Below are 55,800 nucleotides of genomic sequence, written 5' to 3'. Positions count from 1 at the left end.
TGTACGCGCCGTTCAACCGCAACCACGACCGTATCCTGTTCATGGACCTGCGCAGCGCCGAGCTGACCAAATACGCCGCCAACTGCATGCTGGCCACCAAGATCAGCTTCATCAACCAGATCGCCGAACTGGCCGAGCACCTGGGTGCCGACATCGAGGCCATTCGCCTGGGCATGGGCGCTGACCCGCGCATCGGCTACGACTTCATCTACGCCGGCTGCGGCTACGGCGGCTCGTGCTTCCCCAAGGACATGCGCGCGCTGATCCACACCGCCGAGGCGGCCAACTGCTCCAACGACCTGCTGCAGGCCGTGGAAGCCATCAACGAGCGCCAGAAGCACAAGCTGTTCGAGCGGGTGAAAGCCTACTTCAAGGGTGACCTGAAAGGCCGCACCTTCGCGGTCTGGGGCCTGGCCTTCAAGCCCAACACCGACGACATGCGCGACGCCCCGAGCCGCGAACTGATGGAAGCCCTGTGGGCCGCCGGCGCCCAGGTGCGTGCCTTCGACCCCGAGGCCATGCAGCAGACCCAACTGCTGTACGGCGAGCAGCCGAACCTGATGCTGATGGGCACCCCGGAAGCTACCCTGAACGGTGCCGACGCGCTGATCATCTGCACCGAATGGCAACAGTTCAAGGCCCCGGACTTCGACCTGATCCAGAAGCGCCTGGCGCAGCCGGTGATCTTCGACGGCCGCAACCTGTACGACGTTGACCGCCTGGCGCAAAAAGGCATCACCTACTTCCCGATTGGCCGCGGCGAATCCTGCAGCCTGCCGATCCCGCACCAGAAGTGGGTGTAAACCGATAGCAGCGACTGCCTTGAAACGGCGTCGCCTGCATCGCGACTAAAGTCGGCTCCTACGCCGTGCGTGGTAGGAGCCGGCCTTGGCCGCGATGCAGGCGACGCGATCTGCGTAGCAGCGGCCAAATCACCTACTTCCCGATTGGCCGCGGCGAATCCTGCAGCCTGCCGATCCCGCACCAGAAGTGGGTGTAAACCGATAGCAGCGACTGCCTTGAAACGGCGTCGCCTGCATCGCGACTAAAGTCGGCTCCTACGCCGTGCGTGGTAGGAGCCGGCCTTGGCCGCGATGCAGGCGAAGCGATCTGCGTAGCAGCGGCCAAAGGCCGCGTCCTTGCTACAAGGCGGGCTGGGCCAGGAAGTAATAGGCCCGGTCCCCCACCACCACCTTGCGCAACACCTCCACCCCCGCCTCCGGCGCTGCCTCGCGCTCCATTACCGCCACGTTGCCCGGCGCCTGCGCCAGGAACTGGGTCATCGCCTGCTCGCTGGCCAGCGCCGGCAACAGGCTGCGGCTGTAGAACACCCCTGCCCCTGCCAACCGCTCGCTGGGCGTGGCCAACGCCACGTGGCGGCCTTGCGCCTGGTAGTCGCGGATCTGCTCGGCCAGGGGCACGAAGGACTCGGCACGGTCGGCGCGCGGCAACACCCAGATCGCCACGCCCAGGTAGGCCACCACCACCAGCCCCATCACCCCTGCGGCCGCACGCTGCCAATGGGCGGCCGAGCGCCAGGCGAGCAGCACCCGCGCGTATTCCGCGGCGATAACCGCGGCGGCCGGCGCCAGGGACATCAGGTAGACCATGCGCTTGCTCGAGGCCAGGGTCAGCAGCACGAACTGCGCCAGCAGCCACAGGCTGCAGAACATCAGGTGCGGCTGCACGCGCCATTGTTTGCGGAAATGCCACAGGCCCAGGTACACCAGCAGGTTCCACGGCAGGAAGGCTTCGGGCAACTTGCCCAGGTAGTAATAGAAGGGTTCGAAGTGCCCGGCCTCGCTGAACGAGCCGCTGAAGCGCCCGACGCTGTTGGCCCACAGCAGCTCCTTGAGTGCCTGGCCGCCGCCCTGCTGGTAGAGGAAGCCCAGCCACACCAGCAACGGCAGCAGGCCCACCAGGGTCAGCGCCGCCGGCCATAGCCAGCGCCCCAGCGCCAGGCGCCGGTGCTGCACGGTCTCGGCCAGCAGCCAGGCAAAGATGACCACGCCCGGCAGGGCCAGGCCCAACACGCCCTTGCTCAGGGTGGCAATGGCAATACCGGCGCTGAACAGCAGCGCGCTGCCCAGGCTGCGCCGCTGGCTGGCCTGGTAGAACGCCAGCAGCGCCAGGCTGACGCCCAGGGTCAGCAGCGAGTCCTCGCCTACCTGGCGCACGTTGCCCCAGAAGCTGGCGGTGGTGGCGAGCATCAGCCCGGCCGTGACAGCGACTGCCACCGGCCGGTCATTACGCCGCAGGAACCCGTACAGCAGCAGCACGCTGCACAAGCCGGCAAGCGCCGACGCCAGGCGCACCGACCATGCGCTGGGGCCGAACAGGCTCATGGCGGCGCTGTCGAGCCACAGGCTCAAGGGCGGTTTTTCCAGGAACGGTTCGCCGTTGAGGCGCGGCGTTACCCAGTCGCCTTGCAGGTGCATTTCCATGGCGATGCCACCCACCCGAGGCTCGGTGGAACCTTGCAACTGATGGTTGCCCAGGGCAACGAAGAACAGCAGGCCAGTAATCAAGAGCAACAATACAAAGGGGCGTTTCGACGTCATGTACGGGTCATCCAGCGGTGAGCGATGGGATTGCTGCAGTGTGCGGGGGCAAGGGTCAAAAGCAGGTGAAAGCAAGGCCTGCGCAGCAGCATTTCATGTCGATGATGACCGTAGTGCCATCAACGGTTTTTTCTCATCGTGGTCACACAAACGCAACGGTCAGTGCACTAGGTTTGAGCGGCCCGGTGGATGGACCTCCGGGTCTTCGATCCTACGTGGCTGAACATGACTGAAACCTTGTACCGATACTTTCGCTCCGAGCGCGGCGCCCTGGTCCTGCTGCTCGCCGTTTCCGCCATCGCCCTGCTGCTGGGCCTGGGCCAGCGCGAGTTATGGGGCGCCGAGACCCGCTGGGCAAACATCGCCCTGCAGATGCTGCAGAGCGGCGACTACTTCGACCCCTACCTCAAGGGCAGCGCCTACTATGACAAGCCGCTGCCGTCCTATTGGCTGATCACCGCCACCGCCGGCTTGATGGGCGGCCTGGATCACTGGTCCCTGCGCCTGCCGTCGGTGCTTGCCGCCTGGCTGAGCGTCTGGCTGGTGTACCTGCTGGGTGAACGGTTGTTTCGCAAGGGCACCGGGCTGATCGCCGGGTGGCTGCTGGCGACCACCTTTTATTTCCTGGTGTGGTCACGGGTGGCCACCGCCGATGTACTGACCGTGTTCGGCGTACTGGCGGCGGTCTGGTGGTACTGGCGCGACCCGCTGGACACGCGTTTTACCCGCTACGCGGCCTTCTTCCTGATACTGGCGCTGACGTCGCTGCTCAAGGGCCTGATCGGCTTCATCCTGCCGGGTCTGATGCTGCTGCCGCACCTGCTTGGCGAGGGGCGCTGGAAGCGCCACCTGAACCTGCGGCTGCTGGCGGCGCTGGTGGTGGCCGGCGCTGTCTACATGATTCCCTTCGCCCTGTCGCACCTGTACGGCCAGCCCACCTACGGCCAGAGCGGGCTGGGCCTGGTGGTACGCGAGAACATCGTGCGGTTCTTCAAGCCGTTCGACAATTTCGGCCCGATCTACACCTACTTCCTGTACCTGCCGGTTTACACCCTGCCTTGGGCGCCCTGCTGGCTGATCGGCCTGTGGCTGGCCGTGCGGCACTGGCGCAGCACGGACGCCAACACGCGCTGGCTGGTGCTGGGGCTGGGACTGATGTTCGCGTTCTTCACCGCCTGCGGCAGCCGTCGCAGCTACTACGTGCTGCCGCTGGTGCCGTTCGCCCAACTGCTGGGCGCCGCCTGGCTGAGCGGCTACCTGGCCAACCGCCCGGCCAGCGCGCGCCGGTGGCAGCGTGGCATCGGTATCGCCGCGGTGCTGATGATCCTGGTCGTAGGCGTGGCCTACCCCTGGACCAACAGCAACGGCGGCATCATCCGTTTTGGCCAGGACGTGGAGGCTCGTGCCAGCGAGCAGGCGCCGTGGAACCAGTGGCACCTGGTGATGTTGGAAGTCGACAACAAGCTGCCCCTGTACGTACAGAACCACGCGGGGCCGTTCACCTACATCGGCGAAAACGAGGACTACCCACGCGAGGGCACCAGCGCCGACTTCATGGCCTGGCTGGCGCGCCGCACGGGCACGCCCTGGGACCCTGCGCGCACCATCGTCTTCGCCCAGTACCCGACCCTCAAGGACCTGCCGCTGCGCTACCTGGCCGAGGACCATGACCTGGTGCTGACCCAGCCGGACAACGGCGCCCGCCTGTTCCGCGCCCACGCCAACCAGAGTGTGGCGTTCATTCCAAAACCGTGAACGCAGGCCACCTGTACCAGCGGCCGCAAGGCCGCGTCCAGGCACCGTAGCATGCCAGGACGCAGCCTTCGGCAGCTGCTACGGGGGTTTCGTGGCTAGGGGTTACGCTAGCTTGCGCGCCATCAGCCGTTCGAGCACGCGCAGCGGCGCGCGTTCGACCGATTGCATGGCGTCCACCGGCAACAGGAAGGTCTGCTCCAGGGCGCAGGCGCCGCGAGTGGCGGCGTGGGAGACCTGGTCGGTGAAGACCATCCAGGTGGTGCCCGCCGGGAAGTCCCAGACGCTTTGCGGGGCACTCTGCTGGTAGGAAAGGTCCGCCTTCATGCGGTCGTGCAGGTGCAACATATAGTGGTCGTAGGCGCTGCGCGGCGCCTTGGTGATGCCCAGGGCGTTGAGCACCGCGGCCGAACCCCACACCGGCTTGGGCAGCGCCTTGGCGTAGCGGTCGGCCAGTTGCTCGAACGGCTCGCCCAGGCGCCAGCAGCGCGGCTCGCCCGCCGGGTTGATGTTGGCGAACACACGCAGGATACGGTTGCCACGGGTGGGCGAGGACGGGAAATTGTCCACGTGCAGGCGCGTGTCGTCCTTGCGCCAGGAGCTCTGGCGCCCGGCAATCTCTTCGGGACGGAAGCTGGTACGGGCGCGCTGCAAGGCGCCGGCGTAGGGCTTGAGCAGGGTTCGCGCGAGGTTTTCGGCATAGTCTGCGTAGCGCCCGACCATGGCCTGCATCTGCCGGGCCCGGGCTTCGTCGCCTTCCACGCCCTTGAGCGCGTCGCCCTTGGGCGACAGGCTGATGTTCTTGCTCTTGCCGTCCACCCGTGGGGTCAGCAGGTCGCGTTCGTGTTCACCGACTTCAAAGCGCAGGCCCGGGAAAGCCAGGACGTTGCCGGCCTCCAGGGCTGCGATACCGCGGGCTTGAACCTCTGCGTCAATATCGGTGTTCCAGGCAGTGAGGGGCAAGCTGACAACTTCAGTCATATGGTTCGCCTACGTAGATCCATGTACAGCACATGCATGTGTGCCCGCTTCCTGCGGTAAGCGAGCATTGGTGGAATATTTACAAAATATTTCCAGTTATAGCTCAGCCGACAACTTCCAACGTGAAAATTTCGGTGAAACGTGCACGCCGGGACAATCCGCCGCGCTCAAGCGTCGGCGTCATCCTCGGCAATCGGTTCCACCCCTTTATAAACCATCTGGTAGCCGATGCCATGAATGGTGTGCACCAGCGGTACGCCGAACGGCTTGTCGACCATGCGCCGCAGCAGGTGCAGGTTGCTGCGCAGGCTGTCGCTGTTGGGGGTGTATTCGCCCCACACGGTTTCTTCCAGCTCGCGCCGGGTGACCACCGCCGGGCTGCGGCGCATCAGCAGTTCGAGCATCTTCAGGTTAGTCGGGTTGAGGCGCAGCGCCACCCCGCCCCGGCTGATGTCCAGGGTGTCGAGGTCGTAGGACAGGTCGTGGACCTTGAGGGTGCGCGAGCTCTTGCGCTTGAACCGCCACACCAGGGCCTCGATGCGCGCCATCAGCTCCGACAGCGCGAACGGCTTGATCAGGTAATCGTCGGCGCCAGCCTTGAAGCCGTCCAGGCGGTCGGACAAGGCGTCGCGCGCGGTCAGCATGATCACCGGGGTGTCGGCCCGCGAGCTTTCGCGCAGCCGCTGGCACACCTGGGTGCCCGTCATGCCCGGCAGCATCACGTCGAGGATCACCATGTCGAACGAACGGGTGGCCGCCAGGTGCAGGCCGCTCAGGCCGTCCTCGGCGCGGGTTACCTCGCAGCCGCGCAGCTGCAGGTACTCGGTCACGTTATCGAGGATATCGCGATTGTCCTCAACCACCAGAATTTGCATACATCCCCCAGCTTCTTTTTGTACTTTCCATGCGCGCCGCGGCTGCCAATGTGTGCAAAAACAGGCGCGGCGCAGAATCCAGGAAGGCGTATAGCATCACGACCGTCAAAATCGCGTTACATTGTCGTCCACGGAATATCACGACCGCGCCAAGGCTCAAAGCGATTTCATCCCGGTGCCTTCGGCGCGTGCCCGCGCCAGCAGGCTTTCAACCAGCTCGCGCATCTCGCGGCTGGAACGGGCGATGCTGGCGACCTGCTCGCGCTGCTCGGCGCTCAGGCGCGGGTTTTCCAGCAGCAGCTCGCTGGAAGTGGCCAGCACCATCAACGGCGTGCGCAGCTCGTGGCTGACGTCGCCGGTGAACAGTTTTTCGCGCATCAGCGCCACGCGCAGGCGGCCCAGGGTCAGGTCGAAGGAACGCGCCAGCTCACCCACCTCGTCCAGGGCATAGCCCGGCGCCAGCGGCGGCGCCAGGTCCAGCAGTTGGTCACGGTGGCGCACCTGCCGGGCCAGGCGCGTCACCGGCACCATCACCCGGCGCGCCAGGGCGCGGCCCAGCAACAGCGCCGCGGCCAAGCTAAGCACGAAGCCGATGATGACCACCGCGAACAGCACCTGCTCGCGCTGGTCAAAGCCCTGCTGGTCGCGTAGCAGCACGTACTTGCGGCCGTTCACCTCCTGCACCATCACGTACCAGGCCCTGCCGTCGCGCACCAGCTCGCTGAAGCCTGGCCGCAGGCCTTGCAGGTCTGTTGGCAGGGCCAGCTCGCCATGGCCCTCCTGGGCGTAGAAGCGCTCGTCACGCTCGGGCTTGGGCCGCCAGGCGGCCATGTCGTCCATCAACAGGATACGCTGCAGGGTGCCGCCCAGGCTGGTGGTGACCAGGCGCTTCTCGACCACGTGCACGGTAGCGACGATGCCGATGGCGAACGCGCCGGCCACCACCGTGGTCATGATGGCGAAAACGATGACAATCCGTTGGGTGAGGCTGTGTCGAAATTCCATGTTCTTCTGCCCTGTGTCCTCCGTCACGCGGCCACTGCTTCCCGGCGCGCCGCCTTGCGGGTACGCAGGCGCTCGAACCAAAGATAGACCACGGGGGTGGTATACAGGGTCAGCACCTGGGACACCAGCAGGCCGCCGACAATCGCCACGCCCAAGGGCTGGCGCAGCTCGGAACCAGGGCCGTGGCCGAACGCCAGGGGGATGGCGCCCAGCAGCGCCGCCAGCGAGGTCATCAAGATGGGGCGCAGGCGCAGCAGGCAGGCCTCACGCACTGCCTCCTGGGGCGTGCGCCCCTCGGCCTGGGCCTGCAGGGTGAAGTCGACGATCATAATCGCGTTCTTCTTGACGATGCCGATCAGCAGGATGATGCCGATCATGCCCAGCACCGACAGGTCCAGCCCGCCCAGCATCAGCGCCACCAGCGCGCCGAAACCGGCCGACGGCAGGGTCGAGATAATGGTCAGCGGGTGAATGGCGTTCTCATACAGCACACCCAGCACGATGTACACCGTGATGATCGCCGCCAGGATCAGCCACGGCTGCGACTTCAGCGAGTCCTGGAACGCCTGGGCGGTGCCCTGGAAGCTGCCCTGCACGCTGTCGGGCAGGCCCGCCGCCTGGGTGGTCTGGTTGATGGCGTTGACCGCATCGCTCAGTGCCATGCCCGGCGCCAGGTCGAACGACAGGGTAATGGCCGGGAAGATGCCCTGGTGGTTGATGGCGATCGGCACCAGTTCGCGCTTGAGGTGGGTGAGCATGTTCAGCGGCACCATGGCGCCGCTGGTGGAGCGCACGTACAGGTGCTCCAGGGTGGTGAGCGACACCTGCCAGGCCGGGTCCAGTTCCAGGATCACGTGGTTCTGGTCCAGCTGGGTGAACATGGTCGCCACCTGGCGCTGGCCGAAGGCGTCGTACAGCACGTCGTCGATGGCCTGCACCGACACGCCCAGGCGCGAGGCCGAGTCGCGGTCGATGTCGAGGGTGGCCTGGGGAATGCCGCTCTGCTGGTCCGAGGTCACGTGTTGCAGCTGCGGCAGGCCCTGCAGGCGCTTGAGCAGCACGTCGGCCCAGTGGTTGAGCTCCGCCGTGTTGGGGTCTTGCAGGGTGTACTGGTACTGGGTCTTGGCCGCGCGGCCACCGATGACGATGTCCTGGTTGGGCTGCATGAACAGCTTGATGCCCGGCACCTGGGCCAGCGGCGCCTGCAGGCGGGCGATGACCTGGCTGGCGCTGGCGCTGCGCTGGGCGAACGGCTTCAGCGCCACCATCATTTTCGCCTGGCTGATGGTGGGGTTGGGGCCAACCCAGAAGTACACCTTGTCCACGGCCGGGTCCTGGCCAACGATATCGGCCAGTTTGCCCACCTGGGCGCGCATAGCCAGCGGCGAGATGTCCGGCGCCGCCTCGGCCACCGCAGTGATCAGGCCGGTGTCCTGCTGCGGGAAGAAACCCTTGGGAATGTTGGCGTAGAGCACGCCGGTGACCGCCACCGTGGCGATGGCCACCGCCAGGGTCAGGCGCTGGTGGCCCAGTACCCAGTCAAGGCTGCGCTGGTAGCCGTTCTGCACCGCCATGAACGCACGCTCGCAGGCGCTGGCGAAGCGGCCCTCGGGCTCGTCCTCGGCGTGGGGCTTGAGCAGCCAGGCGCAGAGCATCGGCGTGATGGTCAGCGAAACGATGCACGACATGACGATGGCGACGCTGACGGTCACGGCAAACTCGCGCATCAGCCGGCCGACGATGCCGCTCATCAGCAGGATGGGCAGGAACACCGCGATCAGCGACACGGTCATGGAAACGATGGTGAAGCCCACCTCGCGCAGGCCCTCCACCGCCGCCTGCAGGCGCGACTTGCCCATCTCCAGGTGGCGCACGATGTTTTCCATCACCACGATGGCGTCGTCCACCACAAAGCCCACGGCGATGGCCAGGCCCATGATCGACAGGTTGTCGAGGCTGTAGCCCAGCACGTACATCACCGCGAAAGTGGCCACCAGCGACAGCGGGATGGTCATGGCCGGGATCAGCGTGGCCGTGGCCTTGCGCAGGAACAGGAAGATCACCACCACGACCAGGGCGATGGACAGCAGCAGGGTGAACTGCACGTCGTCGATGGAGGCGCTGATGGTCTGGGTGCGGTCGCCGACGATGTGCACCTGCACGTCGGCCGGCAGCTGCGCCATCAACGACGGCAGCCGCGCCTTGATGTTGTCGATGGTGGCCAGCACGTTGTAGCCGGGCTGCTTGTGGATATCGGCGATCACCGTCGGCTGGCCGTCCAGGGCCGCCGACTGCTCGGTGTCCTCGGCGCCGGCGACCACGTCGCCAATGTCGCTGACCTTGATCGGCACGCCGCTCTTGTACGCCACCACCTGGTCGCGGTAGTGGGCCGCGTCCAGCAGCTGGTCGGTGGCGCCCAGGGTGATGGTGCGGCTGGTGCCGTCGAGGTTGCCCTTGGGCTGGTCGAGGGTGCTGATGCCGATAATGCTGCGCACATCCTCCAGGGTCAGGCCACGGGCCGCCAGGCGGTCCGGGTCGATGCGGATGCGCATGGCCGGCTTCTGCTGGCCGTGGAAGTCGATCATGCCCACGCCCGGCATCTGCGACAGCTGCTGGGCCATGTAGTTGTCGACGAACTGGTTGAGCTCCGGCAGCGTGCGCACCGGCGAGGTCAGGGCGATGGATAGCACCGTGGCCTCGGCCGGGTTGACCTTGTTGAAGGTCGGCTGGCTGGTCATGGTCTTGGGCAGGTTGGAGGCCGCGGCGTTGATGGCGGTCTGCACGTCCTGGGCAGCGCCGTCGATGTTGCGCGACAGGTCGAACTGCAGGACGATCTGGGTCTTGCCGGCGGCGCTGGCCGAGGTCATGGAGGTGACCTGGGGCACGGCGGCAAAGGCCCGTTCCAGGGGCGTTGCCACGGAGCTGGCCATGGTCTCGGCGTTGGCACCCGACAGCAGCGCGGTAACCTGGATGGTGGGGAAGTCCACGGTCGGCAACGCCGCCACCGGCAGCTTGAAGTAGGCGAACACGCCCAGCAGCATCACGCCGATGGCGAGCATGCTCAGGCCCACGCGACGTGGGATCAGGCTGGCCAGGGCGTTCATGGTTGCACCTGGCTGGCGTTGGCGGCCACGGCCTGTTCATTGATGGCCGCGACCTTCACCCCGGGGGCAACCCGCGACTGGCCGACGGTGACCACGCTTTCGCCAGGCGCAAGCCCTTCGCGAATCCACTGCTTGCCATCCACGACAATGCTCGACGCCTTGACCTGGCGCGGCTCCACCTGTTGCTGGGCGTTGACCACGTACACGTAGTCGCCGTCGCGCCCCAGCTGCACAGCGCTGGCCGGCACCACGGTGGCGGCGCGCTGGGTGTTGATCAGCAAGCGTGCGCTGACCAGCTCGCCCGGCCACAGCTGGCGCTTGCCATTGTCGAATTGCGCCTTGAGCTGCACCTGGCCGCTGGCGGTGGCCACCTGGCTGTCGATGAAGGTCAGCTGGCCGCGGGCGATCTCATGGCTGCCGTCGCGGCTCATGGCAACCACTTGCAGTGGCTGCCTGGCGTTCTGCTCGAGGATCTGCGCCAGCTCGTCCTGGGACACGGCGAAGGCCACCGAGATTGGGTCCATCTGCGTCAGGGTGACCAGGCCCGTGGCCTCGGCACCGTGCACGATGGAGCCGACGTCCAGCAGGCGCTGGCCGGTGCGCCCGGTGAACGGCGCGCGCACCTCGGTGAAGCCCAGCTGCAGGCGCGCGTTGTCGAGGGCGGCCTGGTCGGCCTGCACGGTGGCCTGTTGCGCGGCCAGTTGCGCCTTGTAGGTGTCGACGTCCTGGGTCGGCCCGGCCTTGGCGGCGGCCAGGTTGCTGGCGCGCTGCAGGTTGACCCGCAGGTTGGCCAGCTGCGCCTGGTCCTTGGCCACCTGGGCCTGGGCCTGGGCGACCTGGGCCTGGTAGGTGCGCGGGTCGATCTGCGCCAGCAGGCTGCCGGCCTGCACCATCTGGCCTTCGTTGAACAGCACCTGGGTCAGCTCGCCATCGGCGCGCACCCGCACGTTGACGCTGTTGAGCGGCTGCACGTTGCCGATGGCCGACAGCCACACCGGCACGTCCATCTGGCTGGCCTGGGACACGTGCACCGGCACGGCGGCGGCAGCCTTGGGCGCGGCGGCGGCCTGGGCGTGGTCGAGCCAGCTGTAGCGGCCAACGCCGGCAACGGCCATCACGGCGACGGCCAGGGCTGCCAGGCGCAGGCGACGGGGGGAAGACGAGAGGCTCATGGCTGGGCGTCCTTGGTAACAGGGTTGGAGGCAAGAGTGGGGGCCGTGCCGAAGTCACCGCCCAGGGCGCGGAACAGCCCGACGGCGGCCTGCAAGTGTTGCAGGCGCACTTGCAGCAGGGTGTCTTCGGCCTGGTATTGGGTGCGTTCGACGATCAGCAGCGTCTGGAAATCGGTGGAGCCCAGGCGGTAGCGCACCTGGGCCAGGCGCGCGGCCTCGCGGGCGGAGTCCACGGCGGCCTGGTTGAGGGCGGCGCTCTTGTCCAGCTCGCGGCTGGCGCTGAGCTGGGTCTGCACGTCCTGCAGGCCTTCGATCACCGTCTCGCGGTAGGTGGCCACCAGTTCCTTGACGTGGGCCTTGTCCAGGGTCAGCTGGCCCTTGAGCTGGCCGCCCTGGAACAGCGGCTGGCTGAGGGTGCCGATGGCGCTCCAGATCTGCCCGCCGGCCAGGGTGTCGATACCACCCAACAGGTTCAGCGACAGGTTGGGGAAGAACGCCGCGCGGGCCACGCCCACGTCGAAATTGGCCGAGCGCAGGCGTGCCTCGGCGGCCTGGATGTCGGGCCGCTGGCGCAGCAGGCTCACCGGCATGCCGGCGTTGGCCGTGGGCAGGGCGATGCCCTGCAGCCCGCTGGCCTCAAGGGTGAAGCCCTGGGGCGCGGCGCCCACCAGCACGGCCAATTGGTACAGCGCCTGGTCGCGCTGCTGGCGCAGCGGCGGCATGGCGGCCTGGAAGGTCTGCAGGGCGTTGCGCTGCTGGGCCACTTCCAGGTTCGAGACCGCGCCCTGGCTGGCCTGCACCTGCACCAGGTCGAGCACCTGCTGGGCGTCATCGGCAATCGACTGGGCCAGCTTCAGACGCTCGTCCAGGGACAGCACCTGGAAGTAGCTGTTGGCGATGTTGGCGCCCAGGGTCATGCGCAGGGTCTGGGCGTCGAAGGCGCTGGCGTCGGCCAGGGCGCTGGCCGAGTCAGCGGTGGCGCGCTGCTTGCCCCAGAAGTCCACTTCATAACTGGCGCCCAGGCCCACGCTGCGCTTGGCGGTGGTGCCATAGTTGTTCTCGCGCTGGAAATTGCCGTCCAGGGACAGCTGCGGGTATTGCAGCGCGCCGGCGACCTGGGCGCTGGCACGGGCCTGCTCGATGCGCTGCCGGGCCGCCTCCAGGGTGTAATTGCCCGTCAGGCCGCGAGCCACCAGGGCGTCCAGCTCGGGGCTATGGAACTCCTGCCACCACGCGCGCCCGGCTGCCGGCGCGGCAGACAGCGGTTGCGCGGCAGTCCAGGGGCCGTCGACCGGCGCGCTGGGCGTGTGGTAGGCCGGCACCAGCGAACAGCCGCCCAGCAGCACGGCCAGGCACAGGGGCCACAAGCGGAAGAAAGAAGGTGCAGCAGCGGGCATGGGTACTCCGTCGAGCCTTGGGTGGACGGGGGGTCCACGAATGGTTGCGACGGTATAGGGAGGGGGCTGGCAGGGCGTTCGTCTGGAAATAAACTTTTGTTTAAGAACGCGTGCCTGGGACGCGGCCTGCGGCCGCTGCTACAAGTCCTCGTAGCAGCTGCCGCCAGGCGGCGTCTGCATATCCCCGTAGCAGCTGCCGCCAGGCGGCGTCCGCTTCGCGCGGTATGCGGGTTATTCGAGCACATACCCCGCACCCATCACGGTGCGGATCAACGAGGTGTCGAAGCCCTCGTCCAATTTCCGGCGCAACCGATAGATATGCTTGTCGATCACGTTGTCGTTGGGGTCGAAGGCATAATCCCAGGCGCTTTCCAGCAGCATGTCGCGGGTGACGATCTCGCCGCTGTGGCGCATCAGCTTGGCCAGCAGCAGCGACTCACGGTACTGCAGGCGTATTTCCCGGCCCTGGCGGCGCGCGGTGCGGGCCGCGCAGTCAAGTTCAAGCTCGCCGACCTTCAGGTGCTCGCCGCTGCCCGGCGCCTGCCCGGCGGTGCGCAGCAGCGCGTGCAGGCGCGCCACCACTTCGACGAAGGCGTAGGGCTTGACCAGGTAGTCGTCGCAGCCGGCGCGCAGGCCTTCCACGCGCTGCTCGGTGGAGGCCAGGGCGCTGAGCATCAGCACCGGCAGTTGCAGGCCTTCGGCGCGTAGCTGGCGCACCAGTTCCAGGCCATCGAGCTGCGGCAGCTTGCGGTCGACGATCAGCGCGTCGTAGATACCCTCCAGGGCCATTTCCAGGCCGTCGCGGCCGTTGTCGGCGCTGTCGGCCACGTGGCCGCTCTCGGCCAGGCCGCGCACCAGGTAGCCGGCGGCGGTGGCATCGTCCTCGATCACCAGTATGCGCACTGCCGGACCTCCTCAATCGTTACCTAAACTAAAATTTAGCTGGCGGCGACCTGCCGTTTGCCCAAGCATGCGCACACTATGCCAGCCGGGGCCCTGTGTTGTCCCTGCCCTCGCCCATTGCCTGCCGGAGCGACACTGCCCATGACCCACGTACTGGTCGTCGAAGACGATCCCACCACCGCACGCGAAATAGAAGCGGCGCTGCATGACCATGGCTACACCGTGACCCTGGCCAGCGATGGCCGCCAGGGCATCGTCCAGGCCCTGAGCAACCCGTTCGACCTGATCGTGCTGGACCGCATGCTGCCCGGCAGCACCGACGGCCTGGGCGTGCTAACCGCCCTGCGCAGCGCCGGCGTGGCCACCCCGGTGCTGATCCTCAGTGCCTTGGGCGCGCTGGATGAACGCGTGCGCGGCCTGCGCGCCGGTGGCGATGACTACCTGACCAAGCCGTTCGAATTCATCGAGCTGACCGCACGCCTGGACGCCCTGCTGCGCCGTGGCGGCGCGCCGGTGGCCAACGAGCAGACCAACCGCCTGCAGGTGGGCGAACTCACTATCGACCTGCTGCGCCGCAGCGTGCACCGGGGCCAGCGCGAGGTGGACCTGCTGCCGCGCGAATACGCCCTGCTGGAGCACCTGGCCCGCCATGCCGGCGAGGTGGTGACCCGCACCATGCTGTTCGAGGCGGTGTGGAACTACAGCTACGACGAGCGCACCAACGTCATCGAAGTGCACATCGGCCGCCTGCGCCGCAAGATCGACGCCGACGGCGAAGCGCCCATGCTGCAAACCATTCGGGGAGCCGGCTATGTCCTCCGTGCGCCTGAGTGAGATCCCCCGCACCAGCGGTTTCCGCATCGGCGTGCTGTTCCTGGCGCTGTTTGGCTGTTCGTTCCTGGCGCTGTTCGGCTATCTGTACTGGCAGACGGCGGTGTATCTGAAGGCCGAGGCCGACGCCAATCTCTACCGCCAGGTGGACAACCGCAGCCAGCAGGCACCGGACCTGCGCCTGGCGGAAATCCGCAAGCACGCCCAACAGGACGCCGACGGCCGCCTGCCCCACGCGCTGTTCGACGCCAACGGCCATTACCTGGCCGGCGCCATTCATCGCCTGCCGGCCATCAACGGCTACGACAAACCCCAGGAGTTTCGCTGGCTGAAAGCCAACGGGCACCACCGGCCGATCCGCTTCATTGTCCACCGCCTGGAAGACGGCACGCAGCTGCTGGTGGCCCAGGACGTGCACGACATCCATGAATTCGACGAACTGCTGGTCAACGCCCTGATCTCCGGCGGCGTACTACTGCTGGTGGTGGGCCTGCTGGGCGCGATCTGGCTGGGCAACTCCACGCGCCTGCGGTTGAACGCCCTGGGCAACGCCATCCGCGGTATCGTCGAGGGTGACCTCAGCCAGCGCCTGCCGGTGCGCGGCAGCCACGACGACATCGACCGTATCGCGCGGGTGGTCAACGGCATGCTCGACGAGCTGGAACGGCTGATGAGCGAGGTGAAAGGCGTGTGCGACGACATCGCCCATGACCTGCGTACCCCGCTCACCCGCCTGATCGCCGGCCTGGAACGCGCCCAGCGGCGCGGCCTGCGCGAAGAAGAGTACGCGCAGACCATCGATTCGGCCCTGGGCGAGGCCAAGGGCCTGCTGATGACCTTCCGCGCCCTGCTGCGTATTTCCGAGATCGAGGACAGCGCCCGCCGCAGCCACTTCGCCCCGGTGGACCTGAACCGCATCGGCGCCGACGCCGTGGAATTCTTCGAGCCCCTGGCCGAGGAGCGTGGCATCGAGCTCACCCTGCTGGAAAGCGACAGCCCGGCCATGCTTGCCGGCGATGCGCAACTATTGTTCGACGCCACCTGCAACCTGCTGGACAACGCCATCAAGTTCTCCCCCGACGGCGCTCGTGTGGTGGTGGCGCTGTCCCAGAGTAGCGACAGCGTGGGGTTACAGGTCAGCGATACCGGCCCGGGCATTCCCGAAGCCGAGCGCGAAGCGGTGTTCCGCCGCCTGTACCGCTCCGAAAGCAGCCGCCACACGGTGGGCAACGGCCTGGGCCTGAGCATGGTGGCCGCCGTGGCCCGCCTGCACGACCTGCACCTGCAGGTGCGCGACGGGGCGCCGGGGTGCGTCATCGAACTGGCTGGCAAGCCGCTCCATCTGTCGGCATTTGCGCGGGCTGACAGCTCCGGTATAGGTAGGCAGTGAGAGGCTGTTCACGAATTTTCGATAATTTCACAACGTTTTCACGGCCAGCGTACTTTCTGGCCAATAGTGTCCAATACTTCTTGCACGCTTCTTCGGAATTCGGCCATGACGGTACCCCCGCAGCGCAAGCTGATGCGCAAGCTTCTGATCGGTACCGCCATCGCGGTGGTACCGGCCCTGATCGCCGGTTTCGTGCTGTGGCCTCGCTCGCCGCTGGACCTGGGCGAACCCGGCAACCTCGCGGCCGCCGGGGTGCTGAAGCATTGGGCTGCCGGTGACGTCATCGTGCTGGTGCGCCATGCAGAGCGCTGCGACCGTTCGGACGCAACGTGCATGAACGCCGCCGACGGCATCACTCATGACGGCCATGAAATGGCCACGCGCATCGGCGACGGCTTCCGCACCCTGGGCATGGCCAACGCCGACGTCATCAGCAGCCCTGCCACGCGTACCGCGCAAACCGGCCAGGGCATGTTCGGTGCCGTGAGCCAGAGCCAGGAATGGCTGCGCGTGTGCAACCGCAAGACCCTGCTGCAGGACGTCCTGGCGCACAAGCAGGCGCACCGCAACCTGGTGTTGGTCACCCACAGTGACTGCATCAGCAAGCTGGAGGCGCAACTGGACTTCGAGCATGCCGAGGCCAGCGACTACGGCACCGCGTTCTTCGTCGCCGTCGACGCCCACGACCAGGCGAGTTCCCTGGGCGTGATGAACGCCGACGGCTGGGCCGTAGCGCTCAAGCGCTAACCACCGCGAACCCGGATTCCCCTGTAGCAGCGGCCAAAGGCCGCGTCCCAGACCCCGCGTTTCTCCCGGCACACCGCAGCGAACCAGACGCCGCCTGCGGCAGCTGCTACGCAAGATCCCTGTAGCAGCGGCCAAAGGCCGCGTCCAGGGCCCCTCGTTTTCCCGGCACACCGCAGTGAACCCGGACGCCGCCTGCGGCAGCTGCTACGCAAGATCCGTAGCAGCGGCCAAAGGCCGCGTCCAGGGCCCCACGTTTTCCCGGCACACCACAGCGAACCCAGACGCCGCCTGCGGCAGCTGCTACGCAAGATCCGTAGCAGCGGCCAAAGGCCGCGTCCAGGGCCCCGCGTTTCTCCCGGCACACCGCAGCGAACCAGACGCCGCCTGCGGCAGCTGCTACGCAAGATCCGTAGCAGCGGCCAAAGGCCGCGTCCCAGACCCCGCGTTTCTCCCGGCACACCGCAGCGAACCAGACGCCGCCTGCGGCAGCTGCTACGCAAGATCCGTAGCAGCGGCCAAAGGCCGCGTCCAGGGCCCCGCGTTTTCCCGGCACACCGCAGCGAACCGGACGCCGCCTGCGGCAGCTGCTACGCAGGATCCGTAGCAGCGGCCAAAGGCCGCGTCCAGGGCCCCGCGTATTTCCCGGCACACCGCAGCGAACCGGACGCCGCCTGCGGCAGCTGCTACGTGGGGTGGGGTTGCTTCATGGGGCGCGCAGCAGCACGTAGTCATCCTTGTCGAAGCTGCCCGCCAGCACCGGGGCCTGGGTGCCCAGGGGCGTGCCCTTGAGCAGCTCGCGGTCCTTGGCTGCCATCATCACCCAGGTACCGGCCGGCAACGCGGCCAATTGCGCGGGGCTGTCAGTGAACTGCGGCAGCAGGTCGCGATTGACGTTGACCATGAACTTGATCGCCTTGGCGTCCTTGCCCATGCCATGCAGCACCAGCGGCGCAGGGTCGTGCTGCACCGCCTGGTCCACGGCCAGGCTGAAGGTGCGGGTGTCATACATCACCTGTTCCACCGGCTCGAACACCAGGATATAGCTGGACCACAGCGCCAGCACCGCGCAGAACGCCAGGCCCACGGCACGCCCGTTGGCGCGCAGCAGCCAGGCCAGGGCTACCGCCTGCAACAGGCCCAGCACCACGGCCGGGGCGGTGATGTGGGGCAGCCATTGCGGGAAGCGATGATGCGCCACCAACACCCCGGCCAGCAGCAGGCCGGGCATGACCAGCCACAGCCCCTGCATCAGCCCACGCAGCCAGGCGAACACGCGCCCGCCCAGGCGGTGGAACGGATAACCGGCGACCACCGCCGCCATGGGCAGCATCGGCAGCACATAGCGGGCCTTCTTCGCCTGGGGCACCGACAGCCCCAGCAACACGATCAGCCCAGCCACCGCGCAGCACTTGAGCAGTTGCAAACCTGGCCCCTGGCGCGCCGGCCCGGCGAACCAGGCACCGGCCAGCACCAGCAGTGCCAGCGGGTACGCCAAGGCGTAGTTGCCCAGGGAACTGATGAAATAGTACAGCGGGCCGCTGGAGCCTTCGCTGCCGTCGATGCGCCCGCCCACCTGCATGTGGATCACGTCGGCGACAAAGGCGTCACCCCCGCTCAGGCGTGCCAGCCACAGCAGCAGGCCGACGCACAGGCCCAACAGCGCCAGTGCACTGAAACCAAAGGCAAACAGGCGCTTCCACTGGCCGTCGAGCAGGTAATAGCTGCACAGCATGCCGGTGGGCACCACCAGGCCTATCGGCCCGCGAATGGCGAAGCCCAGCACCACCAGCGCCAGCAGCGCCCACAGGCGCCGGGGGGTGTGGAAATGGTCATGGGCGTAGCCCAGGTAGAACACCGCCAGGCTTACCGCCCCCAGCATCAGGTCCTGGGACACCGCCCGGGTTTCCATGACGAAGGTGCCGCTCAGCGCCATCAGGGCGATGCTGACCAGCGCCCAGCGCCGCGAATACGGGGCCACCAGCCGGTAAAGCAAGGCAACGGTGACCGCCGCGGCAATGCCGCTAGGCAGCCAGGCACTGAAGCTGGTGACTGCGCCGAACGGCCGCGAGAACAGATAGATGAAAAACGTCGAGGTCGCCGAGTAGTCGGCATAGGGCTCGCCATAGGTGGTGGGGAAGAACGTCAGGCCATGGCGCAGCATTTCCTCGGCGAACATGACGAACCGCGAATCGAAACCGATGGGGGCCATTCCCCAGGCGCCGGCCATGAACAGGACCAGGGCGACCAACCCGGCCCACCAGGCCTGGCGGGCGATTCCACGTGAAGCGTTGGCAGGCAACTCAAGCATTGGCTATTCCTGTAAGCGTCAGGAACACAAGGCCGGTGATGGTAATGAACGACAGCAGCTGGACCAATCGGGTACCCATCGAAGCAATTCCGTTTATTGTTGGGAGCGCGCACAGTATCAGTGAGAAGTTATGAAATTTGTGTCATCGCGCAGTCAATGACGCCGGCTGCAATCATTACAGGTTACGACAAGGAAGATCATGACAATCGAAGCCTTCGACGTGCTGATCGTGGGTGCCGGACTGTCGGGCATCGGTGCCGCCTGGCGCCTGCAGGCCCAGTGCCCCGGCCGCCGCTACGCGGTGCTGGAAGCCCGTGACACGTTGGGCGGCACCTGGGACCTGTTCCGCTACCCCGGCATCCGCTCGGACTCGGACATGTTCACCCTCAGCTACCCCTTCCGGCCCTGGCAGGGGCCGGCGTCGATCGCCGACGGCGCGGCCATCCACGCCTACCTGCGTGACACCGCCCGCGAGGGTGACATCGAGCGGCATATTCGCTTCGACCAGCGGGTGGTGGGCGCCGCCTGGGATTCACAGGCGGCGCGCTGGACCCTGGAGGTAAAGGTGGCCGGCGTCACGCGGCAGTATCACTGCAACTTCCTGTACCTGTGCTGTGGCTACTACGACTACGCCCAGGGCCATCGCCCGGCCTTCCCCGGCGAACAGCACTTCAGCGGCCGCTGGGTGCATCCGCAGCAGTGGCCGGCCGACCTGGACTGCAGCCACCGGGACGTGGTGGTGATCGGCAGCGGCGCCACCGCCGTGACCCTGGTGCCGGCGCTGGCGGCCAGCGCGCGGCAGGTGACGCTGCTGCAACGCTCGCCCAGCTACGTGCTGGCCCTGCCCGCCCGCGACCTGCTGGCCAACTGGCTGCGCCGCGCCCTGCCCGCACGGCTGGCTGGCAGCCTGGCGCGCTGGAAAAACGCCCTGGCGGGGCAGGCGCTGTTCCAGCTGTGCCGGCGCCTGCCGAGGCTGTCGAGCCGGCTGTTACGCCTGGGCGTCAAGCGTGCCCTGCCCCGCGGCTATGCCGTGGATACCCACTTCAAGCCCCGCTACGCGCCCTGGGACCAGCGCCTGTGCATCGTGCCCGACGGCGACCTGTTCCGCGCCATCGCCAGCGGCAAGGCCCAGGTGGTCACCGACACCATCGCCAGCGTCGAGGCCGACGGCCTGCTGCTAGCCTCCGGCAAGCGCCTGCCCGCCGACATCATCATTACCGCCACTGGCCTTAAGTTGCAGGCCTGCGGCGGCATGCAGCTGAGCGTCGACGGCCAGCCGGTGGACCTGGGCCAGCGCCTGGCGTGGCAGGGGCTGCTGCTGGACGGGGTGCCGAACCTGGCGTTCTGCGTGGGCTACACCAACGCGTCCTGGACCCTGCGCGCCGACCTGTCGTCACGCAAGGTGTGCCAGCTGCTCAACCACATGCAGCGCCATGGCTACCGTGAGTGCCGCGCGCAGCTGGCCGATGCCGGCGGCGAGCGCCGGCCGCTGCTGGACATCAATTCAGGCTACGTGCTGCGCGCCCTCGATGGCTTGCCCAAACAAGGCGCGCGGGCGCCCTGGCGGCTGCGGCAGAACTACCTGGCCGACTACCTGGCGTTCCGCCTGGGCGGCATGAATGCCCAGGGCCTGGTGTTCCACTAGGCCACTTCGCCCAGCCCCAGCTCCCGCACGCCATTGGGCTGCCAGGCGTCGAAATGCAGCGCCACCAGGCGCTCGCCCTTGACCTTGCGCGCCTCGCCCAGGCGCGCCTGGACCACGCCATTGCGCTGGAAATAGCGCTCCAGCGACGCCGTGGTCACCGCCACCACGGCCTTGGCACCCAGCTCCCAGGCAGCATGCAGGGTGGTCCAGAACACGCGCATGGCCAGGCGCGGGTCCTGGTCGGCCTGGGCGGCAAACCGGGAGATCTCCCAGGTGCCACGGTTGGCCGGCGGGGTTTCGTCGCACAGGTAGTCGAACACCTCGCCCAGCAGGTAGGGCTCCAGGGTGGGCAGCAGGCGTGCGCAGCCACGCACCTGGCCATGTTCGTCCAGGGCAATGATGTAGCGCGTGCCGGGATGGTCAAACTGGTCGAACTCGCGCCCCGCCAGCGGCGAGGTGCTGCGCACGTCCCAGCCCATCTGCTCGATGAACACCCGGTGGCGGTAACGCCCCAGGGCGTCGCGCAGCGGCGCCGACAGTTCGCTGTAGCGTTTGCTGATTATCTGCACCATCAAGTGTGATTTCCTTGTCTTAAAGCAGCCCCAACATGGCGGCATGCGCCGCGGCCAGGGTCTTGCTGGTCGCCTTGAATTTTTTCAGGATGGCCTTGAGGTGGAAGTTGACGGTATTGATCGAGATGTCGAGGATCAGCGCGATTTCGCCGGAGCTCTTGCCGTCGGCGGTCCATTGCAGCACCTCGCGCTCGCGCTGGCTGAGGCTGATGGACGGCTGCGAGAGCATGGGGTGGCCCAGCTCGGCGAGGCGCTGCATGGTCTGCTCGATCAGGTAGCGCAGGTGCAGGCGCACCACTTCGCTTTCCACCTCGCCGATCTTCTCGTCGTGGCGGGCTACCGACAGCACGCTCAAGGTCTGGTTGGTGGTGCGCAGCGGCAAGGTGGCGCCGACCCGCAGGCCGTTGTCGCGAGCCTCGCCCCACAGCTGGCGGCACTCGCGAAACAGCGCGTCGTCCCACACCACCATGTCGCTGGAGCGCAGGCCATGCAGGATCGAGGGGTCGACCCGCGCATAGTCCTGCGCCTGGTAATGCTCCAGCCAGTCATCGGGGTAGGAGCCGATGACCTCGGTGGTCGGTCGCGTGAACGGCACCAGGTGACGGATGCCGCAGGCGTAATAGTCGAAGCCCAATCGATGCACCTCACGGTCCAGCACCGTCAGCACCTGCCAGATGTGCTGTTGTGCGAGCATCTCGGCGCGGAGCTCGTTCGCCCATCGCACCAGATCGCTGTCCTTGCCCATGACTCTGCTCTCGATTTCCCATCCTTGCAGGGAATCTAACGCACCGTCGCTCTGTGTCAATGAAATGTCTGATTACAATACGTCAATAATCCGCCACCTCAGCCCGCTTGTGACAATGCGCGGGCACTGTAGCGGCCGTGGCATTCTTCAATCAGTTCCACGGCTTGCGCGCAGGCATCGCTGGCCACCGAGCGCTGGTGGGCGAGCACGCAGGCGCGGCGGATGGCCGGGTCGCTGCGCACGTGCAGCAGGGCTTCTAGCAGGTCATGCTCGCCCAGCGGCAGCTTCAGCCGCACCCCGGCGCCCAGGCGCACCAGGCGCTCGGCGTTGTCGAACTGGTCGTGGGCCACGGGCAGCACCACCTGGGGAATACCCGCCGCCAACGCCAGGCTCATGGCCCCGACGCCCGCCGGGTGCACCAGGGCTGCGCAATGGGGCAGCAAGGTGGACATCGGCGCGTAGCGGCACTGCAGCACGCTGGCGGGCAGGTCGCTGATGGCCTCGCGGTCACCGGTGAGGAAAATGCCGCGGGCACCCAGCTTGGCCAGGGCGCTGATGGCTAGGCGGTAGAAACGCTGGTCAAAATGCGTGGTCGAGCCCTGGGTGAACACCACCGGCGCCGGCCCGGCCGCCAGGAACGCCTGCACCTGCGGGTCCAGCTCGCCACCCTGGCTGCCGTCGTAAAGCGGGAAGCCGACCATGTTCAAGGGGCGTGGCCAATCCGGCTGGGGCGCGGCGAACCAGTCGGGGAACAGGCACAGCACGCCCTGGGGCGCATGCAGCCATTGGCTGAACACCCGCTGCACGGTGCCGGTCAGGCCGACCTTGTGGCGCAGCGCGTCAATGGCCGGGGCGCAGGTGCGGTCCAGGCTCAGGTATTCGATGCCCCGCCACAGCCATTTGCGCAGCGACAGCGGCATGCGCGGCGAGACGTTGAACTTGGGGTGCACCGGCGGCACGTGGGCCGACAGCAGCGTCGACGGCGACACTTGCACCGACAGGTAGGGAATGCCGTAGCGTTCGTGGGCAATGCGCGCGCCCAGCGCCCACAGCGAGCCCACCACCACGATGTCCTCGAACCGCCGCGAGGCCACGTAGCGGTACACCGGCTCCAGCATGCCGGCGATGGCCTGCCACAGGGTGCCGAACGAGGTCTTGGGCTCCCACAGGCGCGGGTCGTCCATGGCCTGGCGGTAGGTCTGCTCGTCGCACACCGGGACGAACTCCAGCCCCTGCTGTTCGATGGCCGCCTGGAACGCCGGCATGCTGCACAAGGTCACCCCGTGGCCCTGTTCGACCAGGGCCTTGCCCAGGCCAATGAAGGGATAAACGTCACCGGCCGAACCGATGGCCACCATGATTACCTGCATGGGCATACCTCACTCGAAAAAACGTTCACTCAGGCGTACCGCGCCTGGGCCACCATGGGCTTCCACGGCACCGACAGCAGGTGGCCCATCAGCGCGCGGTGCACGCGGGCAGCGGCCAGGCGCGACTCCAGGTCGAGGAAATGGCCAGTACCTTCCAGCACGGCGAAGCTGCAGCTGGGCACGTGCTTGGCGAAATTCAGCGCATCGGCCGGGCTGGTGTACTCGTCCCACAGGCCGTTGATGAAATGCACGTGGCTGTTGATGCTGCCCAGGCGCTCCAGGTAACCACCGCCACCCAGCTGCAGCACCTGCTCGATGTGGAACTTGGCCTGGCGATACTCGCCGGTGGCCAGCGACGCCATGTGCTGGTGGTTGCTGGCCTTGAGGCGCGGCGGCAGGTAGCGGCCCACGGTGTCGTTGAGCAGGTGGCCGATGTCGGACTTGCTGTCGCTTTCAATCAACAGGCGGGCCTTGTTGACGTAGTCGAGCATGGCCTTGTTCAGGGTCGGCGCGAAGGCCATCACCACCGAGCTGTCGATGGACTCGGGGTTGTGGCTGAGCGCCAGCAGCGTCGAGATGCCGCCCCACGAGGCCGAGGCCAGGTGGTGGATCTCGAAGCGCTCGATCAGCGCCAACAGCAGCTGCACCTCGTCGTCCTTGGTCACCAGGTGCTGCTGGCAGTTGTGCTCGCGGGAGCGGCCGGCGAACGGCAGGTCGAACAGGAACACGTTGAAGTGCTCGGCCATCACCTTCGCCGCGCGGGTGAAGGAGGTGGTGGTGGCCATGGCGCCGTTGACGCACAGCACGTTCTTGCGCCGCGGGTCATTGCCCAGGCATTCGACGTAGACCTTGTAATCCTTGTACAGCCCCTCGACCACGAAGTTGTCGTGTCGCATGTCATTACCTCTCACTTGAATCATCCATTTGCGTGCATAGAAGCCCGATGCGCCCCCGGTTACAGGCGCAGCGGGCAAAGGTTCGTCCTTGTTGTTGTGAGACGGCGAGGGCTTTGCAAAGCAGGCGGGCAGCGCAAACACTGGCTGCCAATGGAAGTGATTCTCGGCGTGATGGCGCAATGGAACAACTACCTGATCAGGTAGGTGGGGGGCGAAAAAATTGAACTTTTGACTCGCGAGCCGGCCTCGGTGGTGGCAGTGACGCGGCCTGGCGGCCACTGCTACGGGTTGCGCGCTCCTGTAGCAGCGGCCGCCAGGCCGCGTCCTAGCGGCGCATCAGCAACGCCGCCACGGCGCACCCCGCCAGCGCCACGAACGCCACGTAGAACGCATCGCTGTAGGCCATCAGGTACGCCTGGTGGCGGACGCTGGCCAGCATCAGCGCTAGGGTCTGCTGCTGTTCGGGCAGCGAGGGGTCGAGCAGGCCGCCCAGGCGTTCCTGCACGGGCGCGGCGAACACGTTCAGGGCTTCGCCGATGCGCTCGCTGTGCACCCGCTCGCGCACGTCCACGGCCTGGGCCAGGGCAGCGGTGACCACGGCGCCGCCCAGGTTGCGCAGCATCGAGAACAGCGCCGACGCCGAGCCGGCCTCGGCCTTGCTCAGCCCCGCCACCGCCAGCACCGACAGCGCCACCATGATCAGCGGCTGGCCAATGCCGCGCACCACCACCGAGGGCACGATGACGTTGGCGGCGCTGTCGGCGTCCAGGAACGCGCCCAGGTAACAGCCCAGCGCCATGATCAGGAAGCCGCCGGCCACCATCAGCTTGGGGTTGAGCACGCGCATCAGCGCCGGCATCAGCGGCGCCAGCAGCAACTGCACCAGGCCATACAGGATCAGGCTGACGCCGATCTCGCTGGCGTTGTAGCCCTGCTGCTGGGACAGGTAGTTGGGCACCAGGAAGACCAGGCCGAAGGTCATGCCACCGAAGATGAACATGGCCACGCTGGCCACGCCGAAGTTGTAGCCCTTGAGCAGCCGCAGGTTGATGAACGCGCGGCTGCCGTACAGCTGCGACCAGACGAAATACACCAGCGCCAGCGCCGACACCCAGCTCATGGCGACGATGAAGTCCGAGCCGAACCAGTCCTCGCGGCCGCCCTCCTCCAGCACGATCTGCAGGCCGCCCAGGCCGATGATCATCGCCGCAATGCCGAACCAGTCGCCGCGCTTGAGCAGCGCCAGCTTCGTGGGGCTGGCGTCGATGGCCCAGGCGATGGCCATCAGCAGCAATACCCCCGGTGCCAGTTGCAGGTAGAAGATCCAGCGCCAGCTGTAGGCGTCGGTCAGCCAGCCGCCAATGGACGGTCCCGCCGCCTGGGCCACGCTGTTGGCCAGGCTGAACAGGGCCATGCCCATGGGCACCTTGCTCGCCGGCAACTGGGTGATGATCAGCTGGAACGACAGCGGGATCAGCACCGCCCCCGCCGCGCCCTGCACCACGCGGATGGCGATCATCACCGCCAGGTTGGGCGCCAGCGAGCAGGCCACCGAGGTCAGCAGGAAAATGAACGCACCCACCAGCATCACTCGCCGCAGGGAGAACACCTCCACCAGCCAGGCCGTCAACGGGATCATCACGATTTCCGCCACCAGGTAGGCGGTGGAAATCCACGAGCCCTCCTGGAAGGTGGCGCCCAGCGCACCTTCGATTTCCGGCAGGGCGGCGCTGGTGACGTGCACGTTCATGCCGGCCATGAAGCAGCCGAACAGCCCGCCGATCACCGCCACCCAGGCGCGCAGGGAGACTGCGTGCTCAGCGCTCATCGCGGGTGTCCACCGTGGCCACTACCGACATGCCCGGCAGGATCGGCGCGCCATCCGCGGCCTTGTCCAGCAGGATGCGCACCGGGAAGCGCTGGACGATCTTGGTGAAGTTGCCCGTGGCGTTGTCCGACGGCAGCAGCGCGAACACCGCCCCCGAGCCGGGCGAGAAGCTCGCCACGTGGCCGTGCAGGCGCTGGCCGCCGAAGCTGTCCACGCGCAGCTCCACCGGCTGCCCGGGGCGCATGTGCTGCAACTGGGTTTCCTTGAAGTTGGCCACTACATAGGCCTGCTGCACCGGCACCACCGCCAGCAACGGCAGGCCGGGGGCCAGGTATTGGCGCTCGCGCACCTTGCGCTGGCCGACCACGCCGTCGATGGGCGCGCGCACCAGCGTGTCCTCCAGGGCATTGCGCGCCAACGCCAGCTGCGCCTGGGCCTGGGCCTGGCGCGCCAGCTGTTGCTGCACGGCGGCCTGGGCCAGCTGTTCGCGGCTGCGGGCGACGTTCAGCGCCAGGTCCTGCTGATGCTGCCGGGCCTGGGCCGCCTGCAGCGCGGCACGGGCTTGGGCGAAGCTCGACTCGGCGCTTTCCAGGCGCTGGGCGCTGGCCGCCTGGTCGCGCACCAGGCCCTGGTAGCGCTGGCGATCGAGGCCGGCGCGGCGGGCTTCGGCGCCGGCGCCCTCGGCCAGCGCCGCCGCCTGGGCGATAGCCGCCTGCTGTTCGGCCACCCGCTCGTGGGCCACCTTCAGGCTGGCCTGGGCGGCCTGCACCGATGCGTCGGCTTCAGCGACGCTGGCGGTAGCGGCGGCCAGGCGCGCCTGGTAGTCGCGGTCGTCGATGCGCACCAGCACGTCGCCGGCCTTGACCGGCTGATCGTCCGCCACCAGCACCTGGGCCACATAGCCGTTGATGCGCGCGCTTACCGGCACCCAGTCGGCACGCACGTAGGCGTCGTCGGTGCTTTCCAGGTAACGCCCGGTCAGCCACCAATAACCGCCGTAGCCCACGGCCAGGCATAGCCCCAGCACCCCGGCGCCCAGCTGCAACTGCCGGCGGCGCGCCGCCCGGCGGCCCAGCAGTTGCTGTTCACGGTGGTTGATGTCGTCGGCGGCAATGTTCATCGGGGGGTTCCATCGGCAGTGGCAGGAAGAGTGTCAGGGCGTTGCCAGCCGCCACCCAGGGCGGCGAACAGGGTGATCTGGCGTTGCAGCAGTTGGCCGTCGGCGTCGGCGACCTGGGCCTGCAGGGCTACCAGCTCGCGCTCGCTGTCGAGCACGTCGAGAAAATCCAGGGCGCCGGCGCGGTAGTTGCGCTGGGCCAGCTCGAAGGCGCGCTGGCTGTCGGCCAGGGCCTGGGCCAGCGCGGCATGGCGCTGGCGTTCACCGTCGTACAGGGCCAGGGCTTGGCGCACCTGTTGCAGCGCCAGCAGCACCTGGCCGTCGAAGCGTGCCAGGCTGCCCTGCTCCAGGGCCTTGGCCTGTTCGACGCGGGCGCGGTTGGCGGCGCGGTTGGGGAACTGCCAGCTGACCAGCGGGCCGATGCCGAACATCACCGCCTGGCTGCTGCCCAGCTCGTTCAGCGGGTGGCTGGACGAGGTCAGCGAGGCGCCGAAGCTGACCTTGGGGTAGAGGTCGGCCTGGGTGATGCCCACTTGCAGGCCGGCGGCCTGCAGCTCGCGGCGGGCCTGGCGGATGTCCGGGCGCCGGGCCAGCCACTGCCAGCCGTCGCCCACCGGCAGGTCGGCGTCAAGCCGCGGTACTCGCTGGCAGCTGAGCGGATCGGGGTTGCTGTTGCCGGTCAGCGTCGCCAGTTCGAACACTGCGGCCTGGCGCCGTGCCTCCAGCATCGGCAGCAGCGCCTGGGTCTGGGCCTGCAAGGCCTGCATGCGCGACACCTCGAAATCGGTGACCACCCCGCCCCGGCGCTGGCGTTGCAGCAGGCGCACGCTGTCACCCAACACCTGCAACGACTGGCGCTGCACGGCCGCGCGAGCCCCCAGGGCGCAGGCGTTGACATAGGCGCGGGTGGTCTGCGCCGCCACGGTGACGCGCAGCTGGTCCTCGGCGGCCACGGCGGCCTCGGCGTTGGCCTGGGCGCGCTCAATGGACTGGCGCACCTGCCCCCACACGTCCACCTGATAGGCCAGCTCCAGCCCCGGGTTGAACTCCCACTGGGCCGGCGCGTGGCTGTCGGTGGCCTTGGCCAGGGTCTGGTCATCGGCGGTCCTGCCGTAACTGGCGCCCAGCTGCACGTCGGTGCTCGGCCAACGCTGCGCATCGGCCTCATGCAGGCCACCCAGCAGCGCCTGCACATGGGCCTGGGCGGCGGCCAGGTCGCGGTTATGCACCAAGGCCTGCTGCACAAGGCCGTCCAGGCGCGGGTCGTGGTACAGCTGCCACCACTGGGCTGGCAGGGGCTGGTCGGTGACCTGGGCCGGCAGCGGCTGCAGCGGGTTGACGCCGGCCAGGGTCGAGCGTGCAGGCTCATGGTGGGTCCATGAGCCGCAGGCAGGCAGCGTGGCCATCAACAGCCACAGGAAGGGACGAAACTGGGGAGCGAACATCTGCAGCCTTCATCGCGGGGGACAAGGCTTGCAGGTTATTGGATCCTATAGAGCCGACGCCCGCGCGTTCGGGACAACCGTCGTTTCAATTCGGACATTTGACCCGCATGTATCCGCACGCCCTGTAGCAGCAACCGTCTTGACATAGCCCCAATACAGACGGCGCAATCCCGCAGCAGCTGCCAAAGGCTGCGTCCCGGCCCCACGCGGTTCCGCTGCAACACCGCAGTGCTTGTGGACGCGGCCTGGCGGCCGCTGCTACGGGGGCGTATCAACGCCCCGTGGCATGTAGCAGCTGCCGAAGGCTGCGTCCCGGCCCCTCGCGGTTCCGCTGCAACACCGCGGTGCCTGTGGACGCGGCCTGGCGGCCGCTGCTACGGGGGCGTATCCACGCCCCGTGGCATGTAGCAGCTGCCGAAGGCTGCGTCCCGGCCCGACGCGGTTCCGCTGCAACACCGCGGTGCTAGCGGACGCGGCCTGGCGGCCGCTGCTACGGGGGCGTATCCACGCCCCGTGGCGTGTAGCAGCTGCCGAAGGCTGCGTCCCGGCCCAACGCGGTTCCGCTGCAACATCGCAGTGCTACATCGGCTGGTAATGACTCGGCGCATGCCCCAGCTCGCGCTTGAACATGGCGCTGAACGCGCTGGGGCTCTGGTAGCCGTGTTCCAGGGCCACTTCGAGAATGGACTTGCCCGAGGCCAGGCGCTGCAGGCTGAGGATCAGCCGGGTGCGGGTGCGCCATTCGCCGAAGGTCATGCCCAGTTCGCGCTGGAACAGCCGCGCCAGGGTGCGCGAGCTCATGCTGCTCTGGTCGGCCCAGTCCTGCAGGCAGGACTCGCGCGACGGGTCGGCGACGAAGGCTTCGCACAAGGCCTTGAGCCGTGGCTGGCTGGGCAGGCGCACGTGGGCGGCCAGTGGTGGCGCCACCTGCAACTCGGCGAACAACAGGCCCAGCAGGCAGTGGTCGCGCCCCTCGCGCTGGGCCTGGCCGAGGCTGCCGATGGCGGCCAGGATCAGCTCGCGCACCAGCGCCGTCACCTGCACCACCTGGCACGCAGGCACCGCGAAGCCCAGCGCCGCGGGGTCGATGAACAGCGTGCGCATGCGCACCTCGCCGGTCATGCGAATGTCGTGTTCCACCGCCGCCGGCACCCACAGCCCATGCCCCGGCGGCACCACCCAGCTGCCCTGGGCGGTGGTGACGCGCATCACCCCGCTGATGGCGTGGATGAACTGGATCTGCGCGTGGCAATGAGGGGCGATGACCTCGCCGTGAACATAGTCGTCGGCGCAGGCCTGCACGGGGTAGCGGTCGAACATGCTGGCGTCAGTCCCGATGCGGCCGAGGGATCAGCGCCTGCAGCTGCTGCGCCAGGTAGTCGGCGGTCAGCGCGTGGGTCTCGGCTTCCTTGGCGCCACGGTCCTTGCGCCACTGCCAGTCCGCGGACGGCGGCGTGCACACCAGGCTGATGCTGCCGTAGCGGTCGGAGGTCAGCCCCATCACCGCCAGCGAGATCACGCCCTTGGCGCCCATCACCTCGGGCACGAACTCGACGCTGCGCAGCGCCAGGGTAATGCTCAGCTTGTGGCTGGCGAACGGCGACAGTGGCGCCGGGAAGCTGGCGTTGGCGGCCAGGTAGGGCTCGCGGCTGATCTCCACCAGGCCCTCTTCGCGCAGCGGCTGCAGCCATTGCTCGATGCGCTCGTAGAGGGCGTTGATGCCCTGGGTCCAGTGGCTGCACTGGGTCTCGAACAGCTGCTTCTTGTGCTCTTCACTCTGGGCGTATTGCTTGAGCATTTCGCCCAATTGCCGGACTTCGTCCATTGCCGTGTGTCTCCTCAAGGTGCCGATGCCAGGTGCCGGCGCAAATCGCCAACCGCCTGTTCGACCGTAGCACTGTACCCTGCCCAGCTGGCCGCCAGCATCAAATTGCGCGGCAGGTTGAAATCTTCCACCGCGAAGCCTTGGGCGTCATAGCCCTGGACGTCGTGAGGCACCTGTTCGCGCAGGCTGCGGTCGGGGTCGAAATAGGCCCACACCGGCTTGCCCAGGGCCACCGCCAGGCCCACTTCGAAGGCCGTGCCGGAGTCGGGTTCCTGGCCGCGGAACACATTGAGATTAGCCAGCACCGCGTCGCTGCGACGGATCATTTCGATGTTCTGCGTGCAGATCCAGCGCGCCGCCGCCAGTCCCTCCAGCCCTGCGGGCAGGTCGTTGTCGAAGGGGTAAAGGCCCTCCAGGCCCTGGTCGGCGCACAGGGCCTTGAGGTACTGCCCTCGGGCCACCGCATCGCGGCGGAACACATCGAAACCGGCCAGGTACACCGGCCTGCGCGGGGTCATGAAAAGCCTCCTGAACATCAGTACACCAACCGGATGGCGTTCACCGCCTGGTAGGTGCCGGGTGAGCCCTGGCGGCCCGGCTGCATGCGCGCGTACACCGTGTAGGTGCGGCTGGCGCTGGCGTGGGCGGCCAGGGTGTAGCTGGCGCTGGCGAACGCCTGGCTGCCCAGGATCGGCTGCCGGCCGTTGGCCGTGTACAGCTGATACTGGGCCGTGCCGCTGCCGTTGCGCAAGCTCTGGCTGGTGCTGCCGTCGGTGTCGATGTACAGGCTGTAGCCGACGCTGGCGGCACTGGCGCCGGCCTCGCAGGTGACCGTGACGCTGGCGGTGCTGGCGTGGCTCTGCTCGGCAATGCCGGCGACGCTGCCGAACAGCAGTGGCGTCGACGCCACCGAACAGCTGTAGGCCAGGGCGGCGGGGCTCAGGGGTAACAGCATCAGCAGTAAAAGATGGCGCATGGCATGGGGTCCTCAATGGCAGGTCAGGGGGCCGATGTCGGGGATGCGTCCCAGCTCGGCGTGGTAGTCAAAGGTGGCGGTGCAGGCCGGACGCCCCGGTGCCTGCACGCGCACCTGGTCGTGGGCGGCCACCTGCTGGAAAAACACCTCGCCGTCATAGCCCACCACTGCCTGCTCGCCGCTAGCTTGCAGGGTGACGGTGGCGCCCACGGGCAGCGGCTGCTGGCTGGTATCGCGCAGGTGCAGGGTGGCGCTGTGGCTGCGGTGCACGGCGAAATGGGCGCGCACGGCGCTGCGGTCGCCGGGGGTCAGGTGCAGCTGGTCAGTGCCCAGTTCGACGTCCAGCGGCACGTCGCCCGGCTCGATGGACAGGTGGTTGTCCTCGAACGCGCGCAGTTGGTCGACGAACAGCAGGCCGTTGCGGTCGGTGCGGCCCAAGTCGCGGTTTTCCTGGCGCACGGTGACGTTGGCGAGGCCGTCGGTGTCCACCAGGGCGAAGGCGTCATCGATGGTATTGGAGGCGAACAGGTGGCCGCCCAGCAGGCTCACCGCGCCTTGGGCGCCAGCGCGCCAGTCGGTGCTGGCGCCGGTGCGCTCGGTCTCGCCGCTAACCAGGCCGTAGGGCGATTTGTAGCTCAGGGCCAGGTCGTCGCGGTCCAGGTCGCCGGTCTCGCGCGACACCCGCCAGCCCAGGTCGCCACGCTCCATCGCCGGGCGCTCGGCCTGCACGGTCTGGTAGCTGCTGTTGCCGCTGCGGTTGCTGCTGGCGCTCAAGGTGGCGCCGTCGCCGAAGGGTATCGACAGGCCCAGGAACAGGCCGTTGCCGGTGGTGCCGGTGTAGTCGTGCAGGGCGGTGATCGAGCCGTAGGCGCCCCAGGGCAGCGGCCGGGAATAGGTGACGGAAAGGGCCGTGGTCTGCACGCTGCTCGAGGTCAGGGTGGCGTCGTCGTAAATGTTCACGCGTTTTTTTGTGAACACCACGCCCAGGGAGCCCAGGCCCGGCAGCGACCAGCCCAGGTTGGCGCGCAGGCTGGTGCCGGGGCGGTCGTCACCGTTGGCCGAGGCCAGGTCGTTGAAGGCGTGGTCGGCGCGCAGCACGCTGAAGCCGGCGTTGAACACCCGGCTGGCATGGCTGAAGCCGACGCCATACTGCTGGCCGGCCTGGCCCTGGTATTGGCTGCCGGCCAGCGACAGGTTGAGCACGCCCACCTGGCCCAGCAGCCAGTCCAGCCCTGCCCCGCCCATGGCCAGGGTGTCGCTGGCTTCCAGGTGGTTTTCCCAGGTCAGGTGGTCGCTGGCGCCGTGCCGCCAGCTGAACGACGCCGCCCCCTGGGCGTAGTCGGCGGACTGGCTGGCGTAGTGTTTGCGCACGCTGCCGGCTTCCACTGACACCGCGTCCAGGCCGGGGCTGAGCAGCAGGCTGCTGGTGTAGAACGGCAGGGTCTGGGTGGTCTGCCGGCCGCTGGCGTCCTTGACCACCACGGCGATGTCGCCGCTGCCCGTGGCCACCGGCAGTTGGCTGGCCTCGAAGGGGCCGGGCTCGACCTGGCCGCTGAGCTGGTGCAGGCCGTTGACGTAGATGTCCACCGACGACGGCACCGCCACGCTGGAACTGATGCCGGGGCGCGGGTAGGTGACCAGGTCCGGACGCAGGCCGAAGTTGGTGGCCATCTGCACCCCGGCCAGGCGCACCGGGCGGGTCCAGCCGAGGCCGCCGTTGACCACGTCGCCGACCTTCCAGCTGCGCAGGTGATCGAGGTCGGCCAGGCTCCAGGTGGTGTCCAGGCGCACCGTGCTGTCCAGGGTTGGGCTGCGGGTCTGCAGGCTGCTGGTCTCCAGCACGCCGGGGCCGCCCAGCAGGCGCAGGCTGGCCAGGGTGCTGGTGCTGGCCTGGCCGCTGGCGCGGGTGTACTGGGTGTCGTAGTTGAGCACCGCCGCCGGGTCGCTGCGCAGGCCGCTGGCGTTGGGGCGCGCGGGGTCGTGGCGCAGTTCCTGGGCCACCAGGTCGCGGTCGGGCAGGTCCAGGTAGAGGCGCTGGGCGGCCTGGTCGTAACGGCAATGGCCGCCGGGCAGCTGGGTCAGGTCGACCTGCGCTTCAGCGTGGGCCGGCGGGCGGATACCCAGCGCCGCCAGCTGGTCGGCGGCCACCAACAGGCGCCCGCCCTGCTCGTCCACTTCCTGGGCGGCGGCGCGGCTGCGGCCGTTCACCAGCACTTCCAGCAGCAGGGTGTCGGCGTGGGCCGGCAGGGGGCTGGCCAGTGCCAGCATCAGCAGCAGGCACCGGTAGGGCGGCGGGTTCAACGGCCCTGGTCAAGGGTCAGCCAGCTGTCCATAGCGCTGCCGCGGCCGCTGCTGGTCAGGTGCAGGCGCGCGCCGGCCTGCAGCGCCTGGGCCGGGGCCTTGATCAGCCAGCGGCCATCCTGGCCGGCCAGCAAGTAAGGCAACGCCGGGCGGCTGAGCGTCAGCGCGTGGCCGTCGGCGGCTGCCAGGGCCAGGTTGGCCAACTGCGCGTGGGCCTGGCCGGCGTTGTGCGCCAGCAGGTACCACTGGCCATGGTCCTCCACGGTGCGCCAGTGCACGTCGGCCTTGGCCCGCGCCAACGGGTTGGCGAACACCGGCACGGTCAGGCGGAACGCCAGGGCCACCTGGCTGGGGTCGGCGTCGGGCAGTTGGTCGAACACCACGCGGTAGGCCTGCTCGGCGTCAGTGGCCGGCCCGCGCAGCAGAATGCGGATGGTCTGCGACTGGCCGGGGGCGATGCTGGCGAACGGCGGGCTGACCAGCAGCGCCTGGGTGGGCGCCAGCACGTCGGTGTTGCCCGCCTGGGTCCACTGGAAGCTGCGCACCTGCACGCGGGTGGGGCGGGTACTGCGGTTGCTGAGGGTGAAGCTGGCCGTGTGCTGCCCGGCGTCCAGCGCCTGGGCGATGGGGATGATGTCCAGTGCCTGGGCCCGGGCCTGCGGCGCAAGCGCGCACAGGCCGGCCAGTGCACAGGCCATGGAAAGGCGTGTGACAGGGTTCATGGGGGGCTCGCCGACGGCTCAGTAGTTGACGGTGACAACCACGGTGTCGGAGTAGGAGCCGGTGCTGGCCGTCAGCTGATCGGCAGCGATCTTGCCGTACACGGTGATGGCCTGCGCCGCGCCCGTGCCGGTGCCCGCCAGGGTGTCGGTGCCGGTGGTGTCGCCCCAGCTGGTGGCGTAGCTGCTGTCCTGGTACAGGCCGTAGCTCAAGGTGGAGCTGCTGTCCGAGGCGTTGGTCAGCAGGCGTGCCGAGGTGGTGGCGTCGGTGCCGCTGCCCGCGCCCAGGGCGATGGTGTAAGGCGCGTCGTTGGTGCAGGTCACCGACAGGGCGGCGCTGGAGGTGACGGCGGTGCCCGAGTAGGAACCGAACGCGAGGGCGCCGGCGGACACCGAGCAGGATGCGACCACGGTGGCGCTGACGCTCATGTCGGCGGTGGCGGTGGAGGCGTTGGCGCTGTTGGCGAAAGCGATGCCCAGGCCGATCAGGGCGACGGCCCCGGCCTTGAGAAACTTGGAGTCGAACATTAGGGGAATTTCCTGCAAAAAGCGTTGCGTAAGTGTGTGGGTCCCAAGCGTCTGGAATGCCGCCTGGTGACCTTTTTCAGCTTACGTGTCGAGCCCTTTGCAGGGGCGGCCAAACCGTTGCACATCCGGCCACAAGCGCGGCAGATCCGGCCAATTCAGCCTTGCCAGCTGCAGATCCACACCACCCGGCCGATGACACTCAGTTCCGCCTGGCGCTTTTGCGCCAGGTGCAGGTCGCGGAATTGCTCGTTGATGGCCAGCAGCATGAGCGAGCCGTCGCACTGGAACTGCACGCGCTGCACCCGCACCACGCCGCCCAGTTCCAGCAGGTACAGGCCATCGCCGGCCAGCCCTGGCGCGCCCCGGTCGATCAGCACCGTGCCGCCTTCGCCCAGCGGCGCGCAGCCCTGGCCGCGCGGCACCTGCACCGCCAGCAGGCGGTGTTCGGCCAGCCCGCGCTGCTGGAGTTCGACCCGGCCCAGGGCCAAAGGTTCGATGGCCGCCACGCTGCCCGGCCACGGCAGGCCGGCGGCGCAGGCCTGCGCCGGGTAGCGCTGCACCAGCACGCTGTGGTCGTTGCTGGCAGGCAGCGGCGCCTGGCCGGCGATCAGCCAGTCCAGGCTCACCCCCGCCGCCCGCGCCATGGCCACGCACACCGCCAGGCTGGGGGCACTGCCGCCACGAATGTATTTGTACAGCTGGGTCTCGTGCACGCCGGACTGGCGCGCCAGGTTGCGCTTGCCCCCTAGCGATTCAGCTATATCGGAGATTCTCTGACCCAGGCCGTCCAGGGACACGCCCGTGGCCTCGATCACTGTCAATCCTTTGGCATCCACCAGGGAGGTAGCGCCGGCCGACGGCTCCATTTTCATGCGGTTGAACTCTCAAGATGCATAGCTTTAAGGCTTGACCCTCTATAGCTAACTGACTATATTTTGACGTCTATGTTTTGACGGCGCGCCAATATCCCGTGTCAGCGCCAAAAGCGCGACCCGTAGATGACAGCCAATGGCCACATTTCTTCGCGGCCGCAGAAAATATTTCTGCCTTGAAGGTATTAACGGCACAGTTGGCCGGGGCTTGATTTTTTTGCACACCATCACCCACTCCCCCTCCCCCTCCCCCGCGCCGCGTGCAAACGCGCCTGGCGCCAGCCTCGCCGTGGTGCGCGAAATCGCCATCCTCAGCTACCCGGGCTGCTACGTGGGGGACGTGATCAAGCTGCTGGAAACCCTGCACGCCCTGGACCTGCGGCCCTGCTGCAGCCTGCGCCGCGACGCCAGCCTGCGGGCGCGGGTGTATTCACTGGATGGCGCGCCGCTGCGCTCGCCGGGCATGCCCTGGGTCAGCGTGCAGACCCAGGCCCTGGACGCACAATTGCCGCCGGCACCCGACACGTTGATCATCGCCCACGGCCCGGCCCAGGCCCTGGACAGCCCGTCGGCGCAGCTGCTGCAGTGGCTGCGCCAGGTGCAGCCGCGCGCGCGGCGGGTGGTGGCGCTGGGCGCGGGGGTGTTCTGGCTGGCGGCGGCGCGGCTGCTGGAGGGGCGCCAGGTCACCACCCACAGCGCCCTAGTTGCCCTGCTGGGGCAGCGCTACCCGGCGCTGCAGGTGCAGCAACGCGGCAGCCTGCAGATTGACGGCCCGTTCTACACCACCAGTGAGCGCATGAGCGCCAGTGACATGGCCCTGCTGCTGTTGCGCGACCACTGCGCCGCCGTCCGCGGCCAGCCCTGCCCTCCCGGCGCCGATGACAGCCAGGGCCCCGCCCGCGACGGCCCGGCCCTGCGCCTGTGCCGCTGGTGGCTGCCGCGCCTGGACCAGCCGCTGAACATCGCCCAGGCGGCCGCCCACCTGCACACCAGCGAGCGCACCCTGCGCCGGCTGCTGCGCCAGGACTGCGGCTGTTCCCCCTACGGGTTGCTGGTGCTGTTGCGGCTGGACATGGCGCGCCAGGCGCTGCTGGACAGCGACCTGCCGGTGGACAAGATCGCCCGCCGTGGCGGCCTGGGCGACGGCCAGCAGCTGGCGCGGGCGTTCCGCAAATACCTGGGCCTGGCGCCCGGTGAATACCGGCGCACGCGCACCCCGGCGCGGCTGCACCCGGACTACGGAAGGTTGTTTGATGGGCTGCGGCAGCCAGGGTGGCTGCAGCAGCTGCGCTAACCCACTCGCCCGTAGCAGCGGCCGCCAGGCCGCGTCACGGCTGGACGCAGCCTTCGGCAGCTGCTACGGGTGGGTTAGCGTTTAGAGGGTGTAGACCAGCGCCGAGATGGCCACCAGGCCGACAATCACCACGAACAGGTTCGACAGCTTGCCGGCGTATTGGCGCATGGCCGGCACGCGACGGATGGCGTACATCGGCATCAGGAACAGGATGGCGGCGATCACCGGGCCACCCAGGGTCTCGATCATGCCCAGGATGCTCGGGTTCAGGGTTGCCACCAGCCAGCACACCACCAGCATGAAGGCGGCGACCACGCGGTCCATGGTCTTCGCGGCCGGGCGGCGGCCACTCTTGACGATCAGGCCCTTGAGGCCTTCGCTGGCGCCGATGTAGTGGCCCAGGAACGACTTGGCAATGGCCACGAAGGCAATCAACGGCGCGGCGAAGGCGATGGTCGGGTTGCTGAAGTGGTTGGCCAGGTACGACAGGATCGACAGGTTCTGCGCCTTGGCTTCCGCCAGTTGCTCGGGCGACAGGGTCAGCACGCAGCTGAATACGAAGAACAGCACCATCACCACCATCAGGCCGTGGGCGCGCGCCAGGATCTGCGAGCTGCGCTGTTCGGCGTTGGCGCCGTAGCGGCGCTTCTGGTCAACGGCAAAGGCCGAGATGATCGGCGAATGGTTGAACGAGAACACCATCACCGGAATCGCCAGCCACAGGGTGTGCAGGAAGGCCGAGGGCTCCGGCACGTTGCTGGCGGTGGTGAGGATGCCACCAGTCCAGTGCGGCACCAGGAACAGCGCCAGCAGCAACAGCGCGACGATGAACGGGTACACCATCAGGCTCATGGCCTTGACGATGAAGCGCTCGCCGCAGCGCACCACGGCCAGCAGGCCGACGATCAGCACCAGCGCCAGCAGCGCACGCGGTGGTGGCTGCATGTGCAGCTGGTGTTCGATGAAGCTGCCCACGGTGTTGGTCAGTGCCACGCTGTAGATCAGCAGGATGGGGAAGATGGCGAAGAAATACAGCAGGGTGATCAGCGCACCGGCCTTGGCGCCGAAATGCTCCTCCACCACGTCGGTGATGTCGGCGCCCTCACGCCCCGACAGCACGAAACGAGTGAGGCCGCGGTGGGCGTAGAACGTCATCGGGAAGGCCAGCAAGGCCAGGATCAGCAGGGGCCAGAAACCGCCAAGGCCTGCATTGATCGGCAGGAACAGGGTTCCGGCGCCGATAGCCGTGCCGAACAGGCCCAGCATCCAGGTTGTGTCGTGACGGTTCCAACGGCTCAGCGTCGCTTGTGGCGCCGCATAGTGTTGGTCGAGGCTGTTGGCCTGTTCATTCATCCGGTCGAATCTCCGCTTGCCGGTTATTCATACGTGGCCGAGACGGGATGAAACATGAAGCAGGCAGCGCCCCGGCCATAAAAGGGGGGGCGATTGTCCGGGATTGTGCTTGAGAAGCAAAGACTTAGCTGAGCAACGGTCGCAAATGCGAGGGGTTTTCGGCGTGGCAGTTTGCCACACCACTTGGACTTCTTTAAACACTCGCCTCCGTGAACGCCCCGGGTTTGCGGGTTTCCAGCCGGCCTCTGGACCGAAACCTTTCCATACAGAGTTTCGCCTGCTTCCTTCCAAATCAGCGCTTACCATTCCGCCCAAGGGAAATGCTGCTCAGGAAGCCGTACGTGAATCTCGAAACACTCAGAAGTTTCCAGGATGCCGCCCGCGAAGCGGCGGTCCTGGAAATTGCATCCAGGCCTGTACGTTACGAGCGTCCGCTGTTGGAAATGACCGAAATCGATGAACCTGCCGTGGCACAGTATGAAGCCTGGTTGACTGCCTATGATTTCGGTTGGGAGCGAATCCTCGCCTGGAAGACCAGGCCAGCCCACTTCATGGCTTTGGACGTGGCGATTTGGTACGACGGAACCTTGGCCGGACTGTGCTGGGCGACACCTAAGGCCAGCAGGGAGAAAGTCTTTGTGCTGTACCTGGAACGTAATCCGGACAACAGCTTGCCTACCCGTGGCTACATCGCGCCACTGGCGTTGAGTGCCGCGCGCAACTACGCAATGCTGCTCGGGATGGAATATGTAGTGATCAATGACCCAAATCCCGGAGCGCGTGATGCGTACCACCAGGAGGGGTTCCAGCAGGTCGGTGGAGTGGGTCTTGCCTACGATCTTCGGCCAACCTATCATGGGGCAATCAGCGAGGTACCTGAAGATGGCCGCTAACGTCAACCCGAAAATCAAAGAAGAAGCACTTGCGAAGCTTGAACGCCTCCAGCGCTCGCCGCACTACAAAAGCTTTTTCTCAGAAACAGCCATTGATGCCTTTGCCAAGGTAGAAGGGTCGGTATTCGCTGGCAAAGCCGGCGGCCGCTTGTCGGACGCCGACGTTTCGCGCTGAGAACGTTTCAAGGCTATACAAACCGGGTCAATGCCCGGTTTTTTGTTCCTGCGGTGTCCTGAACCTTGCACCCGCCGTCGCAAACCCTTTTCTGCCGCACTCACCGATACATTCGTGAAATCAACGCGACACAACCGGGCGCGATGCTGGCTGCTCGGATCTATCCGGCCCAAGAGCCCCCGCATGTCCAGCTTTCGTCTGCCGCGCTTCGCCAACTCCCTGTTTGCCCGCCTGTTTGGTATTTCGGTGATTGCTATCGTGCTCGCCCATTGCCTGGCGTTCGTGTGGTTCCAGGCCTATGGCAAGCAGCAGGAGGACGCGCGCTTCCACGCCATGGAGCTGCGCGAGCTGGACCTGGACGAGCCGTTGCCGCCGCCCCCGCCGCGCACGCCCTTCGACGGCCCGATCGTGCCGCTGGTGATTCAGATCAGTACCCTGGTGGTGGCGGCCTGGTACTGCTCCAAGCTGCTGTCGCGGCCCATCCGCCACTTCAGCGCCGCTGCCGAGCGCCTGAGCGACGACCTCGACAGCCCGCCGCTGCCGGTGCTGGAGTACGGCCTGCTGGAAGCCCGGCAGGCCACCCAGACCTTCAACCGCATGCAGTGGCGCATCCGCGAGCAACTGCGCCAGCGCGGCTACCTGCTGGGCGCGGTGTCCCACGACCTGCGTACACCGCTGTCGCGGCTCAAGCTGCGCCTGGAATTGCACGATGAGGCGCGCCAGCACATGGACATGCGCCAGGACATCGACGAGATGGTGAAACTGCTGGACGCAACCTTGGCGTTGGTGCATGAGCGGCCGCAGCGCCCTTCCGTGTAAGCGCGGCGCGGCCGGACGCCGCCCCCGTAGCAGCGGCCGCCAGGCCGCGTCCGAGGCCCCACACCGAACTATTTAGAACTCACCGCCACCGCCACGGTCATCTGAAGACCTGCCCCTTGCGCGGTGAACCCCATGGACACCTACAACCTCCAGCGTTTCGTCGAAGCCCAGCGCCCGGTGTTCGAGCAGGCCTTGCACGAGCTGCAGGGCGGCCAGAAGCGCACCCACTGGATGTGGTTCATATTCCCGCAGATCCAGGGCCTGGGTCGCACCGACATGGCCCGCCAGTTCGCCATCAGCGGCGCCGGCGAGGCGCTGGCCTACCTGCAGCATCCGCTGCTGGGCCCGCGCCTGCTGCAGGCCAGCGCCGCCGTGGCAGCGCTGAAAGGACGAGCGGTCGGGCAGATCTTCGCCCCGCCCGATGACCTCAAGCTACGCTCGTGCATGACCCTGTTTGCCAACGCTGCCGACGACCCCAGCCCGTTCAACCAGGTGCTGGAGGCCTTTTTCGACGGCCAGCCCGACCCCAAGACCCTCGATGCCCTGGGCCTGTAGGCCGTTTGCCGGGCAGTCACCTCGCCAACTCACGTCGCCATCGACGCAGCCGCGGAGCCTTGACTGATGAACCTGATGCCACGCCACGCACTGGAAACCCTGCCCACCCTGGCCGATGAGCGGCTGCAGCGCTACCGCCAGGTGCGCCGCCATAGCGAGCGCCTGGCCAGCCCCCTGACCCCGGAGGACATGGTGGCCCAGTCGATGCCCGACGCCAGCCCCACCAAGTGGCACCTGGCGCACATCACCTGGTTCTTCGAGACCTTCCTGCTGGTGCCCAACCTGCCCGAATACCGGCCGTTCGATCCCAGCTTCGTCTACCTGTTCAACTCCTACTATGAAGCCGTGGGGCCGCGCCAGCCACGGCCCCAGCGCGGGCTGATGACGCGCCCGGCGCTGGACCAGGTGATGGCCTACCGGCAATACGTCGACCTGCACATGGGCAGCCTGCTGGCCATGGACCTGGACGCCGCCACCCTGGCCCTGGTGGACCTGGGCCTGGCCCATGAACAGCAGCACCAGGAACTGCTGCTGATGGACATCCTCCACCTGTTCAGCCTGTCGGCCCTCAAGCCTGCCTACGACCCGGCCTGGCCGGCCGATGCCGGCGGCCGCGAAGGCCAGTTCAAGGCGCTGGACGGTGGCCTGGTGGACATCGGCCACGACGGCGACGGCTTCGCCTTCGACAACGAAGGCCCGCGCCACAAGGCGTACCTGGCGCCGTTCGAGATCAGCGACCGGCTGGTGACTAACGGCCAATGGCTGCGCTTCATGGCCGCCGGCGGCTATGCCACGGTGGGCCTGTGGCTGTCCGACGGCTGGGCCGTGGCCCGCGAGCAGGACTGGCAGGCACCGCTGTACTGGCAACGGGACGGCGAACACTGGCAGGTGATGACCCTGGCCGGCCTGGTGCCCGTGGACCCCGACGCCCCCGTCACCCACATCAGCTACTACGAAGCCTGCGCCTTCGCCACCTGGGCCGAGGCGCGCCTGCCCACCGAGGCCGAGTGGGAGCTGGCGGCCACCACCGGCCTGCTCGAGCAGGTGGACGACGTGGCCTGGCAATGGACCCAGAGCGCCTACTGCCCCTACCCCGGCTTCCACCCGGCGCCCTCGGCGGTGGGCGAGTACAACGGTAAGTTCATGGTCAACCAGATGGTGCTGCGCGGTGGCGCCAGCATCACCAGCGCCGAGCACTGCCGGCCCAGCTACCGCAACTTCTTCACCCCCGGCCTGCGCTGGATGTTCTGCGGCCTGCGCCTGGCCCGCGACGTGTGCCAGGACGGCCTGCACAACAGCGAGTTCGCCCGCGACGTGATCGCCGGCCTGTCGGCGCCGCACAAGAGCCTGTCGCCCAAGTACTTCTACGACGCCGCCGGCTCGCAGCTGTTCGAGGCCATCTGCACCACCCCCGAGTACTACCCCACGCGCGCCGAAACCCGCCTGCTCACCGACGTGGCGGCGCAGATCGGTGCGGTGATCCCCGAGGGCGCGGCGCTGGTGGAGTTCGGCAGCGGTGCCTGCGACAAGATCCGCCTGGTGCTGGACGCAGCGCCGCAGGTCAGCGTCTACGTGCCCATCGACATCTGCCAGGACGCCCTCGACAACGCCGCCAGCCACCTGCGCGATCGCTACCCGCAGCTGCAAATAGCGCCCCAGGTGGACGACTTCACCCGCGCCCTGCACCTGCCCGATGCGGTAAAGGGCAAGCCTCGCGTGGGCTTCTTCCCAGGCTCTACCATCGGCAACTTCACCCGCCCGCAAGCCGTGCAGTTCCTGCGGTCGGCGCACACGCTGCTGGGGCGCAACGCCTGGTTCATCGTCGGCGTGGACATGGTCAAGGAGCCAGCCATCCTGGAAGCCGCCTATGACGATGCCGCCGGCGTCACTGCGGCGTTCAACCTCAACCTGCTCAAACGCATGAACCGTGAGCTGAACGGCAACTTCGTGATCGACGACTTCCGCCACCTGGCGCTGTGGAACGCCGAGTTGCAGCGCATGGAAATGCACCTGGTGAGCCAGCGCGAACAAGTGGTGCAAGTGGCCGGCCAGGCCTTCCACTTTGCCGAGGGCGAGCGCCTGCATACCGAGAACTCGCACAAGTTCACCGTCGAGTCTTTCACCGAGATGGCAGCACTGGGCGGCTGGCGCGTGTGCCACCAGTGGATCAGCGATGAGCCCCAGGTGGCGTTGTTCTGCCTGTGCTGACAGCCCATGCAGGAGACGGGCGGCGCGACAGTCGTTTTGGCACTAAATATTCAAGCCAAAAACACTAAGACCGCCCGTCTCGCCTTTCTATAATCAATAAACTTTTATCGGCTTTGCCTTTCACAGTTAATGCAGGGCCACTGGCCTTGCACATCCGATAAAACAGAGGAAGAGAATCATGGCTAACACAGGCAAGTCGAACCCAGGAAACTTCTCCAATGATCGTGAAAAAGCCTCCGACGCCGGCAAAAAAGGCGGACAGGCATCTTCCGGCTCGACTGCAGGCAAAATGCCAAACGACCGGAGCAAAGCAACTCCCGATAGCAGCAAAAAAGGCGGTCAAGGCAGCCATGGTGGCGGCCGCAGCTAATCGCTGAGTCAGGGCCGGGGCAGCGTCCCCGGCCTGCATACCCCGCAACAACAAGGACATGACGGTGAGCCAACACATTGTTCATTTCCATTGCCAGATCGACCAGAGTACCCACGAACGCCTGCGTGACCGCTGCCTTGAAGCGCTGAAGGCCGGCGCCGAGTCGCTGTGGCTGAACATGTCGTCGTCGGGCGGCAGCACCAACTTCGGTTTTACCATCTACACGTTCATCAAGTCCCTGGGCATTCCGGTGCGCACCATCAATTCCGGCAACATCGAGTCCATGGGCATCATCGTCTACCTGGCCGGCACCGAACGCATCGCCGCGCCACAATCACGTTTCCTCATCCACCCCATGAACTGGTACTTCAGCCAGAATTCGGTGGACCATTCGCGCCTGCGCGAATACCTCTCCAGCCTCAACAACGATCTGGAGCGCTACGTCACCATCTTCAAGGACGAGACCGCAGACGCCGAGCAGAAACTGGATATTTTCAAATGCCTATCGGCTGAAGAGAAAGTCATCGCCGCCGATGACTCGCTGACCTGCGGCATTGCCCACCGCCTGGAACAGGTGGTGTTTCCCAAGGACGCGGTGCACTGGACGGTCAGTGGCGAATAGGCCGGGCGTCCTACAATCCGACTGAATTTTTTTCCCACCCTGGACTCACTAAAACTGTCACAGGGAGGAACTTCAGTTTTATGAACAGCGCAAAACTCTACGTCATTGACTACACGCTTCATGGCGTACCGAAATCGTTCATCATCCGCGCACACACCATGGACAACGGCGAGGCGTGGCACTGGGCAAGTTGTGACGCCGGGGTGGGCCGCATTGGCCGCTTCGGCCGCGAACGAGTGAAAAAGACCAGCAAGCCGCTGGCAGAAAAATTTGGCATCGAAGGGGTGAATTGGCGACCGGCATAAGTTCCCGTCGCTGGCAAAAAAATAAAGGTCGATCACACTCTATTCGAACGAGGGTGATCGGCCTATATTTTATGGGGGCTTTAATGCCCACACCTGGACCTCAATGAAAAGGAGTTACTAGATCATGCGGATTTTGATCGTGGGGGCCGGTGCCGTCGGCGGCTATTTTGGCGGGCGCCTGCTGGCGGCCGGGCGCGACGTCACCTTCCTGGTGCGCGCGGCGCGCGGCCAGCAACTGGATGAGCACGGCCTGCGTGTGCGCAGCCCGCTGGGCAACATCGACCTGCCCCGGGTGCCATGGCTGCAGGCACGGGACATCGACCGCCCGTTCGGGTTGATCCTGCTCAGCTGCAAGGCCGGGCAACTGGACGCCGTGATGGCCGACATCGCACCGGCGGTGGGCCCCGATACCCTGATACTGCCGCTGCTCAACGGCATGCGCCACCTGGAGCTGCTGGACGCCCGTTTCGGCGCCGACAAGGTGCTGGGCGGCAAGTGCTTCGTGTCGCTGGACAAGCGCGCCGACGGCACCATCGTGCACTTCAACCAGCGCGACGACCTGGCGTTCGGTGCGCGCGTGGGCCAGGACGGCGCCCGTGTGCAGGCGGCGTTCGAGGCGCTGGACAACGCCGGCTTCGCCGCCCAGCTGAGCCCGGACATCACCCAGGAAATGTGGGAGAAATGGCTGTTCATCGCCACCGGCGGTGGCATCACCTGCCTGATGCGCGCCAGCGTCGGCGACGTGGTGGCCGCAGGCGGCGAAGACCTGATCTGCGACCTGTTCGAGGAGTGCTCGGCCATTGCCCGGCGCGCCGGCTACCCGCCGCGCGAGCCGGTGCGCGAGGCGTTCCTGCAGGTGCTGACCGAGCCAGGCTCGGCGCTGACCGCCTCGATGCTGCGCGACGTCGAGCGCGGCGACGGCACCGAGGCCGATCATGTGCTGGGGGACCTGCTGCGCCGGCGCCCGGCCGAAGACGTCGAGACCCCGGACCGCTCCGTGCTGCGCCTGGCCTACACGCACCTGCTGGCCTACGCGGCGCGCCGCGCCCGCGAACAATGACCTGCCCCTTATCTGTTCAAGCAACGCCGAGATCATCATGCCCCGCGTATCCCGCCAACAAACCGAACGCAACCGTGAAATCATCCTGCAGGTGGCCACCCGCCTGTTCCGCGAGCGCGGCCTCAAGGGCCTGAGCGTGGCCGACGTGATGAGCGCCGCCGGCCTCACCCACGGTGGCTTCTATGGCCATTTCGAGTCCAAGGAAGCCCTCGCCGCCCAAGCCTGCCGCCAGGCCTTCGAACAGTCGGTGCAACGCTGGGCCGAGCGCACCGAACCGACCCGCGACCGCAAAGGCGCGCGCCGGGTGCTGATCGACCATTACCTGGCCGACAGCAACCGCGACGCCCCCGGCGACGGCTGCCCCACCGTGGGCTTTGCCGGCGACGTGTGCCGCGAGCCCGAGGGCAGCCCCCTGCGCCAGGCCTACACCGACGGCGTTGGCGCGTTGCTGGACGACTACGAGGCGGTGATGGGCCAGGAACAGTCCGAGCAGCGCCGCCACGCGGCGTTGATGGAGTTCACCCTGATGGTCGGCGCCATCACCCTGGCGCGGGCGACCGAGGGCCACCCGCTGTCGGACGAGATCCTGCAGGCGGCGCGGGAGTACCTGGCATGATTGCCTTCGTGCCCATCCTCGCTACCAGCACCGAGGTGCAGGAGCGCGTGCGCCAACTGCGCAACCAACCGCAGGTGCGCAAGTACATGTACACCGACCACGAGATCAGCCTGGGCGAACACCAAGCCTGGCTCGCCAGCCTGGCCGGCAACGCCCGCCAGGCGGTGTTCGTGGTAATGGTCGACGACGTGCCCCGTGGCCTGGTGTCACTGAACGCCATCAACCACCTGCACCGCAGCGCGGACTGGGCGTTTTACCTGGACAGCGAACTGCAGGGCAAAGGGCTGGGCAGCCAGGTCGAGTGCTGGCTGCTGGACCATGCCTTCGACGAGGTGGGCCTGGCCAAGCTCAATTGCGAGGTGCTGGCCAGCAACCCGGCAGTGGTACGCCTGCACCAGAAGTTCGGGTTCGTGCTGGAGGGCGTGCGCCGTCAGAACGTGTGCAAGGACGGCGAGCGGCTGGACGTGATGCTGCTGGGGATCACTGCCCAGGAGTGGCGCGCACAACGCCCGTCGATCGTCGAGCGCCTGGCGCGGTTGCAGGGGTAAGGCCACAGGCCGCGTCACCACTCACTGGGCGACACGCCGAACTGGCGGCGGAACATCGCACTGAAGGCGCTGGGGGTGTTGTAGCCGACCTCCAGTGCCACCTCCAGCACGCTGTGGCCCAGGGCCAGGCGCTGCAGGGCGGTCAGCAGCCGCGCCTGCTGGCGCCATTTGCCGAAGGTCATGCCGGTGTCGCGCACGAACCAGCGCTGCAGGGTCTTGGGGTTCACGCCGAGCTGCCCGGCCCAGTCGTTGAGTTCCAATTCCAGGCCCTGGCCCAGCAGAATCTGCTCGCTCAACGGCTGCAACGCCGGGTGCCGCAGGTGCGGCAGGTGCAGCGGCAACGGCTGCTGCTGGTTCAGCTCATCGAGCATCAGCGCCATGACCCGGCCATCGCGGCTATCGGCGGCCGGCGGGGTGCGGATGGCCACCGCCGCCAGGATCAGCTCGCGCAGCAGCGCCGGCACCCCCAGCACGCAGCAACTGCCCGGCAGGTGCGCGGGCACCTGCGCAGGCTCGATGTACAGGGTGCGCACCCGCACCGCGCCGACCATGCGCGTCCAGTGCGCCACCCCCGGCGGTATCCACAACCCGCGGTCGCTGGGCACCAGCCAATGGCCCTCGGCGGTGCCCACCACCAGCACGCCCTGGGTGGCGTAGAGCAGCTGCGCGTTGTGGTGGCGATGGGTGGCCACCCAGTGGCCGTCGTCGAAGTCCAGGGCCACGGCAGCCACGCCGCGCGCGTCCGTCGGTTCGCCGTGGTCGACAATGTCCGTTTTACGCATGCAGGCGCCCTTTTATCGTTAGACGCACACTTTGCCCTATCCCTAAGCTTGTGCCCAGCCATCCCTGCACTGTGATACCACCATGTCCATGACCGTTGACAGCTCTGCCCTGCTCGCCCAACTCGAACGCATCGCCAACAGCCTGGAGCGTGCCTTTCCGCCCGACCAGGCGCTGGTGTTCGACAGCAACGCCATCGCCTTCCAATGGCACTACCGGCGCGTGCGCGGCGTGGAACAGCCGGTGCTGGCGGCGGTCAAGCAGCCCAGCCTGATCAGTTTCGACGCCCTGCAGAACATCGACCGGCAGAAGCGCCTGATCGAACAGAACACCCGCCAGTTCGTCGAAGGCCGCCCGGCCAACAACGTGCTGCTGACCGGCGCCCGTGGCACCGGCAAGTCGTCGCTGGTCAAGGCCTGCCTGGAACGCTTCCACGGCCAGGGCCTGCGCCTGATCGAGGTGGACAAGGCGCACATCGGCGACCTGCCGCAGATCCTCGACTTCACCACCGGCCGCCCCGAGCGCTTCATCCTGTTCTGCGACGACCTGTCCTTCGAGGAAGGCGACATTGGCTACAAGAGCCTGAAGACCGTGCTCGACGGCTCGGTGGCCGGCCAGGCGGCTAACACGCTGATCTACGCCACCTCCAACCGCCGCCACCTGATGGCCGAGCGCGCCAGCGACAACCTCAACTGGAAACGCGGCGAAAACGGCGACCTGCACCCCGGCGAGGAGTCGGAAGAAAAGATCTCGCTGTCGGAGCGCTTCGGCCTGTGGATCTCGTTCTACCCCTTCTCCCAGGACGAGTTCCTTGGCGCGGTGAACGAATGGCTGGCGGCCTGCGGGGTGCCCGCGGACGCCTTTGCCCAGGCCCACGTCGAAGCCCTGCGCTGGGCCACCCAGCGCGGCTCGCGCTCGGGGCGCATCGCCGCGCAGTTTGCCCGCGACTACGCCGGGCGCGTGGCCGCCGAGGCCTGACTCTCCAGCATCTCCTGCATGCCCAGCAGGTTGGGCGAACGCGTGCCGCGGCGCCAGGTCAGCCAGGTCTGGCGCCAGCTGTATTCACCGCCCAGGGGCCAGGCGCTGACGTTGCTGCTGCCCGGCATGCTTTCGAGCATGCTGCGCGGCACCATGGCCAGCCCGGCGCCGGCGCTGACGCAGGCGAGCATGCCGTGGTAACTCTCCATCTCGAAAATGCGCCCCGGCGTGGCGCCGTCGGCGATGAACCAGCTCTCCAGGTGCCGCCGGTACGAACAGTTGGCGCGGAAGGCGTACACCGTCTCGCCACTCACATCCAGGGCGCGGGTCACCGGCGCATGGCCCTTGGCGGTCACCAGCAGCATTTCTTCCTCGAACACCGAAATGCCGTCGAGCAGCGGGTGCAGCGGGCCGTCGACGAACGCGGCAGCGAAGCGCCCGGCCAGCACGCCGTCGATCATGTCGCCTGAGGGCCCGGTGGACAGGTCCAGCTCTACCTTGGGGTAGCGCTGGTGGTAGGCCGCCAGCAAGGGCGGGATGCGCACCGCCGCCGTGCTTTCCAGCGAGCCCAGGGTGAACACGCCCTGGGGCTCGCCGCTGGACACCGCCAGCCTGGCCTCGTCCACCAGGTCGAGAATGCGCCGGGTGTAATCAAGGAAGCTGTGGCCGTTGGCCGACAGCCGCAGGCGCAGTTTCTCGCGAATGAACAAGTCCACGCCCAACTCGCTTTCCAGCTGCTTGATGCGCGTGGTCAGGTTCGACGGCACCCGGTGCACCTTGGCGGCAGCGGCGGTGATGCTGCCCTCCTCGGCAACGGCCTTGAACAGTTCGAGCTGGGTCAGGTCCATGATACTTTCTCGTTTCGTGAGCATTTCACTGATTATTATTCATTATTCATGAAGCGATCAAGGGCATAAGGTAACGCTCATCTACTGCCTTGGAGGTTTGCCATGAATGCCCCCGCCGTTATCGACTACGCCGTTTCCCTGAACCCGGCCACCGGTGAAGAACTGGCGCGCTACCCGTTCCAGAGTGCCGCCCAGCTGGACCAGGCCCTGGCCCGCAGCGCCGACGCCTACCGCCAGTGGCGCCAGGTATCGGTGGCCGACCGCGCCGCCGTGCTGGTCAACGTCGCCGCTGCGCTGCGCAACAACAGCGAGGCCCTGGCCCGCAGCATGACCCTGGAAATGGGCAAGCCGATTCTGCAGGCCCGCGCCGAAGTGGAAAAATGCGCCGGCCTGTGCGAGTGGTATGCCGCCCAGGGCCCGGAACTGCTGGCACCTGAGCCGACCCAGGTGCCGGGCGACAAGGCCTTTATCGAATACCGCCCGATCGGCCCGATCCTGGCCGTGATGCCATGGAACTTCCCCATCTGGCAAGTGCTGCGTGGCGCCGTGCCGATTCTGCTGGCGGGCAACACCTACGTGCTCAAGCACGCGCCGAACGTGATGGGAAGCGCGCTGCTGCTGGCCCAGGCCCTGCGCGAAGGCGGCGTGCCGGAAGGTGCGTTCGAAGTGCTGAACGTGGGCAACGACGGCGTCTCCAGCGCCATCAATGACCCGCGCATCGCCGCCGTGACTGTCACCGGCAGCGTGCGCGCCGGCGCCGCCATCGCCTCCCAGGCCGGTGCCGCACTGAAGAAATGCGTGCTGGAACTGGGCGGCTCCGACCCGTTCATCGTGCTGGCCGACGCCGACCTCGACGAAGCGGTGAAGGCCGCCGCCATCGGCCGCTTCCAGAACGTGGGCCAGGTGTGCATTGCCGCCAAGCGCTTCATCATCGAAGACAGCGTGCTGCCGGCCTTCACCGAGAAACTGGTGGCGGCGGTCAAGGCCATGCAGGTCGGCGACCCGCTGCAGGAAGGCAACTACATCGGCCCCATGGCCCGCTACGACCTGCGCGACGAGCTGGACGGCCAGGTGCAACAGACCCTGGCCGAAGGCGCCACCCTGCTGCTGGGCGGCCACAAGGTGGAAGGCGTGGGCAACTACTACGCGCCGACCATCCTGGGCGACGTGACGCCGGACATGACCTCGTTCAAGCAGGAGCTGTTCGGCCCGGTGGCCTCGATCATTGCCTGCCGCGACGCCGCCCATGCGGTTGAGTTGGCCAACGACAGCGAGTTCGGCCTGGCCGGTAGCGTGTGGACCGCCGACGTCGCGCTGGCCAAGCGCCTGGCCGCAGCGCTGGACACCGGCGGCGTGTTCATCAACGGCTACTGCGCCTCCGACCCCCGTGTGGCCATTGGCGGCGTGAAGAAAAGCGGATTCGGCCGCGAGCTGTCGCACTTCGGCTTGCGCGAGTTCTGCAACGCCCAGACCGTGTGGGTCGACCGCCGGTAAGATGAAATATCGCCGTCGGTCGCAACATTGGATCGACGGCGCCCCGCCCCCTGCCTAAGCTGGTGAAACGTCCTTATCGAGGGAGCGCCACCATGTTCAGGAAAACCTTGCTTACCCTGGCGGTCGCCAGCCTGCTGTCCGCCACCTCGGCGGTGGCCCTGGCGGCGTCCGACATCTCCATCAACAACGGCACCGATGCCTCGCCGTCCAGCCCTGGCGCCGACCCGCGCACGCAAGGCGCCGACCCGGGCCGCAGCGGCGGCACCGACAACGGTGGCGGTGGCTACAGCGGCAAGCAGGACACCTCGGGTGGCGCTGGCACCAGTGATGACGATGACGACGATGATGATGGTGGCGACAGCGGCGGCGACAGCGCTTCGGCCCCGCCTAACTGAATCGTGTGATGGCATGACGCAGCCTGGCGGCAGCTGCTACGGGGGGACCGTCTCGTAACAGCGGCTGCCACCCTCAGGCGCGCATGGCACCGGTGTAGGACTGGCCGAAATGCCGCGTCGCCACGCGATCGCCGCCCGCCCGGGCGGCTTCGTCGCACAACTGCGCCACCGCATTGAAGAACGCCGAATGCCCCGCCTCGCTGCGGGGTATCAGCGTACCTGCGCCAATGCTGGCGGTCAGCGGGTGTTGGGCCTGGGCTGCGCGAATGGCCTGGTGGCAGCGCTCGGCCACCACCTGCGCGCCGTCGGCCGGGGTTTCCGGCAGCACCAGCATGAACGCATCGGCTGAGCAGCGCCCGGCGCTGTCGCGGGCCCGCCGGGCGATGGCGTCGAGCAACTGGCCTAAGTGGCCCAGGTGCACCTCGCCCTGCTCGCGGCCCTGCTGGCGGCAGAACGCCGGGAACTGGTCGACGGTCACCACGATCAACGACAAGGGTTGCCGCAACCGCAGGGCCTGGGCCCACTCGGTTGCCAGCAGCGTCGCCACCGCCCCCGTGGGGGCGTCATGGGCAGCGTCGCTGGCGACGCCCATCAGCCGTTCTCTGTGCAAGCTCACCGTCGGCTCCTTGAGGGACATGCATTGACGAAAACGCCGGGCGGCGATGTTCGCCCCCGACGTGGCGAATACCTTATCGCCTGCGCTTTCGCACTGTCCAGCATAGAGCCTGCCTGGTGGGTAGCCAGTGAGTAACAGGCCCGGTACGCAGTTTTTACATTGCCGTCCTGAACCGCAGGATGTTGTACGGCGCGGTGCGCAGGTCCTTGCCGCCGTGCAGCCCCGGCACCCGCTGCCACTGCCCCACCGTGACGTACAGGTAGCCGCCCTGCCAGTACAGGCCGTCCGGCCAGATCAACCGCGGGTCGCGGCCCACCAGCGCAAATTGCCCGGCGTTGTCGCGGCTGATGATCGAGTAGCGCGAGGCGTCGCCGAAGTACAGGGTGCCCTTGGCGTCCACGGCGATGCCGCCGTTGGAGGCAACCTGGCCCTCGAAGTGGATGTCTTTGACCAGCGCATCCTCGGGCCGGTTGAAGTCGCTGAGCGCGGCGGTGTCGATGCTGTAGTAGTTGGGGTTGGTGGGAATGGTCCAGTACAGCTTCTTGTAGTCCGGCGACAGCTCGATGCCGTTGACCCCGCCCTGGGGCATGGTCGGGTGGTCGAGGCTGTAGGCGTGGGGCTGGCCTTCGACGTAGGTCATGTAGCCGGGCGCGGGCGAGGTCTGCGGCAGGTTGTGGAACAGCTCGCGCATCTTGCCCGTGGCGATGTCCACCACGATCAGCGAACAGTCCGAGGGGCTGGAGAAGCCGTTGTTGGAGATGTACACCGTGCCCTGGGCGCCGTGGTCGGGGTCGATGCGCAGGTCGTTGAGCTGCACGCTATCGCGCAGGAACGGCTTGTGGAAGACGATGGTCTTGAGCACCTTGCGGGTGGTGATGTCGATGCCCACCAGCTTCGCCGAGCCGTCGGGAATGCCGTCGATGCCCGGGCGCTTGCCTTCGTCCAGCACCCACAGGGTGTTGCCGGCCAGTGTCAGGCCCAGGGGCGACACCAGCCAATCGGTGAGCGGCTTGCCGGTGTCGGTGGTGGTGGCCAGGTCGGGGAACGGCACCTGCTTGCCCTTCACCAATTCCACCACCGAGGGGAATGTGTGGTTGCTGCCGGCCCGGGGCAGCGTCAGGAAGGTGCGGCCGCCGGGGGTGACGACAATGCCGCTGGCCTCGGTGTTCTGCAGGGCCGCCACCAGCTCGCCCTGTGGCGCAGGGGCTTGCTGGGCGTTAGCGACAGAGGCGACTGCCATTAGCGCCAGGGTCATGGGTTTTATCGCGTTCATTGCGGGGGGTGCCTCCATGTCAGTGAGCAATCAGTGCGGCTGCGCGTCGTAGACCGGCGTGCCGTCGATGGGCGTGCGAATCAGCAGGTACGGCGGCTTGCGGGTGTCGCTGTGCTGGCCCAGGCGATCCCACTGGCCCAGGGTCACGTAGACCTGGTTGCCGGCCACGAAGATGCCGTCCGGCCACACCAGCCGCGGGTCGCGCAGCACCACGTCGAAGTGGCCGTCGGGCCAGCGGCGCAGGATCTGCCGGTGTTCGGAGTCGGTCAGGTAAATACGGTTCTGGGCGTCAGTGGCGATGCCGTCGGTCATGACCTTCTCGCCCTCGTCACGAATCTGCGCGGCGAGCTGCTTGTCGCTGTCGTCGAAATTGGCCAGGGCGGCGGTGGGAATGCTCCACAGGTGGCGGCTGGTCAGCGGCGAGTAATACAGGCGGCTGCTGTCGGCGCTGAGGGTGATGCTGTCGACGCCGCCGTGGGGGAAGGCGCTGGCCTTGCCCTGGTAGCGCATGGGCACCCCGTCCAGCTGGGTGACGAAGTCCTGTTGCGGCAGCACCGACGGGTCTTTGCTGAGCACCCGGCGCTGATGCCCGGTGGCCAGGTCGACGACGACAATGGCCGGGGCTTCGCCGAACGACGAATCGGCCACGTAGGCGGTGCCCTGGGCACCGTGGGTGAGGTCGATGCGCAGGTCGTTCATGTGGCTGTCCTGGCGCAACGCGTCCTTGAGCACCACCGAGGCGAACACCTTGTTGGTCTGCGGGTCGATGCCCACTACCTTGGCGGCGCCGGGCTTGATGCCGTCGATGCCGCCACGCTTGCCGTCGTCGATCAGCCACAGGCGGCCCTGGGTGTCGGTGGTCATGCCGTGCACGGAGATCAGCTTCTGCGCGTCGCTGCGGTCGGACGGCAGGCTGGTGGCCGCGTCGGGGTACGGCACCAGCTTGCCCCCTACCAGCTCGCCCAAGGTCATGCCGGTGTGGTTGATGGCGTGGCGCGGGAAGCCGACGAAGGTGCGCCCCGACGGCGTGACGACGATGCCGGACGGGCCCAGGCCCTGGAACGCGGCCACCTCGTCCAGGGAGCCGATGGGGATATCGCTGCGGTCGACGGTTTCGGCCAGGGCCAGGGCAGGCAGGGCACTGCCCAGCAGCAGCCCCGCGGTTAACAACAGGCTTGCGGACGTTTTCACACATCATCTCCGGATTTGACTGAAACCGGTTTCAGGCCGATGCTGAAAAAAACCCGAGCAACAGCATCGGGCCTGGTCATAGCGTCTGAAACCCGATCTCAGTGAAGGTTCCAGCCGCCAGGCCAGTATTGGGAACTGCTTTCGCCACGGCGAGTGAAAGGATTTTCATCAACCTCGAAAAGGAAACTGCCATGCCCACCTCTCCCCTGCTGCGCAGCGGCGCCACCCTGGCGCTGACATTGGCCACGCTGTGCGCCCAGGCCGCCCCCAGCCACCTGGTCAGCAGCCAGAAACTGCCCTGGCAAGTGGCCCAGCAACTAGCCGCCGAGGCCGTGCAGACCTGCGCCGCCAAGGGCTGGTCGGTGACCGCCACGGTGGTCGACCCGTCCGGCCACGCCCAAGCGGTGATCAAGGGCGATACCGTGCCGCTGCAGTCGTTGTCGGTGTCCTACCGCAAGGCCTACACCGCCTTCTCCTATGGCCAGGCGTTCGACAAGGACACCATCAGCGAACTGCTGGCCGCCAAGCTCGACGGCCCGGCCAACGGCGCGTTGAACACCGTGCCGCAGGTGCTGTTCATTCCGGGTGGGGTAACCTTGCGCAAGGCCGATCGCCAGGTGCTGGGGGGGCTTGGCGTGTCCGGCGCACCAGGCGGCGACAAGGACGAAGGCTGCGCCCTGGCGGCGGTAAAAAAATTCCAGCCGCAGTTCGAATAACCCTCAACGCCAATCCAACAGGCCATGGCACGTTGCAACCAACGTGGGAGCGGGTTCTACCCGCGAAGCGCCGCGCGGGCGGCGCTCGATCCAAGAAACGCAGCAAAATCCGCGTCAGGCATCCGGAATCCACCCACAAAAAAGCCGCCGTAATGAAAGTATTTTCACCTTGGCGGCTTTTCACATCGCCTTCACAAAGCAAGGTGCACAGTACACCCACTCCTTTGTGATGATTCATTTAGCCCGCCTCGTTGCGGGCTTTCTTTTGCCTGGGCAAAAGTGCCGGTCAGCGCGCGCCGCCGCCCGGGCCACCGCCATTGCCACCTGGGCCACCGCCGCCACCAGGCCCGCCGCCGCCAGGGCCACTCATGCCCGGGCCGCCACCACCGCCGCCATGACCACCGCCGCCTCCATGGGGATCAAAAATCCAGCAGCCGCCCAGGCTCGACATCAGCGCGGCGACCAGCATCAGCTTGGCAAGGTATCTGTGCATAGCATTTCTCCGGGTTGCGAACGGGAACGCCGTCCTTGTCAGTTGTGACCGGCGTTACCGCACTTTGCTCGCAGGATTTGGCAACAAACTCGATACATTGACGAAACGCCAGCATCGCCTTGACGATTTTTTGTCATTCGCCGCACTACCGTCCGGCACGAATAATCATGCAAATGATTCGTATTGAATTATCCTTTTTCACACAAGAACAACACTGGAGCGCAGTCATGAAGTCGTCCCTACCCCTGCTGAAAACCACGGTATTGGCCTGCGCCCTGTTCGGTGCCAGCCACGCCCTGGCGCAAGACTCGGACCTGGTGGTGTACAACGCCC

General features: G+C 67.1%; 52 protein-coding genes and 2 pseudogenes (2 of these 54 only partly in view). 23 read left to right on the top strand and 31 right to left on the bottom strand.

All coding sequences use genetic code 11. The features are described from left to right. Positions 1-803, top strand: the 3' portion of a protein-coding gene (locus AC0Z2B_RS15065; RefSeq protein ID WP_476297627.1) for a UDP-glucose dehydrogenase family protein. 559 nt of this gene lie to the left of the window's left edge; the window shows 803 of its 1,362 coding nt (coding positions 560-1,362); its start codon lies beyond the left edge, outside the window; its stop codon occupies positions 801-803. A gap of 339 nt (positions 804-1,142) precedes the next feature. Here the strand turns inward: AC0Z2B_RS15065 and AC0Z2B_RS15060 are convergent, their stop codons facing one another. Further along, a complete protein-coding gene (locus AC0Z2B_RS15060; RefSeq protein WP_476297625.1) occupies positions 1,143-2,561 on the bottom strand; it encodes an ArnT family glycosyltransferase in 1,419 nt (472 codons plus the stop codon). Between the two features lie 225 nt (positions 2,562-2,786). On the opposite strand from AC0Z2B_RS15060, the gene AC0Z2B_RS15055 reads away from it, so the two are divergent. Next, positions 2,787-4,316: an ArnT family glycosyltransferase gene (locus AC0Z2B_RS15055; protein WP_476297623.1), complete on the top strand. Its 1,530-nt coding sequence runs from the start codon at positions 2,787-2,789 to the stop codon at positions 4,314-4,316. Between the two features lie 102 nt (positions 4,317-4,418). Here the strand turns inward: AC0Z2B_RS15055 and AC0Z2B_RS15050 are convergent, their stop codons facing one another. The 7 genes and pseudogenes from AC0Z2B_RS15050 to AC0Z2B_RS15020 all read right to left on the bottom strand — a co-directional run bounded on the left by AC0Z2B_RS15050 (position 4,419) and on the right by AC0Z2B_RS15020 (position 13,750). Continuing rightward, positions 4,419-5,294 carry a Kdo hydroxylase KdoO gene (locus tag AC0Z2B_RS15050; RefSeq protein WP_416425481.1) on the bottom strand — a complete coding sequence of 292 codons (876 nt, stop codon included), beginning with the start codon at positions 5,292-5,294 and terminating at the stop codon, positions 4,419-4,421. 167 nt (positions 5,295-5,461) lie between these two features. Next, positions 5,462-6,169, bottom strand: a complete 708-nt coding sequence (locus AC0Z2B_RS15045; RefSeq protein WP_416425482.1) for a response regulator transcription factor — start codon at positions 6,167-6,169, stop codon at positions 5,462-5,464. 180 nt (positions 6,170-6,349) lie between these two features. Then, positions 6,350-7,174, bottom strand: a pseudogene (locus AC0Z2B_RS15040) (sensor histidine kinase); the annotation flags it as partial. Positions 7,175-7,197: 23 nt separating this feature from the next. Then, on the bottom strand, positions 7,198-10,278 hold the full coding sequence (locus AC0Z2B_RS15035) for an efflux RND transporter permease subunit (protein ID WP_476297621.1): 3,081 nt from the start codon (positions 10,276-10,278) through the stop codon (positions 7,198-7,200). Beyond that, positions 10,275-11,450 carry an efflux RND transporter periplasmic adaptor subunit gene (locus AC0Z2B_RS15030; protein WP_416425484.1) on the bottom strand — a complete coding sequence of 392 codons (1,176 nt, stop codon included), beginning with the start codon at positions 11,448-11,450 and terminating at the stop codon, positions 10,275-10,277. The genes AC0Z2B_RS15035 and AC0Z2B_RS15030 overlap by 4 nt, the downstream gene beginning before the upstream one ends. Then, a complete protein-coding gene (locus tag AC0Z2B_RS15025; protein ID WP_476297619.1) occupies positions 11,447-12,847 on the bottom strand; it encodes an efflux transporter outer membrane subunit in 1,401 nt (466 codons plus the stop codon). Before AC0Z2B_RS15025 ends, AC0Z2B_RS15030 begins: the two co-directional genes overlap by 4 nt. A gap of 231 nt (positions 12,848-13,078) precedes the next feature. Then, the gene (locus AC0Z2B_RS15020; protein ID WP_476297617.1) at positions 13,079-13,750 is read right to left on the bottom strand and encodes a response regulator transcription factor; all 672 of its coding nucleotides are present in this window, start codon (positions 13,748-13,750) and stop codon (positions 13,079-13,081) included. Positions 13,751-13,891: 141 nt separating this feature from the next. Between AC0Z2B_RS15020 and AC0Z2B_RS15015 the strand changes: the two genes are divergently transcribed. The 3 genes from AC0Z2B_RS15015 (at position 13,892) to pmrG (ending at position 16,718) form a co-directional block, all read left to right on the top strand. After that, complete coding sequence (locus tag AC0Z2B_RS15015) at positions 13,892-14,584, top strand: response regulator transcription factor (RefSeq protein WP_476297615.1); 693 nt, start codon at positions 13,892-13,894, stop codon at positions 14,582-14,584. Then, the gene (locus AC0Z2B_RS15010; protein WP_476297613.1) at positions 14,562-15,971 is read left to right on the top strand and encodes a sensor histidine kinase; all 1,410 of its coding nucleotides are present in this window, start codon (positions 14,562-14,564) and stop codon (positions 15,969-15,971) included. The genes AC0Z2B_RS15015 and AC0Z2B_RS15010 overlap by 23 nt, the downstream gene beginning before the upstream one ends. Positions 15,972-16,076: 105 nt before the next feature. Next, positions 16,077-16,718 carry a lipopolysaccharide core heptose(II)-phosphate phosphatase PmrG gene (gene pmrG, locus AC0Z2B_RS15005; RefSeq protein WP_476297611.1) on the top strand — a complete coding sequence of 214 codons (642 nt, stop codon included), beginning with the start codon at positions 16,077-16,079 and terminating at the stop codon, positions 16,716-16,718. A 703-nt stretch (positions 16,719-17,421) separates the two neighbouring features. Here pmrG and AC0Z2B_RS15000 read toward each other — a convergent pair. Continuing rightward, complete coding sequence (locus AC0Z2B_RS15000; protein ID WP_476297609.1) at positions 17,422-19,026, bottom strand: ArnT family glycosyltransferase; 1,605 nt, start codon at positions 19,024-19,026, stop codon at positions 17,422-17,424. Between the two features lie 199 nt (positions 19,027-19,225). Between AC0Z2B_RS15000 and AC0Z2B_RS14995 the strand changes: the two genes are divergently transcribed. Next, positions 19,226-20,671: a flavin-containing monooxygenase gene (locus AC0Z2B_RS14995; protein ID WP_476297607.1), complete on the top strand. Its 1,446-nt coding sequence runs from the start codon at positions 19,226-19,228 to the stop codon at positions 20,669-20,671. Here the strand turns inward: AC0Z2B_RS14995 and AC0Z2B_RS14990 are convergent. From AC0Z2B_RS14990 to AC0Z2B_RS14920, 15 genes are all read right to left on the bottom strand, one after another. Then, on the bottom strand, positions 20,668-21,243 hold the full coding sequence (locus tag AC0Z2B_RS14990; protein ID WP_416427429.1) for an acyl-homoserine-lactone synthase: 576 nt from the start codon (positions 21,241-21,243) through the stop codon (positions 20,668-20,670). The genes AC0Z2B_RS14995 and AC0Z2B_RS14990 overlap by 4 nt on opposite strands. Before the next feature lie 19 nt (positions 21,244-21,262). Beyond that, on the bottom strand, positions 21,263-21,988 hold the full coding sequence (locus AC0Z2B_RS14985) for an autoinducer binding domain-containing protein (protein WP_476297605.1): 726 nt from the start codon (positions 21,986-21,988) through the stop codon (positions 21,263-21,265). 98 nt (positions 21,989-22,086) lie between these two features. Continuing rightward, entirely contained in the window at positions 22,087-23,358 is a 1,272-nt protein-coding gene (locus AC0Z2B_RS14980; protein WP_416425493.1) for a glycosyltransferase, read from the bottom strand. Between the two features lie 29 nt (positions 23,359-23,387). Then, a complete protein-coding gene (locus AC0Z2B_RS14975; protein ID WP_476297603.1) occupies positions 23,388-24,254 on the bottom strand; it encodes an alpha/beta fold hydrolase in 867 nt (288 codons plus the stop codon). Between the two features lie 325 nt (positions 24,255-24,579). Further along, the gene (locus tag AC0Z2B_RS14970; protein WP_476297601.1) at positions 24,580-26,082 is read right to left on the bottom strand and encodes an MDR family MFS transporter; all 1,503 of its coding nucleotides are present in this window, start codon (positions 26,080-26,082) and stop codon (positions 24,580-24,582) included. Further along, positions 26,072-27,202 carry an HlyD family secretion protein gene (locus tag AC0Z2B_RS14965; protein ID WP_476297599.1) on the bottom strand — a complete coding sequence of 377 codons (1,131 nt, stop codon included), beginning with the start codon at positions 27,200-27,202 and terminating at the stop codon, positions 26,072-26,074. Before AC0Z2B_RS14965 ends, AC0Z2B_RS14970 begins: the two co-directional genes overlap by 11 nt. Beyond that, the gene (locus tag AC0Z2B_RS14960; protein WP_476297597.1) at positions 27,199-28,644 is read right to left on the bottom strand and encodes an efflux transporter outer membrane subunit; all 1,446 of its coding nucleotides are present in this window, start codon (positions 28,642-28,644) and stop codon (positions 27,199-27,201) included. The genes AC0Z2B_RS14965 and AC0Z2B_RS14960 overlap by 4 nt, the downstream gene beginning before the upstream one ends. A gap of 579 nt (positions 28,645-29,223) precedes the next feature. Further along, positions 29,224-29,964 carry an AraC family transcriptional regulator gene (locus AC0Z2B_RS14955; RefSeq protein ID WP_476297595.1) on the bottom strand — a complete coding sequence of 247 codons (741 nt, stop codon included), beginning with the start codon at positions 29,962-29,964 and terminating at the stop codon, positions 29,224-29,226. A 7-nt stretch (positions 29,965-29,971) separates the two neighbouring features. Beyond that, complete coding sequence (locus AC0Z2B_RS14950; RefSeq protein WP_476297593.1) at positions 29,972-30,469, bottom strand: hypothetical protein; 498 nt, start codon at positions 30,467-30,469, stop codon at positions 29,972-29,974. Positions 30,470-30,483: 14 nt separating this feature from the next. Next, on the bottom strand, positions 30,484-30,987 hold the full coding sequence (locus AC0Z2B_RS14945; RefSeq protein WP_476297591.1) for a nucleoside 2-deoxyribosyltransferase: 504 nt from the start codon (positions 30,985-30,987) through the stop codon (positions 30,484-30,486). A gap of 17 nt (positions 30,988-31,004) precedes the next feature. Next, entirely contained in the window at positions 31,005-31,445 is a 441-nt protein-coding gene (locus AC0Z2B_RS14940; RefSeq protein WP_476297589.1) for a spore coat protein U domain-containing protein, read from the bottom strand. 12 nt (positions 31,446-31,457) lie between these two features. Further along, positions 31,458-33,746 carry a fimbria/pilus outer membrane usher protein gene (locus AC0Z2B_RS14935; protein ID WP_476297587.1) on the bottom strand — a complete coding sequence of 763 codons (2,289 nt, stop codon included), beginning with the start codon at positions 33,744-33,746 and terminating at the stop codon, positions 31,458-31,460. Next, positions 33,743-34,468, bottom strand: coding sequence for a fimbrial biogenesis chaperone (locus tag AC0Z2B_RS14930; RefSeq protein ID WP_476297585.1), 726 nt, complete (start codon positions 34,466-34,468; stop codon positions 33,743-33,745). The genes AC0Z2B_RS14935 and AC0Z2B_RS14930 overlap by 4 nt, the downstream gene beginning before the upstream one ends. Before the next feature lie 18 nt (positions 34,469-34,486). After that, the gene (locus AC0Z2B_RS14925) at positions 34,487-34,993 is read right to left on the bottom strand and encodes a Csu type fimbrial protein (protein ID WP_416425511.1); all 507 of its coding nucleotides are present in this window, start codon (positions 34,991-34,993) and stop codon (positions 34,487-34,489) included. Positions 34,994-35,148: 155 nt separating this feature from the next. Then, positions 35,149-35,865, bottom strand: coding sequence for a LexA family transcriptional regulator (locus AC0Z2B_RS14920; protein WP_416425512.1), 717 nt, complete (start codon positions 35,863-35,865; stop codon positions 35,149-35,151). Positions 35,866-36,073: 208 nt separating this feature from the next. Between AC0Z2B_RS14920 and AC0Z2B_RS14915 the strand changes: the two genes are divergently transcribed. Next, positions 36,074-37,159, top strand: coding sequence for a GlxA family transcriptional regulator (locus AC0Z2B_RS14915; protein WP_476297582.1), 1,086 nt, complete (start codon positions 36,074-36,076; stop codon positions 37,157-37,159). 81 nt (positions 37,160-37,240) lie between these two features. Here the strand turns inward: AC0Z2B_RS14915 and AC0Z2B_RS14910 are convergent, their stop codons facing one another. Then, positions 37,241-38,512 (bottom strand): serine/threonine transporter, encoded by a 1,272-nt coding sequence (locus AC0Z2B_RS14910; RefSeq protein ID WP_476297580.1) that lies wholly within the window; start codon positions 38,510-38,512, stop codon positions 37,241-37,243. Positions 38,513-38,853: 341 nt separating this feature from the next. Here AC0Z2B_RS14910 and AC0Z2B_RS14905 point away from each other — a divergent pair, with 341 nt between their 5' ends. The 11 genes and pseudogenes from AC0Z2B_RS14905 to pseH all read left to right on the top strand — a co-directional run bounded on the left by AC0Z2B_RS14905 (position 38,854) and on the right by pseH (position 46,683). Next, on the top strand, positions 38,854-39,405 hold the full coding sequence (locus AC0Z2B_RS14905; protein WP_476297578.1) for a hypothetical protein: 552 nt from the start codon (positions 38,854-38,856) through the stop codon (positions 39,403-39,405). Further along, positions 39,395-39,580 carry a hypothetical protein gene (locus tag AC0Z2B_RS14900; protein WP_476297576.1) on the top strand — a complete coding sequence of 62 codons (186 nt, stop codon included), beginning with the start codon at positions 39,395-39,397 and terminating at the stop codon, positions 39,578-39,580. The genes AC0Z2B_RS14905 and AC0Z2B_RS14900 overlap by 11 nt, the downstream gene beginning before the upstream one ends. A gap of 183 nt (positions 39,581-39,763) precedes the next feature. Then, positions 39,764-40,378: pseudogene (locus AC0Z2B_RS14895) on the top strand (histidine kinase dimerization/phospho-acceptor domain-containing protein); the annotation flags it as partial. 153 nt (positions 40,379-40,531) lie between these two features. Continuing rightward, positions 40,532-40,954: a DUF1810 domain-containing protein gene (locus tag AC0Z2B_RS14890; RefSeq protein WP_476297574.1), complete on the top strand. Its 423-nt coding sequence runs from the start codon at positions 40,532-40,534 to the stop codon at positions 40,952-40,954. 66 nt (positions 40,955-41,020) lie between these two features. Then, a complete protein-coding gene (gene egtB / locus AC0Z2B_RS14885) occupies positions 41,021-43,162 on the top strand; it encodes an ergothioneine biosynthesis protein EgtB (RefSeq protein ID WP_476297572.1) in 2,142 nt (713 codons plus the stop codon). A gap of 178 nt (positions 43,163-43,340) precedes the next feature. Further along, complete coding sequence (locus tag AC0Z2B_RS14880) at positions 43,341-43,532, top strand: KGG domain-containing protein (RefSeq protein ID WP_081719186.1); 192 nt, start codon at positions 43,341-43,343, stop codon at positions 43,530-43,532. A 64-nt stretch (positions 43,533-43,596) separates the two neighbouring features. Then, positions 43,597-44,154, top strand: a complete 558-nt coding sequence (locus tag AC0Z2B_RS14875; RefSeq protein WP_416425518.1) for an ATP-dependent Clp protease proteolytic subunit — start codon at positions 43,597-43,599, stop codon at positions 44,152-44,154. A gap of 80 nt (positions 44,155-44,234) precedes the next feature. Continuing rightward, positions 44,235-44,459, top strand: a complete 225-nt coding sequence (locus tag AC0Z2B_RS14870) for a DUF6555 family protein (RefSeq protein WP_416425519.1) — start codon at positions 44,235-44,237, stop codon at positions 44,457-44,459. Between the two features lie 124 nt (positions 44,460-44,583). Next, positions 44,584-45,519 (top strand): ketopantoate reductase family protein, encoded by a 936-nt coding sequence (locus tag AC0Z2B_RS14865; protein WP_476297570.1) that lies wholly within the window; start codon positions 44,584-44,586, stop codon positions 45,517-45,519. 37 nt (positions 45,520-45,556) lie between these two features. Next, positions 45,557-46,135, top strand: a complete 579-nt coding sequence (locus AC0Z2B_RS14860) for a TetR/AcrR family transcriptional regulator (protein WP_476297568.1) — start codon at positions 45,557-45,559, stop codon at positions 46,133-46,135. Beyond that, on the top strand, positions 46,132-46,683 hold the full coding sequence (gene pseH, locus AC0Z2B_RS14855) for a UDP-4-amino-4,6-dideoxy-N-acetyl-beta-L-altrosamine N-acetyltransferase (RefSeq protein WP_476297566.1): 552 nt from the start codon (positions 46,132-46,134) through the stop codon (positions 46,681-46,683). The genes AC0Z2B_RS14860 and pseH overlap by 4 nt, the downstream gene beginning before the upstream one ends. A 14-nt stretch (positions 46,684-46,697) precedes the next feature. On the opposite strand, the gene AC0Z2B_RS14850 is transcribed toward pseH, so the two are convergent. Then, the gene (locus tag AC0Z2B_RS14850; protein ID WP_476297564.1) at positions 46,698-47,465 is read right to left on the bottom strand and encodes an AraC family transcriptional regulator; all 768 of its coding nucleotides are present in this window, start codon (positions 47,463-47,465) and stop codon (positions 46,698-46,700) included. A gap of 82 nt (positions 47,466-47,547) precedes the next feature. Here AC0Z2B_RS14850 and AC0Z2B_RS14845 point away from each other — a divergent pair, with 82 nt between their 5' ends. Further along, positions 47,548-48,441: an ATP-binding protein gene (locus tag AC0Z2B_RS14845; protein WP_416425524.1), complete on the top strand. Its 894-nt coding sequence runs from the start codon at positions 47,548-47,550 to the stop codon at positions 48,439-48,441. On the opposite strand, the gene ptrR is transcribed toward AC0Z2B_RS14845, so the two are convergent. After that, positions 48,411-49,289 carry a putrescine utilization regulator PtrR gene (gene ptrR, locus AC0Z2B_RS14840; protein WP_416425525.1) on the bottom strand — a complete coding sequence of 293 codons (879 nt, stop codon included), beginning with the start codon at positions 49,287-49,289 and terminating at the stop codon, positions 48,411-48,413. The genes AC0Z2B_RS14845 and ptrR overlap by 31 nt on opposite strands. A 102-nt stretch (positions 49,290-49,391) precedes the next feature. Between ptrR and AC0Z2B_RS14835 the strand changes: the two genes are divergently transcribed. Further along, a complete protein-coding gene (locus tag AC0Z2B_RS14835; RefSeq protein ID WP_476297561.1) occupies positions 49,392-50,783 on the top strand; it encodes an aldehyde dehydrogenase family protein in 1,392 nt (463 codons plus the stop codon). A gap of 92 nt (positions 50,784-50,875) precedes the next feature. Further along, complete coding sequence (locus AC0Z2B_RS14830; RefSeq protein WP_416425527.1) at positions 50,876-51,178, top strand: hypothetical protein; 303 nt, start codon at positions 50,876-50,878, stop codon at positions 51,176-51,178. A gap of 73 nt (positions 51,179-51,251) precedes the next feature. On the opposite strand, the gene AC0Z2B_RS14825 is transcribed toward AC0Z2B_RS14830, so the two are convergent. The 3 genes from AC0Z2B_RS14825 to AC0Z2B_RS14815 form a co-directional block, all read right to left on the bottom strand. Beyond that, positions 51,252-51,794: a diguanylate cyclase domain-containing protein gene (locus tag AC0Z2B_RS14825; RefSeq protein ID WP_476297558.1), complete on the bottom strand. Its 543-nt coding sequence runs from the start codon at positions 51,792-51,794 to the stop codon at positions 51,252-51,254. A 154-nt stretch (positions 51,795-51,948) separates the two neighbouring features. Further along, positions 51,949-53,067: an L-dopachrome tautomerase-related protein gene (locus tag AC0Z2B_RS14820; protein ID WP_476297556.1), complete on the bottom strand. Its 1,119-nt coding sequence runs from the start codon at positions 53,065-53,067 to the stop codon at positions 51,949-51,951. Positions 53,068-53,097: 30 nt separating this feature from the next. Further along, positions 53,098-54,258, bottom strand: a complete 1,161-nt coding sequence (locus AC0Z2B_RS14815; RefSeq protein WP_476297554.1) for an SMP-30/gluconolactonase/LRE family protein — start codon at positions 54,256-54,258, stop codon at positions 53,098-53,100. Between the two features lie 191 nt (positions 54,259-54,449). Here AC0Z2B_RS14815 and AC0Z2B_RS14810 point away from each other — a divergent pair, with 191 nt between their 5' ends. Beyond that, positions 54,450-54,974, top strand: coding sequence for a GlcG/HbpS family heme-binding protein (locus tag AC0Z2B_RS14810; RefSeq protein WP_476297552.1), 525 nt, complete (start codon positions 54,450-54,452; stop codon positions 54,972-54,974). Positions 54,975-55,260: 286 nt separating this feature from the next. Here AC0Z2B_RS14810 and AC0Z2B_RS14805 read toward each other — a convergent pair whose 3' ends face one another. After that, positions 55,261-55,467, bottom strand: a complete 207-nt coding sequence (locus AC0Z2B_RS14805; RefSeq protein WP_416425532.1) for a hypothetical protein — start codon at positions 55,465-55,467, stop codon at positions 55,261-55,263. A gap of 227 nt (positions 55,468-55,694) precedes the next feature. Between AC0Z2B_RS14805 and AC0Z2B_RS14800 the strand changes: the two genes are divergently transcribed. Next, positions 55,695-55,800: the 5' portion of an iron ABC transporter substrate-binding protein gene (locus AC0Z2B_RS14800; RefSeq protein WP_476297550.1), read on the top strand. The gene runs 902 nt beyond the window's last position; the window shows 106 of its 1,008 coding nt (coding positions 1-106); the start codon lies at positions 55,695-55,697; its stop codon lies beyond the right edge, outside the window.

Source organism: Pseudomonas sp. GYB4201 (assembly GCF_056312595.1).
Note: the sequence above shows the minus strand (reverse complement) of the source record. Positions and strands in the feature narration are given on the sequence as shown.

Coding starts and splice junctions, on each gene's coding strand:
- pmrG (WP_476297611.1), top strand. CDS start 16,077: ATGACGGTACCCCCGCAGCGCAAGCTGATGCGCAAGCTTCTGATCGGT.
- AC0Z2B_RS14930 (WP_476297585.1), bottom strand. CDS start 34,468: ATGAACCCTGTCACACGCCTTTCCATGGCCTGTGCACTGGCCGGCCTG.
- AC0Z2B_RS15045 (WP_416425482.1), bottom strand. CDS start 6,169: ATGCAAATTCTGGTGGTTGAGGACAATCGCGATATCCTCGATAACGTG.
- AC0Z2B_RS14850 (WP_476297564.1), bottom strand. CDS start 47,465: ATGCGTAAAACGGACATTGTCGACCACGGCGAACCGACGGACGCGCGC.
- AC0Z2B_RS14870 (WP_416425519.1), top strand. CDS start 44,235: ATGAACAGCGCAAAACTCTACGTCATTGACTACACGCTTCATGGCGTA.
- AC0Z2B_RS14985 (WP_476297605.1), bottom strand. CDS start 21,988: ATGGGCAAGGACAGCGATCTGGTGCGATGGGCGAACGAGCTCCGCGCC.
- AC0Z2B_RS15000 (WP_476297609.1), bottom strand. CDS start 19,026: ATGCTTGAGTTGCCTGCCAACGCTTCACGTGGAATCGCCCGCCAGGCC.
- AC0Z2B_RS15035 (WP_476297621.1), bottom strand. CDS start 10,278: ATGAACGCCCTGGCCAGCCTGATCCCACGTCGCGTGGGCCTGAGCATG.
- AC0Z2B_RS14865 (WP_476297570.1), top strand. CDS start 44,584: ATGCGGATTTTGATCGTGGGGGCCGGTGCCGTCGGCGGCTATTTTGGC.
- AC0Z2B_RS15015 (WP_476297615.1), top strand. CDS start 13,892: ATGACCCACGTACTGGTCGTCGAAGACGATCCCACCACCGCACGCGAA.
- AC0Z2B_RS14975 (WP_476297603.1), bottom strand. CDS start 24,254: ATGCGACACGACAACTTCGTGGTCGAGGGGCTGTACAAGGATTACAAG.
- AC0Z2B_RS14990 (WP_416427429.1), bottom strand. CDS start 21,243: ATGGTGCAGATAATCAGCAAACGCTACAGCGAACTGTCGGCGCCGCTG.
- AC0Z2B_RS15060 (WP_476297625.1), bottom strand. CDS start 2,561: ATGACGTCGAAACGCCCCTTTGTATTGTTGCTCTTGATTACTGGCCTG.
- AC0Z2B_RS14860 (WP_476297568.1), top strand. CDS start 45,557: ATGCCCCGCGTATCCCGCCAACAAACCGAACGCAACCGTGAAATCATC.
- AC0Z2B_RS14925 (WP_416425511.1), bottom strand. CDS start 34,993: ATGTTCGACTCCAAGTTTCTCAAGGCCGGGGCCGTCGCCCTGATCGGC.
- AC0Z2B_RS14960 (WP_476297597.1), bottom strand. CDS start 28,644: ATGTTCGCTCCCCAGTTTCGTCCCTTCCTGTGGCTGTTGATGGCCACG.
- AC0Z2B_RS14830 (WP_416425527.1), top strand. CDS start 50,876: ATGTTCAGGAAAACCTTGCTTACCCTGGCGGTCGCCAGCCTGCTGTCC.
- AC0Z2B_RS14890 (WP_476297574.1), top strand. CDS start 40,532: ATGGACACCTACAACCTCCAGCGTTTCGTCGAAGCCCAGCGCCCGGTG.
- AC0Z2B_RS15010 (WP_476297613.1), top strand. CDS start 14,562: ATGTCCTCCGTGCGCCTGAGTGAGATCCCCCGCACCAGCGGTTTCCGC.
- AC0Z2B_RS14880 (WP_081719186.1), top strand. CDS start 43,341: ATGGCTAACACAGGCAAGTCGAACCCAGGAAACTTCTCCAATGATCGT.
- AC0Z2B_RS14945 (WP_476297591.1), bottom strand. CDS start 30,987: ATGACCCCGCGCAGGCCGGTGTACCTGGCCGGTTTCGATGTGTTCCGC.
- AC0Z2B_RS14950 (WP_476297593.1), bottom strand. CDS start 30,469: ATGGACGAAGTCCGGCAATTGGGCGAAATGCTCAAGCAATACGCCCAG.
- ptrR (WP_416425525.1), bottom strand. CDS start 49,289: ATGGACCTGACCCAGCTCGAACTGTTCAAGGCCGTTGCCGAGGAGGGC.
- AC0Z2B_RS14910 (WP_476297580.1), bottom strand. CDS start 38,512: ATGAATGAACAGGCCAACAGCCTCGACCAACACTATGCGGCGCCACAA.
- AC0Z2B_RS14980 (WP_416425493.1), bottom strand. CDS start 23,358: ATGCAGGTAATCATGGTGGCCATCGGTTCGGCCGGTGACGTTTATCCC.
- egtB (WP_476297572.1), top strand. CDS start 41,021: ATGAACCTGATGCCACGCCACGCACTGGAAACCCTGCCCACCCTGGCC.
- AC0Z2B_RS14845 (WP_416425524.1), top strand. CDS start 47,548: ATGTCCATGACCGTTGACAGCTCTGCCCTGCTCGCCCAACTCGAACGC.
- AC0Z2B_RS14835 (WP_476297561.1), top strand. CDS start 49,392: ATGAATGCCCCCGCCGTTATCGACTACGCCGTTTCCCTGAACCCGGCC.
- AC0Z2B_RS14900 (WP_476297576.1), top strand. CDS start 39,395: ATGGCCGCTAACGTCAACCCGAAAATCAAAGAAGAAGCACTTGCGAAG.
- AC0Z2B_RS15030 (WP_416425484.1), bottom strand. CDS start 11,450: ATGAGCCTCTCGTCTTCCCCCCGTCGCCTGCGCCTGGCAGCCCTGGCC.
- AC0Z2B_RS14920 (WP_416425512.1), bottom strand. CDS start 35,865: ATGAAAATGGAGCCGTCGGCCGGCGCTACCTCCCTGGTGGATGCCAAA.
- AC0Z2B_RS14965 (WP_476297599.1), bottom strand. CDS start 27,202: ATGAACATTGCCGCCGACGACATCAACCACCGTGAACAGCAACTGCTG.
- AC0Z2B_RS14940 (WP_476297589.1), bottom strand. CDS start 31,445: ATGCGCCATCTTTTACTGCTGATGCTGTTACCCCTGAGCCCCGCCGCC.
- AC0Z2B_RS14955 (WP_476297595.1), bottom strand. CDS start 29,964: ATGTTCGACCGCTACCCCGTGCAGGCCTGCGCCGACGACTATGTTCAC.
- AC0Z2B_RS15025 (WP_476297619.1), bottom strand. CDS start 12,847: ATGCCCGCTGCTGCACCTTCTTTCTTCCGCTTGTGGCCCCTGTGCCTG.
- AC0Z2B_RS14820 (WP_476297556.1), bottom strand. CDS start 53,067: ATGAACGCGATAAAACCCATGACCCTGGCGCTAATGGCAGTCGCCTCT.
- pseH (WP_476297566.1), top strand. CDS start 46,132: ATGATTGCCTTCGTGCCCATCCTCGCTACCAGCACCGAGGTGCAGGAG.
- AC0Z2B_RS14810 (WP_476297552.1), top strand. CDS start 54,450: ATGCCCACCTCTCCCCTGCTGCGCAGCGGCGCCACCCTGGCGCTGACA.
- AC0Z2B_RS14970 (WP_476297601.1), bottom strand. CDS start 26,082: ATGAGCGCTGAGCACGCAGTCTCCCTGCGCGCCTGGGTGGCGGTGATC.
- AC0Z2B_RS14805 (WP_416425532.1), bottom strand. CDS start 55,467: ATGCACAGATACCTTGCCAAGCTGATGCTGGTCGCCGCGCTGATGTCG.
- AC0Z2B_RS15055 (WP_476297623.1), top strand. CDS start 2,787: ATGACTGAAACCTTGTACCGATACTTTCGCTCCGAGCGCGGCGCCCTG.
- AC0Z2B_RS14995 (WP_476297607.1), top strand. CDS start 19,226: ATGACAATCGAAGCCTTCGACGTGCTGATCGTGGGTGCCGGACTGTCG.
- AC0Z2B_RS15050 (WP_416425481.1), bottom strand. CDS start 5,294: ATGACTGAAGTTGTCAGCTTGCCCCTCACTGCCTGGAACACCGATATT.